This window comes from Rhizobium changzhiense (assembly GCF_013087625.1).
Classification (GTDB): Bacteria; Pseudomonadota; Alphaproteobacteria; order Rhizobiales; family Rhizobiaceae; genus Rhizobium; species Rhizobium sophorae.
The window spans coordinates 165,697-218,823 of the sequence record NZ_JABFCQ010000002.1; the positions used below are offsets into that span (position 1 = coordinate 165,697).

The window sequence follows — 53,127 nt, forward strand, 5'->3', positions numbered from 1 at the left end:
ATGGATGAGTTCGCCATGGGCTCCTCCAACGAGACCTCGTATTATGGTGCGGTGATCAATCCCTGGCGTGCGTCAGGCTCCAACCAGCAGCTCGTGCCCGGCGGCTCCTCCGGCGGCTCGGCCGCAGCCGTCGCCGCGCATCTTTGCGCCGGCGCCACCGCGACCGATACCGGCGGCTCGATCCGCCAGCCGGCTGCCTTCACCGGCACCGTCGGCATCAAGCCTACCTATGGCCGCTGCTCGCGCTGGGGCACCGTCGCCTTCGCCTCTTCGCTCGACCAGGCAGGCCCGATCGCCCGCGACGTACGCGACGCCGCCATCCTTTTGAAGTCGATGGCAAGCGTCGACGCAAAGGACACGACATCGGTCGATCTGCCGGTGCCGGATTACGAAGCAGCTCTCGGCCAGTCGCTGAAGGGCATGAAGATCGGCATTCCGAACGAATACCGTGTCGACGGCATGCCGGATGAGATCGAGACCCTCTGGCGCCAGGGCATCGCCTGGCTGAAGGATGCCGGCGCCGAGATCGTCGACATCTCGCTGCCGCACACAAAATATGCCCTTCCGGCCTATTACATCGTCGCTCCCGCCGAGGCATCCTCGAACCTCGCGCGTTACGACGGTGTGCGCTACGGCCTGCGCGTCGACGGCAAGGATATCGTCGACATGTATGAGAAGACGCGTGCCGCGGGCTTCGGCAAGGAAGTCAAGCGCCGCATCATGATCGGCACCTATGTGCTGTCGGCCGGTTATTACGATGCCTATTACATCCGCGCCCAGAAGGTGCGCACGCTGATCAAGCGCGATTTCGAACTCGCCTTTGACGCTGGTGTCGATGCCATCCTGACGCCGGCAACGCCGTCGTCGGCCTTCGGCGTTGCCGATGAGAACCTCGCCGCCGATCCGGTGAAGATGTATCTGAACGACATCTTCACGGTGACGGTCAACATGGCAGGCCTGCCCGGCATCGCCGTGCCGGCCGGCCTCGACCATAAGGGCCTGCCGCTCGGCCTGCAGCTGATCGGCAAACCCTTCGATGAGGAAACCCTCTTCAAGACCGCTCATGTCATCGAGCAGGCAGCCGGCCGGTTTACGCCGGCCAAGTGGTGGTAACGGATCTAACGATCCGAAGAATAACGGCTGCCGACCACGAAACGGTCGGCGCCGTCGGCTTTGCCGCATGGGCCGCCAGCGATGCCTTCGAGGACAACTATCTCGATCCCGATGTAATCGCCAGGGTGCGGCACGAGTTCGCCATCTTTCCTAAGGAAACGAAAGGCGAGATCGTCGTTGCCGAACGGGGCGGGACGATTCTCGGCTGGGGCGCGCGTGAAAATCAACCGAATTATGTGTCCGACCTCTGGGTGCATCCCGACCACCAGGGCAACGGCGTCGGCCGGGCTCTCCTGCTTCATTTGTGCGAGCTGATGGCGGCAGAGGGGCTGGCGACTGCCAGGCTCGACACGCATGCCAGGAATGAGCGCGCGATCTGGCTCTACGAACGCTGCGGCTTCACGATCATCTGGCGCGGCCGCGAATTTTCGAAGAGCATGGGCGTTGAACTTCAAAAGGTGCATCTGGAGAAGCGGTTGCCTGACCGATAGCGGGAACCAGGAGGGGGTCTTATGGCGAACAATGATCTTGCGCAATTAATCGAGGCATTCGATCGCCTCTCTGCCGGCGGTTTCGCCATGGGTGCGGATTGGCAGGCGGTGCACGACATCTGCCAGCGCCACGAAGGCGAACAGCCGTTCGATTGGGGGCACGCCCTTTGCCATCGCATCGAGGGCGATGACTGGAATGCCGACTACTGGTATCGCCGCGCCGGCAAGGCGCGGGGCACGGGCACGATGGCAGACGAGTGGTCGGCGATGCGGACGGAACTCTCTGCAAAGGTTTGAGGCGACACCCCCGATCGCCCCGTTCGAGACGCGATCGGGAGTGCCACTATTACCTGTTGTTCAGCTGAGACCTGACCAACTTCAGCCCTCTTTCGGTGATCCGGTAGGGGTGGCCGCCTGAGGACTTGATTGCCTTCAGCCGCTTCAGCCTGCGGAAGAGATCGAGGTCGACCCCGGGATAGAGCCAGCCGTCGCGAGTGAAGCAACTGACCGCCTCGATCTTCCTGTCGTCGTCGCGGGTAATTTCGATGCGGCCGCCTTGGGCCATGAGATGCAGGATTCGCTGCTCCGTGCGAGAAATGTCCATATGTTGAGATCCGGTATCGCGCCCGGCAGGGCGCACAAAAACGATCTGGCGCTCATTCGAACGTCAGGGCTTCGTTTTTTTCGGGCCTATGCGCGCAAGGAAACTTGCGGGCAGGGCCTTTACCGGGTCTCAGGCAGGCTCAACATAAAACACCTCGATAAGACCTATTATTCAGCCCGGAAAATTCGGTCAAGACGTGTTTGCCTCTCAAAACCAGCCGAAAACCGCGGTTTCGGTCGATCATCCTGTTGGAGCTACTGGTAAAATCCGCGACTCAATGGTCTAGTTGAGGCGTAACGCGGAGGTGTCGTTGATCCACATTCGCAATGCCCGCGACGGTGAAGCGGAGCTATTGAGCGAGATCGGGCTCAGGGCCTGGCAAAAGGCGATGGCGTCGATCGGCGAATCGGACGCGATGATCGACGCGGCGCGCAACGCCTTCCGGAACTTCGTGGAAAACGACTGGCTGACCATCACCGTCGTCGAGCAGAACGGCCAGGTCGCGGGCTGGGCGGCGCGTGAGGGATTGGACGAAACCATCTCGGATTTCTGGATCGATCCCGCATTCACCCGCCAGGGTCTCGGTTCGGCCCTTCTCGTCCGCATCGAAAAGGAGATTGCCGATCAGGGCTTCGAGAAGGCGGCGATGCAGACCCATTCCGGCAATAGCGAGGCGATCGGCTTCTTCCAGAAGCACGGCTATAGCATTCATTGGCTTTCGGTTGCCTACAATCCAAAGCTCGACCGCGACGTGCCCTCCGTTGGACTGACGAAACAGCTCGTTTCGGACGGCCAAGGTGGATATGGCCAGGAATTCTGACGCTTCAAAAATCCTGAGGAAGCAGAAGGCCCCATTGCGGCACGAAGGCCAGGATGGCAATCAGCGCGCCGTGCAGGATCAGGATCGCCGCCAGGATTGACCGGAACGGCTCCTTTCTCGTCTTGTGCCGCAGCAACTGCTGTGCCGCCACCGCGCCAAGGCTGCCGCCGATCAGCGCCAGCAAGAGAAGTGTGCGCTCGCTGATGCGCCGCTTGCCGTGGCGCGCCGCCTGCTTGTCCCTGAAATAGATCGAGAATACTAAAAGGTTCAGGGCCAGAAACAGGAAGGCCCATTTGATAATATCGATCATCGTCATAGGGGAACCCTACCGCGGCTCCGTTAATGGACGGCAAAACCGCAATGCGCGTCATGGCGAAAGCCTTGCACCGGCACGCCATTTCCTTTACCTCACCAGTGGAAAAGAACAGCCTGCAAAGAGCATCAGATGACCCTTGTCGACGTCCGCACGCCTGATCCGAAACGCTTCATCCCCGGCGCCACCGGCGACTGGGAAGTCATCGTCGGCATGGAAGTCCATGCCCAGGTGCTGTCCAATTCGAAGCTCTTCTCCGGCGCCTCGACGGAATTCGGCAAGCCGCAGAATTCGAACGTCTCGATGGTCGACGCCGCCATGCCCGGCATGCTGCCTGTCATCAACGAGGAATGCGTCAAGCAGGCTGTTCGCACCGGCCTCGGCCTGAAGGCCCAGATCAACAAGCGCTCCCTGTTTGATCGCAAGAACTATTTCTATCCCGACCTGCCGCAGGGCTATCAGATCTCGCAGTTCAAGGATCCGATCGTCGGCGAGGGCAAGATCGTCATTTCTCTCGGGCCGGACCGCCAGGGCCAGTTCGAGGATATCGAGATCGGCATCGAGCGCCTGCACCTGGAGCAGGATGCCGGCAAGTCGATGCATGACCAGCACGCGACCATGTCCTATGTCGATTTAAACCGTTCGGGCGTTGCCCTGATGGAGATCGTCTCCAAGCCCGACATGCGCTCGTCCGACGAGGCCAAGGCCTATATGACCAAACTGCGCTCGATCGTGCGCTATCTTGGCACCTGCGACGGCAACATGGACGAGGGCTCGATGCGCGCCGACGTCAACGTCTCCGTCCGCCGGCCGGGCGAAGATTTCGGCACGCGTTGCGAAATCAAGAACGTCAACTCCATCCGTTTCATCGGTCAGGCGATCGAATACGAAGCCCGTCGCCAGATCGGCATTCTGGAGGACGGTGGCAAGATCGATCAGGAGACCCGCCTGTTCGATCCGAACAAGGGCGAGACGCGGTCGATGCGCTCCAAGGAGGATGCGCATGACTATCGTTATTTCCCCGATCCGGATCTGCTGCCGCTCGAATTCGACGATGCCTTCATCAAGGCGCTCGAAGCCGATCTGCCGGAACTGCCCGACGACAAGAAGGAGCGCTTCGTGCGCGATCTCGGCCTGTCGATCTACGATGCTTCAGTGCTCGTTTCCGAAAAGGCGATTGCCGATTATTTCGAAGCGGTCGCCGCAGGCCGTGACGGCAAGACGGCGGCCAACTGGGTGATCAACGATCTGCTCGGCGCACTGAACCGGACCGGCAAGGACATCGAGCAGACGCCGGTTTCGCCGGCCCAGCTCGGCGCCATCATCGATCTCATCAAGGCCGGAACCATCTCCGGCAAGATCGCCAAGGATCTCTTCGAGATCGTGCTCACCGAAGGCGGCGATCCTGCCGAGATCGTCGAGGCGCGCGGCATGAAGCAGGTGACGGATACCGGCGCGATCGAAAAGGCCGTGGACGAGATCATCGCCGCCAATCCCGATCAGGTCGAAAAGGTCAAGGCGAAGCCGACCATGGCAGCATGGTTCGTCGGCCAGGTGATGAAGGCGACCGGCGGCAAGGCCAATCCACAGGCCGTCCAGGCCCTCGTCAAGGCGAAGCTCGGCATCGAGGAGTAAGCGGTGTATTTCGTCCGCACCGCCGGCGAGCGCGACCTGGAGAAGGTGCGCGCGCTGTTAGTGGAGAGCTTTCATGCCACTTATGACGGCCTGCATGGCAGGGCCAGGGTCGACGAACTGATCACCCATCTCTTTTCGCCGGCGGCGCTGAAGGCGCGGCTGGTGCGAAAGGATGCCGAATTCCTCGTTGCCGATGACGGCCGCAATATCGGCGGCATGGGTTATGCGGCAATGTCGCAGGCATTGACGAAAACGGTCATGCTGCATCTCCTCTATGTCAGGCCGGCGCTGCAGCGCCAGGGTATCGGCCGCGATATCTTCGCCGAACTCGAAACCTGCTTTCCCGATGCGGAGATCATGCGCCTCGAAGTCGAACCGCAAAACGCTGCGGCGATCGCCTTCTATCTCACGCACGGCTTCACCGAGATCGGCCGCAACGAGAATGACGGGGCCGGACAATCCGGCATTCCGGCATTGGTGTTGGAGAAGCGCTTGGCGGGTTAAACGCCCGTATCGCTGAGTGCCTTGTGGTGGCTGTGGTAGGTCTGGAGCAGTTGCAGCAGTCGCTCCGTGCTGACGGTAAGGCCACTCGTTTCGATGCGCAGTTGCCGAAGTTCATTCGTGGCACGTGCGGTATGGAATAGTGAGAACACCGGTTTGCGACCCTGAATGCTGCCTGGTCGACACCAGACAGCGATTGTATCTCCGGTGCCTTCTGCGTCCGTTCCCGGCGATGCCGACAACAGGTTGCCCAGAACCAGATAAATTGTTCGCAAAATCCTTTGCGCCAGCGTGGGTGCCGCCGCCTCGATGCGTGCGACTGCCGGCCACGGAATTAATTCTTGCATTAGCCGAAGATCTTTAAAGCCATTTGGGCCTATCGCAATGATCGTCTTATTGGATGAAAAGATCAGGATATAAAGATTGCAAAATAGGTAGTACGCAATTGGCGGCCCACAGAGGACGGACAGGAAAAACGAATTCAAAGTTCCATCGAAAAGCCAGAAGCCGAGAACAATCACTAGTGTTGATAGTGCAATTCTAAGCCAAATGTCCCTAGCGGAGTATCCGACCTCACGGATATCGCTCAAGAACATCCGCCTTTTTCCTTCTGCAACAATCATCGTCCGATTCCTACATAGGTAGAAAAGTGTGATGCCACAAGATTTGAATATCCGTGAAGCTTGCAAGGACGACCTGCCTGCGCTGGTGGCTATGTTTTCGGCCGACGCACTCGGCGGTCACGGGGATACCACCGAAGCTGAAGCCTTTCCAGATTATGTCAGGGCATTTGCCATCATCGAGGCCTCGCCCGACCAGACGCTTTACGTCGCAGAGCGCGGCGGCGAGGTCGTCGGCACTTTTCAGACGATGGTGACGACTTCGCTCACCGGCCGTGGCTCCTCGGCGATGATTATCGAGGCGGTGCAGACACGCGCCGATATGCGCGGGCAGGGGGTCGGCGGACTGATGATTGAATTCGCCATTGCCGAGGCAAAAGGCCGCGGTATCGGGCGGGTTGCCTTGACCTCGAATGCGATACGCAAGGATGCCCATCGTTTCTACGAAAGGCTGGGCTTCAAGCCCTCGCATCTCGGCTTCAAGATGGCTTTGAAATGACCCGTGACTGTCGCGGAATCGCTGGACAATTCGGCTTGGCGACGGCATAAGCGAGGAAACGAATTCTGGTTTGGCTCGCATCTGGCGGGCACAAGGAAAAGACATGTGGAATCTTCTGGTTCAGACCTTTACCTGGTGGAACGGTCAGACGATGGGCACGCGTTTTGCGACCTGGCGTTTTGGCAAGCGCGTCGGCGAGGATGAATTCGGCAACGTCTACTACGAAGGCGGCATGTCTTCCTACGGTCTGCCGAAGCGCTGGGTGATCTACAAGGGTTATGCCGAAGCCTCCGCCATTCCGCCGGGTTGGCATGGCTGGATGCATCATCGCACCGATGTTCCTCCGTCCAAGGAAAACTACGTCGCCAAGGATTGGCAGAAGCCGCACCGGCCCAACCATACGGGTTCGCCGCAGGCCTATCGTCCGCCGGGCTCCATCGCCGTTCCGGGCGAGCGTCCGCGCGTCACCGGCGATTACGACGCCTGGACGCCGGGCAACTGAGACGGCTCGACCGGGCGATCCCAAGACCCGGCTTTTGGCCACAATTGACCTTTACCCGCAGGTTGGCCGCGCTTGACCGCGGCCGTGAACTGAAAATGTCTGGAGACGGGTACACATGAAGCTCTTCACGCGGAACATGGTGCTGCGTGCCGCCGGATCGCTGCTGGCGCTCTCGGCCCTGCTTCCGCCAGTTGCGGCAAATGCCGCACGCATCGAAAATCCGGTTGCCGTCTTTTCCGGCCTTGACAAGATCACCGGCCGCATCACGACGTTCGACGTCTATGTCAATGAGACGGTACAGTTCGGTGCGCTGCAGGTGACACCGAAGACCTGTTATTCGCGCGACCAGTCGGAAGCACAGAAGATCGACGGTTTCGTCGAGGTCGACGAGATCACCCTCGACCGCAAGATCCGCCGCATCTTCACCGGCTGGATGTTCGCCGCCAGCCCCGGCCTCAACGCCGTCGAGCACCCGATCTATGACGTCTGGCTGAAGGACTGCAAGGCAAACTCGGATGTCCCGGCTCCTGACGGTGCCAAGGCGAAATAGCTGCATCTTCGTTAGGCTGGCATCTCCTATGCGCCTGATCCTCATGTGCTATCCGCAGGATCATCTCGGAGGATCGTCCCGCTCGATCAAACCTCCGTCGAATAATGATCGTCAGAAAGCCAGGTGCGGCGACTCCATCGCCGCAGACAGCATCACGGCATAGTCGGCCTTCGGAACGTCGATAGCTCCGAACGTCTTCAGATGCTCGGTGGTGAACTGCGTGTCGAGCAGGGTGAAGCCTCTTTCCCGCAGCCGGTCGACCAGATGAACGAGGCAGATCTTCGAGGCGTCCGTCCGGCGCGAAAACATGCTTTCGCCGAAGAAGGCCGAGCCGAGTGAGACGCCGTAGAGGCCGCCGACCAGTTCGTCGTTCTCCCAAGCTTCGACGGTGTGGGCATGGCCCATGTCGAAGAGGGTCGAATAGAGTGATCTGATCGTCCTGTTGATCCAGGTGCTCGGGCGCCCGGACGTCTCCTCCGCGCAAGCCGCGATGACCTGATCGAAAGCGTGATCGAACCGGATTTCGAAGGGTTTCCTGCGCACTGTCTTGGCAAGGCTCTTCGACACGTGGAAATGGTCGAGCGGCAGCACGCCGCGCAGTTCCGGTTCGACCCAGAAGATCTCCGGGTCATCGGCGGATTCAGCCATCGGGAAGAGGCCGATGGAATAGGCGCGCAGGAGAATGTCAGGGGTTATGCCTGGTGACTTCCTGCGCGATCCTGCCATTCCTGTCCTATGCCGCCGGTGTCTTGGCGAGGTAGTCTTCCAGCCAATGGATGTCGTAGTCGCCGTTGGCGATATCCTGGTTGGAGACAAGATCCTGGAACAGCGGCAACGTCGTATTGATGCCGTCGACGACGAATTCGTCAAGCGCCCGGCGCAGGCGCATCATGCATTCGACGCGGGTACGGCCGTGCACGATCAGCTTGCCGATGAGGCTATCGTAATAGGGCGGGATCTTGTAGCCCTGATAGGCACCGGAATCGATGCGCACGCCGAGGCCGCCCGGCGCGTGGAAATGCGTAATCGTACCGGGAGAGGGCACGAAGGTGCGCGGGTGCTCGGCATTGATGCGGCACTCGATGGCGTGACCGGAAAAATGCACTTCATCCTGCGTCACTGAGAGACCGCCTCCGGAAGCGACGCGGATCTGCTCGTGCACGAGGTCGATGCCGGTAATCGCTTCGGTGATGGGATGCTCCACCTGCAGGCGGGTGTTCATTTCGATGAAATAGAACTCGCCGTTTTCGTAGAGGAATTCGATCGTGCCGGCGCCGCGATATTTCAGTTTCTTCATGGCGTCGGCGCAGACCTGGCCGATCTTCATGCGCTGCTCGACGTTGAGTGCCGGCGAATTCGCCTCTTCCCAGACCTTCTGATGGCGCCGCTGCAGCGAGCAGTCGCGCTCGCCGAGATGGATGGCATTGCCTTCGCCGTCGCCGAACACCTGGATTTCGATGTGGCGCGGCTTGCCGAGATATTTTTCCATGTAGACGGCATCGTTGCCGAAGGCGGCTGCCGCTTCCGTGCGCGCCGTCGACCAGGCCTCGATCAGGTCGGCCTCGCTCTTGGCGACCTTCATGCCGCGTCCGCCGCCGCCGGCCGTCGCCTTGATCAGCACGGGATAGCCGATTTCAGCGGCGGTCTTCAGCGCATCCTCTTCGGTCTTGACTTCGCCGTCCGACCCCGGAACGACGGGAATGCCGAGCTCGAGCGCCGTCGTCTTGGCGGTGATCTTGTCGCCCATGATGCGGATATGGTCGGCCGTCGGCCCAATGAAGGTGATGCCGTGAGCTTCGAGGATATCGGCGAATTTGGCATTCTCCGACAGAAAGCCGTAGCCCGGATGCACGGCGTCAGCGCCGGTGATCTCGCAGGCGGCGACGATCTGGTGGATGTTGAGATAGCTCTCGCGCGAGGAGGGCGGGCCGATGCAGACACTTTCGTCGGCCAGGCGCACATGCATGGCATCGGCGTCGGCGGTGGAATGAACCACCACGCAGGCGATGCCGAGTTCCTTGCAGGCCCGGAGCACGCGAAGGGCGATTTCCCCGCGATTGGCGATGAGGATTTTCGAAATCATGGGCATCGGCCTATTCGATGACGACGAGGGCTTGGCCGTATTCGACGGGATGTCCGTCATCGACGAGGATCTCGGTCACCTTGCCTGACTTCGGCGAGGGGATCTGGTTCATCGTCTTCATCGCTTCGATGATGATCAATGTCTGGCCTTCCTTGACGGTTGCGCCGACTTCGATGAAGGGACGCGCGCCCGGAGCCGGCGCCATGTAAACGGTACCCACCATCGGTGCATTGACGACATTGGCCGGGTTGCGGCTGGGAGCTGCGGCAGGCGCGGCAGCAGCTGCCGCAGCGGTGGCTGCGGGCGCGGCAAAGGCCGGTGCTGTGATCGGCGCCTGGACATATTGCGGCGTGCCGGCACGCGAAACGCGGATGCGCAGGTCGTCTTGCTCGACCTCGATCTCGGTCAGATCCGTTTCGTTGAGAATATTAGCGAGATCGCGGATCAGTGCCTGGTCGATACCCGATTTCTTTTCAGCCATGGTGTTGCCCTGTCTTCTTCTTATGCCGTGATGTTCTTCAGCGCGTGGAGCGCCAGGATGTAGCTGTGAGGCCCGAAGCCGCAGATCACGCCTTTGCATGCCGGCGCGATCATCGACTTATGGCGGAATTCTTCCCGTGCATGCACGTTGGATATGTGGAGCTCGACGACGGGAATGGAAATAGCGCGGATCGCATCATGCAGCGCGACCGATGTATGCGTATAGGCGCCCGCGTTGATGGCAACGCCGGCGGCCTTGTCGTCGGCCTCATGGAACCAGTCGACGAGCGTGCCTTCGTGGTTGCTCTGCCGGAAATCGATATCAAATCCGAGTTCGCGGCCTGCAGCCTTGCAGTCCGCCTCGATGTCCTTGAGCGTCTTGCCGCCATAAATGCCGGGCTCTCGTTTACCCAGCATGTTCAGGTTGGGCCCGTTCAGGACAAAAATCGTTTGCGTCATCGAATGTTCCGTAAAATGTACGACGGCAACCTATAGACTCCGCGAAGGCTGAATGAAAGCCCTTACGGATTGGCCAGCGGCAATCGTGCCACATTTGTCCACATGGTTGAAACGCTTCGATTTTGGCGATTTGATGGGCTATCGTTCGGCGGGCGGTTTGCTCAGCAGGCGGTCTTGCCGCAGCTGCGCATGTTCTTAACCTTGGCTTCGAGATCGTCGAGCCCGACGGCGCCGGGCACCAGTTCGTTGCCGATCACATAGGAGGGCGTGCCGCTGATGCCGAGACTGGAGGCGAGCTGGTAGGTCGCCTGGACGATTCCGTCATTCGGGCTCTTTGCCATCTCGGCGCGGATCTTGTCCTCGCTGACGCCGAGCGAGGCAGCGACCGCGACCGCTGTTTCGTCAGAGGCACGGCCCTCGGTGCCGAGAAGGGCGACGTGGAAATCGGCATATTTCTCCGGTGCGAGCTTGCGGAAGGCGTCGGCCACCTTGTGGGCGGCGACCGAATCCGGCCCGAGGATCGGGAATTCCTTGAGGACGAAACGGACGTTCTTGTCCTTCTTCAGCATCGCCTGCATGTCGGGAAGCGCATGGCGGCAGTAGCTGCAATTATAATCGAAGAATTCGACGACTGTGACATCGCCCTTGGGATTGCCGAGCGTGACGTCGTTCTTCGATTCGAAGATGTCGGTGGTGTTCTCTTCGATCGCCATATTGGCTTTCACCGACCGCTGGGCCTCCTGCTTCTTCTGCAGCGCATCCTGGACTTCCAGCATGATCTCGGGGTTCTCGATCAGGTATTGCTTGATGAATTCGCCGAACTCCTTCTTCTGCTGATCGTCGAGCGCTGCCGCCGGAAGCGGAAGGGCGATCAATGCGGCAAGCGCCAGTGCGGTGAAGGTCTTCGGGAAGAATGCCATGATATCCTCGTCATCGGCGATATGGTCGTCTCTTCATCGAGAAGACCGTCGCCGGGTTAATGGACTTGAATGCGTCGCGTCAAGGTACGGTGCGTTCGGTTCTGCTCAAACCAGAATTTTTCATCCCCGCGCGGCCCTCGCGGGATTGTGATGAGCCGATTAATGCGGCAATTGTCGGGCCGTGATTGAAGAAGCTGAGCGAGAAACGACATTGTTTTCCATATCGAAACGCAGCGAAGTCGAGCCTTTTCACGCCATGGACGTCCTGGCAGAGGCGACGAAGCGGCGTGCGGCCGGCCACCCCGTCATCTCGATGGCCGTCGGTCAACCCTCGCATCCCGCCCCACAGGCGGCCCTCGAAGCGGCGCGCGCAGCCCTTGCCGAAGGCCGGATCGGCTATACCGATGCACTGGGAATGGCGCGGCTGAAATCGGCGCTCACCTGGCACTACAAGGATCGCCATGGCCTGGAGATCGATCCCCAGCGCATCGCCATCACCACCGGTTCCTCGGCCGGCTTCAATCTCGCCTTCCTGTCGCTCTTCGATGCCGGTGATGCGGTGGCGATCGCAAGACCCGGTTATCCCGCCTATCGCAATATCCTCGGTGCGCTGGGCCTGAAGGTTCTCGAAGTGCCTGTAACGGCCGAGACCCACTTCACCCTGACGCCGCAAAGCCTCGAAGCGGCGCAGAAGGAAAGCGGCATGAGGCTGAAAGGCGTGCTGCTCGCAAGCCCCGCCAACCCGACGGGTACGGTGACCGGCCGCGAGGGACTGAAGGCGCTTTCAGATTACTGCGCGGCCCATTCCATCGCCTTCATCTCCGATGAAATCTACCACGGGCTGACCTTCGCAGGTGAGGAGGCGAGCGCGCTGGAGCTGACCGACGAGGCGATCGTCATCAACTCCTTCTCCAAATATTATTGCATGACCGGCTGGCGAATTGGCTGGATGGTGCTTCCCGAGCGCCTGGTTCGGCCGATCGAGCGGGTGGCGCAGAGCCTCTATATTTCCCCGCCCGAGCTTTCCCAGATCGCCGCCACGGCCGCTCTGAGCGCCGGCGCCGAGCTCGATCGTTACAAGGCGAGCTATGCCGCCAACCGCGATTTGCTGATGCGGCGACTGCCGCAGATCGGGTTTTCCATCGCCTCGCCGATGGACGGCGCCTTCTACGCCTATCTCGACGTCACCCGCTTCACCAATGACAGCATGGGCTTTGCCAAACGCATGCTCGCGGAAATCGACGTCGCCGCAACGCCCGGTCTCGATTTCGATCCGCTGGAGGGAAATCGAAGCTTGCGTCTCTCCTATGCGGGCTCGCAAGCGGAGATCGCCGAGGCGGTAGAGCGAATCGCAGCCTGGTTGACGTAGCGTCCGCTGCCGGGCAAGCGGCGGTGGCTCGCCATCCTCAGCTGCGCCGCGAAAACAGCGAGGCGAGCGTCGAAGACGGTTTGTTGTTCAGCCGCGGCACCACCACGAGCTGCTTGATGTCGCCGCGCTTGTAGGCGGCGAGAAAGCGCTTGTAATCCTTGAAGGAAACGCAGCCGTTGGAATCGCCGTTCTTGCCGAGCATGTAGGTGTGGGCGAGCAGGCCGACACGGTCATAGATGGCGTCCGAACCCTCGATGGGTGTCAGCCGCAGCGCCTCGACGCCGTGGAAAAGGCTCTCGCGCATGGTAAGAACATAGGTGTGCGGCGGTGTCGGCCCGCGCATCTTCTTGTTGGCGAAACGCGGCTTGTCGCGCATCTTGCCGAGCCCGGAATGGGCCTCGAGCCGCTCGCCGTTCGGCAGATAGACGGTGCTGTTCTCGATATCGTAGATCGCCACGCCTGCGCGCAGTTTGGGCGAGAAGACCGGCTTGTCGTAGCGCGGCACTGCATCGTCCTCGTCATCTTCGATCGGCGAGTTCGGCTGGGCGTAGGCAAGCACAGGCTCGGCGGAGCGCTGCGAACCCTTGGAGGCCGGTGTCGGTTTGCCAATCAATCCGTCGGGACGCGCCATCGGCAGCGGCACCGAACCGTCGTCCGGCGCCAGCACGAGATCGAAGGGTGGCGCGTCTTCCGCGGCGGCGACAACTACAGGAGCTGGTTCAGATGCGGGAATCGAGGCCGTTTTGAGGGGAGGTGCAGCTGGCTCGACCGGAGACGGCGCGATTTGCCGGGATCCGGCATCGGCAAGAGCAAGCAGGGTCGGGAGTTCGGCTGCAGCGACCGCCTCTTTCGAGGGAACGATGATCCGGTCGCCGTCGTCTTCTTCCGTCTCTGCCGAGGCGATCTCGACCGGCGCCGCCGCGATCACGTCGTCCTTGCGGAATTTGGCGCTGTCGGAGATCGCTGCCACGACCGGCTGCTCGGCAGCCATGGCGAGCCGATTGTTTTTGGCGAGAACCGCCAGTGCTGTTGCAGCGGCGGCGGTCTTTTCGGCATGGGATTGAATGAGGCTCGCCGTCAGCGGGACCTTCGGCTTCGCATCGAAGGCGGTCAGTCGGTCGGCCTTGCCGACATGGATCAGCCTCTCATGGCGCGGTGAAGGCGCAACCTTCGGCGCAGTGCCGAGCTGTGCCAGACGATCCGGCGGAGAATAGGGAGCGGCTATCGAGTGCATCGTCGCGAAGGTTGCGATCAGCCAGGTGGAGGTCAAAAATCCGGCGCCGACAACACCGTAAAGGAAACCGCGAGATCTGCGCCAACGGAAAGCAGATCCGCCAAGAGGGGTGACGTCATCCAACGTCCCGACCGCACACGCCATACTACACTCGTCTTTCAAACTCGCTACGCAGGCCGGCGGCACTGACTGACTAAACTTCGCCGGGGGCCGGTACAGGCGCAAATGGGCCGAATTTAGACCACCCGCGACGTCCGACTGTCTCGCAAGGATGACGAATTATGGTTTCTAATTTGTTTACGCGGCGTCGCTCTTTCTTTCGACGTCTCAAAAAGAGATGTGTTGGGCCTTCTCAGGCGCGCTCCATCACATAACTCCCCGGCGCTTCCTCGATCGCGTTCAACGCATCGCCGCCGGGTTTGCGCGCCGGCACGCGTCTGCCGTCATGCATCTCGATCCAGGCCTGCCAATGTGGCCACCACGATCCCGGCGTCTCGGTCGCGTGTTCGAGCCAGGTCTCGTAGTCCCCCTTGGCGGGACCACCCGTCCAATATTGATATTTCTTCTTGTCGGGCGGGTTGACGACGCCGGCGATATGTCCCGAGCCGGTGACGACGAATTCCACCTTGCCGCCGAAGAACTGGCTGCCGAGGAAGACGGACTTGGCAGGTGCGATGTGATCCTCGCGGGTGGCGAGATTATAGATCGGGATCTTCACGTCCTTCAGCGACACCGGCTTGCCGTCGAGGATCATCTCGTTCTGCGTCAGCGCATTCTTGAGATAGCAATTGCGCAGGTAGAAGGCATGGTTTGCCGCCGCCATGCGGGTCGAATCGGCGTTCCAGAACAACAGGTCGAAGGGCAGGGGATCCTGGCCCTTGAGGTAGTTGTTGACGAAATACGGCCAGATCAGCTCGGAGGCGCGCAGCATGTTGAAGGCCATCGACATCTTCGTGCCGTCGAGATAGCCGGCCGCCTGCATATGCTCTTCGAGTGCTTCAAGCTGCTCCTCGTCGACGAAGACCTTGAGGTCGCCGGCATGGGTGAAGTCGACCTGGGTGGTGAAGAGTGTCGCGCTCTTGATGCGCTTGTTCTTCTCCTTGGCGTGCAGCGCCAGCGTTGCCGCCAGCAACGTGCCGCCGACGCAGTAGCCGACGGCGTTGACGTCCTTCTCGCCGGTCGCCTTCTCGATCGTCGCCAGCGCGAAATCGATACCCTCGCGGGCATAGGCCGCCCAGTCCTTGTCGGCGTGGCGCGCATCCGGGTTGACCCAAGAGATGACGAAGACGGTCTGCCCCTGGTCGACGCACCATTTGATGAAGGATTTCTGCGGGTTGAGGTCGAGAATATAGAACTTGTTGATCCAGGGCGGGCAGATCAAAAGCGGCCGCTTCAGCACCGTTTCGGTCGATGCCTCGTACTGGATGATCTGGCAGATATCGTTCTGGGCGATCACCTTGCCTGGCGTCAGCGCCATGTCGCGGCCGACGGCGAATTTCGTCATGTCGGTCTGGCGAAGGCGAAGGTCGCCATGTCCGGCAGCGATATCCTCGGCCAGCATCTTCATCCCGCGCACCAGATTGGCGCCACTGGTCGCAATCGTCTCGCGGTAGAGCTGCGGATTGGTGGCGACGAAGTTGGTCGGCGAAAGCGCTGCCGTGATCTGCTTCACGTAGAAGCCGGCCTTGTGCTTGGTGTGCTCATCGAGGCCCTCGGTCTCCGACACCATCTTTTCCACCCAGTCGGTCGTGACGAAATAGACCTGGCGGAGAAAATCGAAGAACGGATTCTTCTGCCAGTCCTCGTCCGAAAAGCGCTTGTCCTTGCGGGTGTCCGGCTCGGGTGGCGTGGGATCGCCCTGCATGCGCTGCATCGAGCGCATCCAGATGCCGAAGAACGAGGACATCAGCTGCGTCTGTGCCTCGAAGGTGCGGCGCGGATCGGAAATCCAGTATTCGGTGACCTTGGAAAGCGTCTTGACCATGTCGGTCATCGGATCGGCGGCGCTTTCGCTGATCTCGCCGCGTTCGCGCGGCGCAAGCCAGGCAGACGCTGCTTGTCCGAGATTTTCGAGCGCCCGGGCGAAATTCATCGCCATGGCCTCAGGATCCTTCAACAGATAGGGATCGAGATCGGTCGCGTCGAAGCCGGTCTTGCCGCCATTCTCCTGCTTGCTGTCGGTCACCATTTCCTCCGGCGGCAGCACCACTCTTTTTATCCATTCGTTGTACATCGTGATCGAACGAGAAAACAAGTTCCACCCGCATCGGCTCATGCTATTGCTTTGTGGCTGCGACAAATTTAACAGTCGAAGCAGTCAAAACTGGATTTTTAAGGCATGACGAAGAACGGCATTCGGCGCATCGCAACCTTCAACCGCACCGCACTGATCGGCGCCGCGGCAGCGATGGCTCTGGCCGGATGCAATCTGACGGCGGAACAAAAAGCCGCCGCCGCCGCCAAGCGAGCGGCGCCGACCGCCGTCGTCATGCCGGCCACCAAGGGCGAGGCGGCCGAGGGCGGCCTTGCAAAATACCCGGACGGCTATCCGAATTTCGGCGCTCCGCTGACCGCCGCCAATGTCCAGATGAGCGACGAGCAGGCGGCCGAACTGCAGCATCAGCTGACGGCACTTGCCGCCCGGCGCAAGGCAGGCGCGCTTTCGGAAGCCGAATATCAGGCCAAGGTCGCCGAAATGCGGCGTCTCGCCGCCGAGCACGGCACCGATACGCTGTCTGAAATCTCCAAATAGACCTTGCCTTTCAGGCAATTTGGACGCAAAGCCTTCGGCAAGGATCGGAAGATACAATTTTCCCGATAAAGCGCGTTACGCGGCCTTTCCGTCAAAGATTCGCCGCGTCGCTTGGGTCTGATGAATACGGCGTTGCGATTCTGAAGTTCGTGTCGCAGCCGCCGGGAGACGGAACGAACTTCGACTGCGGCCCGAAATGCCGCCTTTCCATGGGGAATGAGATGGAAGAGTTTCACAAAGTCCGGCGTTTGCCGCCTTATGTTTTCGAACAGGTCAACCGTTTGAAGGCAAGCGCGCGAGCGGGCGGTGCCGATATCATCGATCTCGGCATGGGAAACCCCGACCTTCCCACTCCCCAGTCGATCGTCGACAAGCTGTGCGAGGTCGTGCAGGATCCGCGCACGCACCGCTATTCCTCTTCCAAGGGCATTCCGGGCCTGCGCCGCGCCCAGGCCGCCTATTATGCCCGCCGTTTCGGCGTCAAGCTCAACCCGGATACCCAGGTCGTCGCCACCTTGGGCTCCAAGGAAGGCTTCGCCAACATGGCGCAGGCAATCACCGCGCCTGGCGACGTGATCCTCTGCCCGAACCCCACCTATCCGATCCATGCCTTCGGCTTTCTGATGGCGGGCGGCGTGATCCGTTCCATGTCGGTGGAGCCGGATGCGAGCTTCTTCGAACCGCTCGAACGCGCGGTCCGGCATTCGATACCGAAGCCCTTGGCGCTGATCCTCAACTATCCCTCGAACCCGACGGCCTTTGTCGCGACGCTCGATTTCTACAAGGACGTCATCGCCTTTGCGAAAAAGCACGACATCATCGTGCTTTCCGACCTCGCCTATTCGGAAATCTACTTTGACGGCGCCCCGCCGCCGTCGGTTCTCGAAGTGCCGGGCGCGATGGACGTGACCGTCGAGTTCACCTCGATGTCGAAAACCTTCTCCATGCCCGGCTGGCGCATGGGCTTTGCCGTCGGCAACGAGCGGCTGATCGCGGCGCTCACCCGCGTCAAGTCCTATCTCGACTACGGCGCCTTCACGCCGATCCAGGTGGCGGCGACGCATGCGCTGAACGGCGATGGTTCCGACATTGCGGAAGTCCGCAACGTCTATAAACGTCGCCGCGACGTCATGGTCGAAAGCTTCGGCAAGGCCGGGTTCGACGTGCCGCCGCCGGCTGCGACGATGTTTGCCTGGGCGAAGATCCCGGAAAAGTTCCGTCATCTCGGTTCGCTGGAATTCTCCAAGCTGCTGGTCGAGAAGGCCGACGTCGCCGTTGCCCCGGGTATCGGCTTCGGCGAAATGGGCGACGACTACGTCCGTCTGGCCCTTGTCGAAAATGAACACCGCATCCGCCAGGCTGCGCGCAACATCAAGAAGTTCATGTCGACGGCAGACGAGACGATGCACAACGTCATCTCGCTGAACGCACACCGCTAATCCAACTCTCCGGCAGCCGCGTCCGGCGGCTGCCGCCACACAGATATTTCAGGATCGATCCATGGCAGATGCCCTCAGAATCGGCATTGCGGGCTTGGGCACCGTTGGCGCCTCGCTTGTCCGCATCATTCAGCAGAAAAGCAACGAGCTTGCCGTTACCTGCGGTCGTCCGATCACCATCACGGCTGTCTCGGCGCGTGACAGGGCGAGGGATCGCGGCATCGATCTTTCCACTGTTGCCTGGTTCGACCGGCCGGAGGAGCTTGCCGAAAAGGGCGATATCGACGTCTTCGTCGAGCTGATGGGCGGCGCCGAAGGGGCTGCCAACATCTCCGTGCGCACGGCACTCCAGCGTGGTCTCCATGTGGTGACAGCCAACAAGGCGCTGCTTGCCTATCACGGCGTCGAGCTTGCGACGATCGCCGAGGAGAAGGGGTCGCTGCTGAACTTCGAGGCGGCAGTCGCCGGCGGCATCCCGGTCATCAAGGCGCTACGTGAATCGCTGACGGGCAATTCCGTCTCGCGCATCTATGGCATCATGAACGGCACCTGCAATTACATCCTGACCAAGATGGAGAAGGAGGGGCTTTCCTTCGCCGAATGCCTCAAGGAAGCGCAGCGGCTGGGTTATGCCGAGGCTGATCCAGCCTTCGATATCGAGGGCAATGACACGGCCCACAAGCTTTCCATCCTGACGACGCTCGCCTTCGGCAATCAGATCGCGGCCGACGACATCTATCTCGAAGGCATCACCAATATCTCGATCGAGGATATCCACGCCGCTGCCGAGCTCGGCTATCGCATTAAGCTCTTAGGCGTTGCCCAGCGCACAGATACCGGCATCGAGCAGCGCGTGCACCCGACGATGGTGCCGGTCGATTCGGTCATCGCCCAGGTCGATGGCGTCACCAATGCGGTGGCAATCGAATCCGACGTGCTCGGCGAACTGCTGATGGTCGGCCCTGGTGCCGGCGGCAACGCCACGGCCTCGTCGGTGCTTGGCGATATCGCCGATATCGCCAAGAGCCAGCCGGGCGCCCAGCGCGTGCCTGTGCTCGGTCATCCCGCAACGACGCTGGAGCCCTACCGCAAGGCGCGGATGCAGAGCCACGAGGGCGGCTATTTCATCCGCCTGACCGTGCTCGACCGTACCGGCGTCTTTGCCAGCGTCGCAACCCGCATGGCCGAAAACAACATCTCGCTGGAATCGATCGTCCAGCGCTCCAAGCAGCACCTGGCGCCATCGCACCACCAGACGATCATCCTTGTCACCCATGCGACGATGGAAGAGTCGGTGCGCAAGGCGGTCGCCTCGATCAAGTCGGAAGGTTACCTCTTCGGCGAGCCGCAGGTGATTCGCATCGAGCGGCCGAAAGAGGAAGGCTGAGCCTTTTTCTCGTCCCGGAGGACCATTGCGCCGCCCTGTCCCTGCAGGGCGGTTTTTTTGTTATCTATTCAACCTTTCGTTACGGAAGGCTATATTAACAGATACCGAAATATTGATATAACTAAACCTAAGATGGTGAGTCGTCTGGGTGGAGAATTTCATGAGCAAGGACAGCCACGCCGGGAAGGGGTATGGCTACCCGAGCGACGTGCCGCCGAACCATCCTGATTTGCCTGAGGAAATCCTCAAGCCGGCCTACCGTGAAATTCCTCAAGAGATCTCTGATGAGGCTGATGACGAGGAAAACACGGAAGGCCGCAACTGGGCCATTCTGCTGACGCTGTTTTCGTTCCTGCTGGTGCAGTTCGCCGGCATCGCCATGATCATCTGGGCGGTGTTTTGGTAAAAATCCGTGTCTGCAAATCCATCGCTATGTTATCTCCGCTGCTCCTGTAGAAAGAGCAGATGAAGTCAGCGGAGTGTGGCATGGCAGATCTCGTCGATCCCGTACAGCGCGCGTTTCTCGGCGTGGAGAAATCCGCGCTCGACAATCGCTGGGTCGCGCGGCTCGACCAGGCCGGGCAGAACCGCGCGCTGGCCATGTCGCAAATCCACGGACTGCCGGACCTGATCGCCCGGGTGCTTGCCGGGCGCGGCGTGACGGTAGACGAGGCGATCGAATTCCTCGATCCGACGATTCGCAGCCTGATGCCCGATCCCCATAAGCTGACCGATTGCGAAAAGGCCGCGAACCGCCTCTTGCGCGCGATCGAGCGTGGTGAGAGCGTCGCGATCTTCGGCGACTATGACGTGGACGGCGCAGCCTCCTCGGCGCTGATGTTTCGTTTTCTCAGTCATTTCGGCGTCAAGGCGACCATCTATATTCCCGACCGCGTCTTCGAAGGTTACGGCCCCAATCCGGCGGCGATCAACCAGTTGATCGACAATGGCGCTCAGCTGATCGTGACCGTCGATTGCGGCTCCACCAGCCACGAGGCGTTGGCCGCCGCTACCGCGCGCAATATCGATGTCGTCGTCATCGATCACCACCAGGTGACACATGAGCTGCCGTCCTGCCATGCGCTGGTCAACCCGAACCGCGAGGACGATCTCTCGGGGCAGGGGCACCTTTGCGCCGCCGGCGTCGTCTTCATGGTGCTGGTCGCGACGCTCCGGATGCTGCGCGCGGCCGGCAACAAGCGCATCCTGGCGCTCGATCTGCTGCAATGGCTGGATATCGTCGCACTTGCGACGGTCTGCGATGTCGTGCCGCTGAAGGGCCTCAATCGCGCCTATGTGGTCAAGGGGCTGGTCGCTGCCCGCCACCAGAGCAATGCCGGGCTGGCAGCACTGTTCCGCAAGGCGGGGCTGGCCGGCCCGGTGACACCCTATCATTTCGGCTTCCTGATCGGCCCGCGCATCAATGCCGGCGGGCGGATCGGCGACGCGGCACTCGGCAGCCGGCTGCTGACGCTTGATGACGCCGGTGAGGCGGAAATGATCGCCCAGCGTCTCGACGAGCTCAACCGCGAACGCCAGGCGATGGAGGCGATCATGCTGCAGGAGGCGGAAGCCGAGGCGCTCGCCGAATATGGCGACGGCGAGGGCGCGTCCGTCATCGTCACCGCCCATGAGAAATGGCATCCCGGCATTGTCGGCCTGATTGCGGCGCGGCTGAAGGAAAAGTTCAAACGGCCTGCCTTCGCGATCGCCTTCGATCCTTCCGGCCGGGGCACCGGTTCGGGTCGCTCGATCAACGGCTTCGACATGGGCAGGATGGTCCGGGCCGCAGTCGACGAGGGTCTGCTCGTCAAAGGCGGCGGCCACGCCATGGCCGCGGGCCTGACGGTCGAGCGCGCCGATCTCGGCAGGCTGCGGACCTTCTTCACGGAGAGAGCGGCAAAAACGGTGGCAGGCCTCGTCGCCAACGAGACCTTGAAGATCGACGGTGCGATCGGCGCAAGCGGCGCCAGCCTCGAACTCATCGACCGCCTGGAGGCCGCCGGCCCTTATGGCTCCGGCCACGCGCAGCCGCTCTTTGCCGTGCCGGCGCATCGTCTGCGCGACGCCCGCCTCGTCGGCGAGAAACATGTGAAGGTGACGCTGGAGGCAATGGACGGATCGCGGCTCGACGGCATCGCCTTCCGCGCCGCCGATACGCCGCTTGGCAATCTTCTCATCAATTCACGCGGCGCCAACCTGCATGTCGCCGGTTCGCTCGGTGCCGACCACTACCAGGGCGCACGCCGCATCCAGCTGCGCGTCTGCGATGCAGCGCCGGCGAAATAGAGCAGTCGCGCAAGAGCGATGAGGATGGGAAGTGTCAAGGGAGAGAAAGTGGTACGCCCTAGGGGAGTCGAACCCCTCTTCCCAGAATGAAAATCTGGTGTCCTAACCGATAGACGAAGGGCGCTTCCTTCGTGGTGGCGCCCTTATAGTCAGCACCTTCGAAGGCCGCAAGCGCCAAGACACGAAAAAATCATCGTTTTCGCCGATTTTTTTGCTCCTGTGGAAAATCGAGGCGCAGGCTACGGCGGAGCGGAGAAAAATCAAGCCGGCAGCTAGGATGGGCAACGTCGCGCGAATCCGAAGGGTTCTCCTCGAGGGGACTCATAGGGCCGGCCAACGTCGATCGAAACGGAAGACGACGGCCTATCACCAGGAGTGGTACGCCCTAGGGGAGTCGAACCCCTCTTTACAGAATGAGAATCTGTCGTCCTAACCGATAGACGAAGGGCGCAGGCAGCCCCGTTAAAATAGGAGCGCGCGCTGGCTTCTGCAAGCGGAAGTGATGGCTTCTTGATGAAGAGAAAGTGGCACGCCCTAGGGGAGTCGAACCCCTCTTCCCAGAATGAAAATCTGGTGTCCTAACCGATAGACGAAGGGCGCTTCCTTCGTGGTGGCGCCCTTATAGTCAGGCGTTTTAAATCCCGCAAGCGGCAATTGCGGTTTTCTTTCAAAAAAATGACAGGAAAACCGACTGCATTCGAGACGCCGATTATTGAAGCTGAATCAATAGGCTGCCACTTGTTTCTTTAACGAGACGAGGCGGCGCTGCCGTAACGTAATGTCGAAATCGCGCGGCCGTCAGATCGCTCTTGCCGTCGTTATCGGTGCACGTTTGCCGCCGCAGCCCCAGTTCCAGTCGCGGGTTTTGCCGGTATCGAGGTGAACCGAATCCGTGTGGCAGTAGGTGCCGACGCCGCCGCGGTCCGGCAATGAGCGGATATAGGCGGCGATATTCCATTTCGTCACGCCGTCGATCTGGATGTCGGCGGCCTCGCAGCTCTTGTGCATCGATTCGTCAGCACCGCCGACGAGGCGGTTGTGTTCTTCGTCGCGATAGCCGGAGGTGACGATGACCGGCCGGCCGAAATGGCTTTCGACCATCTTGATCACCTTCAGCAGGTCGGGCTTGAAGCAGCCGACCTCGACCTTGTCGTTCTGGAGATGTAGCCCATTCGGCCCGATACGCGTCATGCCGGGCAGGGCCGCCTTGTGCAGCAGGCCCGAGAGGCTGCCGAGCAGGTTCTGCTTCGGCGCGCTGTAGAGCGCGTTCATCGTCGAGGTCGGAATGCTGCCCGTCGCCAAGGACGCCGTCTGCACGGGCGCAAGCTGCGTGCTGTTATTCTGCGAGGATTGCTGCGGCAGCACCGGTTCTGCCGGCTGTTGGGGCACGGGCGGCTGGCTGTAGACGCTGCTTCGCGCCGGTGCTGCACCTTCCACCGGCACATAGGCCTGCGGCTGAATGACAGTCGACGTGCTGTTGTTCTGCGGCGCCGGCTGATGATCGGAAAAGATGCTCATCGCCTGCGCGTTGATCCGGGTCGACTGCAGGACGAGCCCGCCGATATTGGCAGGCGCCGCCGTTGCCGAGCCAGCGGGCGGGACGGCTGCATTCGGATCCTGTGCCACGACCTGAGGCGCGCCCTCGACGCCGGAGACGTTGACGAGCCGGGGATCGGTATAGACCGAACGTGGGGCAGGGCTTGCAGGCGCTGCCGTGGCCACTTGCGGTGCTGCGGCTTGCACCGCCGGAACCACCGGATTCGTCGCCGCCGCATCGAGCGCCTTCTTGTCCGACGCGCAGCCGGACAGTGCCAGAACCGAGGTGGCGATCAGCAAAGCGCCCATCACGGGCATCCGCATCTGCATCTTACGCAAGCGACAGTCTCCAGTTGATGCGGAAAATAAGCGAAAACGCTTCTCTTCCGCTTCGAGTCGCCAGGAGATTGCCTGCGGCGTCGGATCGCGGCAAGCGCCGAGGCGCCGGCCGGACCCGAAATCGAAAAAGCCGCAAGCCTCGCAAAAGCCTTGCGGCGAAAACCCTTACCAGGCGCCGGTATTGCCCATCGACGCCCAGGGCTCAGTGGCTGGAAGTGGGCTGCCCTTCTGCAGGATTTCGATCGAGATGCCATCGGGCGAGCGCACGAAGGCCATGTTGCCGTCGCGCGGCGGCCGGTTGATAGTGATGCCGTTGTCCATCAGATTCTGGCAGGTCGCGTAAATATCGTCGACCTCATAAGCGAGGTGGCCGAAATTGCGTCCTCCGCTATAATCTTCCGTGTCCCAATTGTAGGTAAGCTCGAGGCAGGGAGCCTTTTCGCTGCGCGCACGGTCGAGATCGTCGCGGGCGGCCAGGAAAACCAGGGTGAAGCGGCCTTTTTCGTTTTCGTGGCGGCGAATCTCCTCCAGCCCGAACAGCGTGGTGTAAAAGGCAAGCGAGGCGTCCAGGTCTTTGACGCGAACCATTGTATGAAGATAACGCATTCTATTTACTCCTTTATTGGGGCTGGCTTTTTTCGGCGAACCGAGGTCAGCTTCGGGCAAGTCATCTTTATAAAATGTGCAGCTGGGAATAACCGAAAACTAGGACTTGCGCTTATCCGTTACCAAGATGTTAATCTTGATTTCAAGAATCAGTTAACCGTAACAGTGTGACGCGTATTCGAGGGGCTGGCGACAATGGCTGATAGGATTTCATCGAACGAATACTCCGACCTCGACGAGCTATCGGGAGAACCGGTCGATCTTGTTGAAATCACCGGCGTCGTCAAGTGGTTTGACGTCGCCAAGGGTTTTGGCTTCATCGTGCCCGACAACGGCATGCAGGATGTTCTCCTGCACGTGACCTGCCTGCGCCGCGACGGCTACCAGACGATCCTCGAGGGAACACGCATCGTCGCCCTCATTCAGCGCCGCGAGCGCGGCTACCAGGCTTTCAAGATCCTTTCGATGGACCAATCGACCGCGGTTCATCCCTCGCAACTGCCGCCGGTGCGCACCCATGTGCAGGTGACCGCGACGAGCGGGCTTGAGCGTGCGCTGGTCAAGTGGTTCAACCGCACCAAGGGCTTCGGTTTCCTGACGCGTGGCGAGGGCACCGAAGACATCTTTGTGCACATGGAAACACTCCGCCGTTTCGGCCTGACGGAACTGCGCCCCGGCCAGGTGGTGCTCGTCCGCTTCGGCGACGGCGAAAAGGGCCTGATGGCCGCTGAAATCCATCCCGACGTTCCGAGCCCGGCAAGCCGGTCGCACTGAACATGCGCGGCCTAATCCTATTTGATGTCATCAGAAGCGCCATCCTGGCGCTTTTTTTCATGGTCGCGCTGCCGGCGTTGGCTGACGAGGAGATACGGTTCGACAAGGAGCCGCTGCTCATCCAGACCGCTGCGGGCAAGGTGCTGCATTTTACCGTCGAAATCGCCGTGACCCCGGATCAGCGCGCCCGCGGCCTGATGTTTCGCAAGACGATGGCCGATGATGCCGGCATGATCTTCGATTTCGATCAGCCGCGGCGCGTCACCATGTGGATGGAGAATACCATCCTGCCGCTCGACATGCTTTTTGCCGACGACACCGGCACGATTCGCCACATCAAGGAAAAGGCAGTGCCCTATTCGCGCGACATCATCGATTCGACGGTCGCGGTGAAATACGTCGTCGAACTCAATGCCGGCATCGTCACCAAACTGGGAATCAAGCCGGGCGACAGGATCGTTAGCGCCACGACGACGAAGAAGGCGAAGTGACGACGGCGCGCGCGAGCAGCGGTGCACCTGTCAGGGAATTCAAGAATATCGGGATATTGAATGGTCGGAGTGGAGAGATTCGAACTCCCGACCCTCTGGTCCCAAACCAGATGCGCTACCAGACTGCGCTACACTCCGTGCCGTGAATGGCAGGGGAGATACACGGTTCACTTCGCCGTCGCAACCCATAAATCCAGCTCTGGCCGAAGATTCCTCGCCGGACCTGTGGATGCAAGACAGAAAATCTTGATAGGTCGCCAGCCTGCTTCCGGGCGCACGAGTTCGGTCTGCCTGGCGCAATTGAACGTCAGCACAAGGCTACCTTAGCCGTGGGCGATCAGGCCGATATATTGGGCGTAGCTGATGGCAACGTAGAAGAACGCCGTGATGCTAGCGCCTATCACAATGGCATTGAACTCCGCCGAACGTCTCATCATGAGCTGCAAATCCACTGAAATCGATTGAGCCGTAAACTAGTGCCGAGGGAAGGCAGCGGCAATCAAGTTGTGATCACAACATGAGACAATCGGTAATATTGCGAAATCCGGCCGACAATCACCGGATTTGAAAGGGAGGCGGGGTTGGCCGTCATGCGAACGGAGTCGGCAGCCGTGTCGCACATCGCCTTTTTTCTTGAAAAAGCGGGGATTCGCGGCTAAGCAAAATTCATCTCTTGGCATTATCCTCAGCGATGATGCCAGGCCCGAGAACGGGCCGGCAACGGGATTGAGACCATGAAAGGCGGGCGCTGCCCGCATAGTCGGAGACGCTGCAGTCATGTCTGCCAAGATCTATCGTCCAGCCAAGACCGCCATGCAGTCCGGCAAGGCCAAGACCAATCTCTGGGTGCTTGAATACGATCAGGAGTCGGCGCGCAAGATCGATCCGATCATGGGCTACACTTCCTCGGGCGATATGCGCCAGCAGGTGAAGCTCACCTTCGAAACGCAGGAACTCGCCGAAGCCTACGCCCAGCGCAACGGCATCGAATACCGCGTCATCGCACCGAAGGATCCGGTCCGCCAGGTCGTCGCCTATCCGGACAATTTCCGCTATACGCGCACACAGCCCTGGACGCATTGAGATTTCTAGTCCAGATATGCCGCATCCGGTCGCGCTCCCTGAACGCGACCGCCGGACGGCCCCTTAGCTCAGCTGGATAGAGCACCTGCCTTCTAAGCAGGTTGTCGCAGGTTCGATTCCTGCAGGGGTCGCCATCATTTCAACTGTCCATACCGAAGAGATGGGTAACAGCTGATTTCGGCCTCTGCTGCGGAGTCTCCAAAGCAAGTTCGCGGAGCGTGTTCACATTTCGTTCTCGCAGTGCTAGTCTCGCCTCAGTGACATGCGAGGGGAGGCGTTTATGGATCAAAAGGCAAAGTTCGAGCGGCTGAAGGCGCTTCACCAGGGCGACATGGCTTTTGTTATCCCGAACCCGTGGGACGCCGGTTCGGCTCGCCTGCTCGCGAGCCTTGGCTTCGAGGCGCTCGCGACCACCAGCGCGGGTTACGCCTTTTCCAAAGGCAAGTTGGATTCATTCGCAAGCCTTGGACGGGATGAGGTCCTTGAGAACGCCGCCGAGATCATCCGGGCTACGGATCTTCCTGTCTCTGCCGACCTTGAGGATGGCTTCGGTGCGTCGCCAGAAACCTGTGCGGAAACCATCCGCTTGGCCTGCGAAACCGGACTTGTCGGCGGATCGATCGAAGACGCAACAGGCAATCCTGCTGACCCGATCTACGAGCTGTCGCAAGCCGTCGAACGCATCCATGCTGCAGCGGAGGCTGCACGCGGTCTGCCTTTCCTTCTCACGGCGCGGGCGGAGAATTATCTTTGGGAGAGACCCGATCTGGAGGACACCATCGAACGGCTGCAAGCATTTTCGGCTGCCGGAGCAGACGTGCTCTACGCCCCCGGTTTGCCGGATATCGAGGCAATCAGAACCGTTTGTGCGGCCGTGGACAAGCCAGTCAACGTGGTCATGGGATTGAAAGGGCGAAAATACTCGGTTGCCGAACTGTCGAGCGTCGGAGTACGCCGCGTGAGTGTCGGCGGCTCTTTCGCACGGGCCGCGCTGGGTGCGTTGATGCGCGCCGCTATGGAGGTCAAAACAGCCGGTACATTTGAATATGCCGACGACGCGCTCTCCGCTGCATTCGCCAGCCAGCTGATGTCACAGGAGAAGCGCCAGGACAGGCTATGAGTTGGGCAGAAACCAAAATCGAGAAGCAAAGATTTCCTCAAGGGACCGCAGCGGCAGTTGGTCTGTCTGCAGTAGGCCGCCCCGGAGCGAACCTCACTGTGACCTTCTTCGCGCGGATAAAACCATCCAGTCCGTAACAGGGTCGGAGCTCGATTTCGATGTCTTCCGGTCCTTTTGGCAGGGCATAGTAGCCGGCTCGACCGCGATCAATTGCGTAGCGAAGGACGAGACCATTGATCACGTTCTGATGGCTGAAGCCGTCCAGCTGCAGGTCCATGATATCTTCGAAGGTGAAGGTGACGACCGCATGTTTGTCAAGGATGCGGTATCCATCTTGATCAACAGCATCGGTGCCAATCCAGCCGTGAATCTTCAGCTCGCTGATGCCAGTGCGATTGAGTGTGAGGCTCAAAATTTCCGCGTCGTGAAAGGACGGCTTCTGGCCGAACCACGCCAGCAGTTCCGGACCTCCGGGTATCTTCTCGTAGGTCATCTCATCTCACACGGCAGATTGGTGATGCCACACGATAGCCATCTCGGATGAATTGGCAATCGGCTCGGAGTGCACCGTGTCCGCAGCACTTCTGGGCGGCGGCGGCTTCGTATCAAACGAGTTGTCGCCGGCTTGCGAGCCTGACACCGCAAGCCGACGCGTAATCCTGTTTAGCGACCTTGAAAGATTTTGATCAACTTCGGAGTGGGCCGGTGGCGTTTGATATCAACGACGTCGTCATAGGTGGCGCGACCGGAGGCGATCGCTGCGATAAATCGATTGCAGCCAACGCGCGCAGCGTCTTTGTCCGAGGTGTTTGTCAAAAGGCCGAAGTTGCGAGTGGTCCTTCCATCGAAGCCCCTCACGCATTCTTTGACGGCTTCACTTCTCGCTCTCGAGCTGCCCTGCAGCAATGTGACGAAAGCATCATAGTCCTGACGCGTCGGCGTGCAGGCAGTGAGCAATCCCATGGCAATCAATACTGTTACGGTACCGGCGCGCATTCTTATATTATTCCCTTAATTACCCATTGATCGGCGTTTGATGTTTATTTCGATTCGTGTGACGCGGGAAAGACCATGCGCGAAATTGCGAAGGTCGATCAGAAGACAGAAATGTCTTGCTTCAAACGCGCTTTGAAAAGGGCGAAGCCAGGAAGATGCGCGCGGCTCGATTCGGCAGTCGTTCCGTTATTCGCCGAAGTTCAGGAACGCGGTGCCCATATCTGTTCGAGCGGCGGATTTGCACCTCGAGCATTTCCGCAAATTCTTCTCTGGAATCTGCTCGAGCGATCTCAGTGAACGACCGAGAGGTAGCGGATGCCGGCTTCATCAGCCGCTCTGATCAGCGCTTCCCGCGCGGCGTCCGGGGGCGTGGTTCCGCGGATGGCGTCGAGGCATGTCCTCACCGCCACGACATACTCCTCGCCATCATCGCCCGGCCATTCGGAGATGAGTATGGTGGCTGCGTCGCCGAGGGTTCTGACGACGCTGTATTTTTCCTGGCCGCTCATGAGGATCCTCAGCGCGGGAAACTGATGCGATGTGTACCGATTCATGACATTTGGTCCTTGCATCATAAACATATTAGTAACTCTGCAAGAAGTGTTCCAACCGGAGCTGCAGCATGTTCATCCTCTATGAATCGGCAAAAGCCATCGGCAATGCCTCTCCAGCCAGGAAGCCGGGAACTTGTTTTAAACACATTGCCGTCTTATTGATTCATCTATCGAAATTGCTTGTCGAGCTTGGTTTGCGCCCTGGCGTCCCAGCTGATCTTTCCTTTCAAAATCGATTTCTGCGCCGTCCGGCAGCAGCCGGAGGGTGATTGTCATGCCGGTTGAGGGGGGATCGTCATGAACGCAGTCAATTCTTTGATCGACACAAGCCTCCCGCCCACACCCATCGTCGCTGCCTGATATGCCTTCGGTCTTTGACCGCGGATGTCAGTGGCGGCATTCCGGCTGGGTTTTCCAGCCATCGAGGAGAATTTCATGAGCAAGACCAATGCAGAGGCACTGTTGCGCAAAGCGCAGCGCCAGGTTGCCAATACCAGCGGCGGTGGCCATCTTGGCGGCACCAACTTCGGTCAGGGCAACGATGCCAAGACCTCGTCCGGAAGCGGCAATCGCCCGGCGGGCAAGGGCCGCCCGCCAGCTGGCGGCAAACGCTGACTATAACGCCGCGCGTCTTTCCGATTTAAGGAACTATGCAGAGGTCGCAGCATCGCGATTGAGGACAGCCCCGCCAAAATGGCGGGGTTTCTGTTTGATAGGCCTCTGAAGGGCTCCGCTCTTTTCAGCGATCCAGGAAGTGATCGAAGTAGACCTTCGGGATAGGATAGGCGTAGACGCCTCTGTCGACGAAGCTGCGTCTATAGAGGCAATTTCTGAGCGCCGCGTTGTAATGCAGGCTTTGCGGATCCGGCGAGCCGCGCCGCCATGAGCTTGCCTCCGGCACGCAGCGTTGAAGCGCCTTGTCGTATCGAGCCAGGAGGACCGGGTCGGTATCGACCCGAATGCCGCTATAGGATTGATAGTTTGAAGGGGATTCTGCGGCCGAGATACAGCCCAAGCTCAGTGCAAGACCAACGACTGCCATCAATCTCATCGGATTTAAGTCTCCATGATCGATTTTTGAAGTAATCGAGCGCGACGTTATTGGTTCCAACGCCTGCGGGCAAGCGGACTCCTTGTTCCCTCCGCATCGGCGCGAGACCTTGCCGGGTGGCTGCCGTCGTAGAAATGGCGGCAGCCATCCGCCGTTGATTAATCCAGGAGATCGGCCGGGACCGTGCCGCCATTTTCCGAAAGCCGCTTCATCAGCGCCTTGTGCAGCCACATGTTCATTTTTGCGGAATCGTTGGTGTCGCCGGTATAGCCGAGTTCAGCGGCAAGTTCCTTGCGCTCGGTCAGGCTCGCATCCATCCCGACGGCTTTCATCAGGTCTACGATCGAGCGGCGCCAATCGAGTTTCTGACCGCTCTTCTTTACTGCCGCGTCAAGGATCGGGACGATATCGACTGTCCCTGTGCTGGCTGGCGCGGTGGCCGTGGGGACCGGCTTGCTCTGCGGGGCAGGGGCCGCAGGCGCCGCACTGGGGGCTGCCGACGGTGAGGCAGGCGCTTGCGCCGGCTCTGTCTTCGGCGCGCCGGCAGCAACGGGTTCGGCCGCTTTCGCCTCTCCGAAGATTGCATGTTTGATCTTGTCGAAAATGCCCATTCTAAACCTCCAGTTCCATCAGATGAGAAACATTCTGAAACATGGACTTCCCGCTTGATATATCCAGGCGGAGAGGGAGTTATTTTTAGCATGTTCAATCGCTAGTGGAAAAGCCAACGCCCGCGACAGCTGTGGTCGATCTCAAGGAAAAGTGCTATCGGATTTTCGTCGCCGGCTGAAGATCGCTGGCGCCATCGGAGGGAATACTTCAGCAAGCCTCCGACTGTCAGCGGACATGCCCGCTTCTGGCACAGTCGGTCGAGCAATTCGGAATTCAATAACCGTGAAACATCATTGCACGCCGCCAAGCCGACTTGCCGCGCCATGTTGTGAAACATTCGTCATCTCTTCACGTTGCCTTGCCATGGACGTCCTGTAGCTGCAGGCGTCCGGTCAATCGAAGGTACGCGCGTTCCTCGATTTTCGACTGCCGGGCAGATGGTTCGGCGGAATGAAACGGAGGAAAATATGACCCATAACCACAATAGACTGTCCTTTGCAGTGCTCGCATCTACCTGCGCCCTCCTTGCCATGCCGGCAAGCGATGCGCGTGCGATCGATGTCGGCGTGTCGGTGAATGCAGGCAATGCCGTCAGCGCCGATGGCGGGGCTTCGATCGGCAGTGGGAACGGCATCAGCGCCGATGCCAATGCTTCCGTCGGCGGCTCGAACGGCGTCAATGCCGATGCGATCGCCAATGCCGGTGGTGGCCGGGGCATCGATGCCGATGTCAATGCCAGTGTCGGTAACGGTCTCGATACAGACGCCAACGCCAGGATCGGTGGCGGGCGCGGCGTCAATGCCGATCTCAATGCGCGCACCGGCGGTTCTGATGGGCTCGATGCCAACACCACGGCCTCGGTCGGCAGCGGTAATGGCGTCGATGCCAATCTCGCCATCGGCAGGGCAGATGGGGTAGGCAGCGACAGGAGACCGGCGGCTGAGCGTAGCCTCAGCGCGTCCCAGATCCAGACCCTGGAGGCCTTTCGGGCGAGGCCTGTCAATGAGCAGCGCAAGATGCTCGTCCGTTGCGCCGATATATCCGGTTCAGGCGGCTCCGATTCCGGTCTTGCCGGTCTCTGCAGTCTGCTGCAGGCGACAGCTTCCCGCTGAACGCGAAAGACCCGCCGAACCGGAAGGCGCGGCGGGTCCTTTAAAAGCTTCAGCTCTCTGCCTCAGTGCAGGATCTGGCTCAGGAACAGCTTGGTGCGCTCGTGCTGCGGATTGTCGAAGAACTCGGCCGGCGAATTCTGCTCGACGATCTGGCCCTGGTCCATGAAGATGACGCGGTTGGCGACCTGGCGGGCAAAGCCCATTTCGTGTGTGACGCAGAGCATGGTCATGCCTTCCTCGGCAAGACCCACCATGGTGTCGAGCACTTCCTTGATCATTTCGGGATCGAGCGCCGAGGTCGGCTCGTCGAACAGCATGATCTTCGGGTTCATGCAGAGCGACCGGGCGATCGCCACACGCTGTTGCTGGCCGCCGGAGAGCTGGCCCGGATATTTGTTGGCCTGTTCCGGGATCTTGACCCGCTTCAGAAAATGCATGGCCACTTCTTCCGCCTGCTTCTTCGGCATCTTGCGGACCCAGATCGGCGCCAGCGTGCAGTTTTCGAGGATCGTCAGATGCGGGAAGAGATTGAAGTGCTGAAACACCATGCCGACTTCGCGCCGTACTTCGTCGATCTTCTTCAGATCGTTGGTCAGCTCGGTGCCGTCGACGATGATCTTGCCCTTCTGATGCTCTTCCAGACGGTTGATGCAACGGATCATCGTCGACTTGCCCGAGCCCGACGGCCCGGCAATGACGATGCGCTCGCCGCGCATGACTTTCAGGTTGATGTCGCGCAGCACATGGAAATCGCCGTACCACTTGTTCATGTTGACGATCTCGACCGCCACTTCCGTTGCGGAAACGGTGAGCTTTTTCGCTGGAGCTTCAGCCATGATTGTTTTCCCTCATTCTTATCGTTTTAGCGTTCTTATCGTTTGTGGCCGGTATCGAGATGGCGTTCCATGAAGCCTGAATAGCGCGACATGCCGAAGCAGAACAGCCAGAAGATGAAGCCCGCGAAGATGAGACCCGTGATCGGCGTGACGGAGCTTGCCCAGTTGGCATCGGAGAAGTTCAGCTTGACGATGCCAAGCAAGTCGAACATGCCGATAATGGTGACCAGCGACGTGTCCTTGAACGTTCCGATGAAGGTGTTCACGATGCTCGGGATGACTAGCTTGATGGCCTGCGGCATGATGATCAGCCGGGTCTTCTGCCAATAGCCGAGGCCAAGCGAATCTGCGCCTTCGAATTGTCCCTTCGGGATCGCCTGAAGGCCGCCGCGGATCACTTCCGCCATATAGGCCGACGTGAAGATCGACACGCCGATCAGCGCCCGCAGCAATTTGTCCACGTTCCAGCCTGTGGGAAGGAAGAGCGGCAGCATGACACTTGCCATGAACAGAACGGTGATCAGCGGAACGCCTCGAATGACCTCGATGAAGGTCACGCAGAGCATCCGGATGACAGGCATCTTCGAGCGGCGCCCCAACGCAAGCAGAATGCCGCAGGGCAAGGAGACGGCAATACCGACAAAGGACAGGACGAGCGTCACCATCAACCCGCCCCAGAGTGGAGTCTCCACCACTTCGAGGCCGAAGCCACCGTGAAGAAGCCAGAAGGCGATGACCGGCAGGACGGCGAACAGAAGAATGGCGTTCAGACCCTTGCGCGGCGCCGACGGGATCAGCATCGGAACCAGCAGCAGAATGAACAGGATCCCGACGATCGCCGGCCTCCAACGCTCACCGAGCGGATAGCGGCCGAAGATAAACTGATCGTACTTGGCGCTGATGAAGGCCCAGCATGCGCCACTCCAGCCGTCAGGCTGGATGCCGCCCTGGATCGTCGTCGCGCAGAATGTGCGGTCCGGCCCGGACCATACGGCCTGGATGAACAGCCAGTTGACGAGCTGCGGCACGGCCCATGCGATGAGCGCAAGGGCGAGGATCGTCAGGATCACGTCCTTGGGCGTTGCCAGGAGATTGCGGCGTATCCACGCGACGGCTCCCCTCTCGCCGGGGGGCGGCGGTTCGGCGGCAAGGATGGACGTTCTGACGAAGGGTTTATCGGCGACCGACATCTTATCTCTCCACCAGTGCCATCTTGGCATTGAACCAATTCATGAACAGCGACGTGAGAATGCTCAAGCTGAGATAGACGATACCCCAGATGCACACGATCTCGATCGCTTGACCACTCTGATTGAGGATCGTGCCACCGACGGCAACGAGATCCGAGAAACCGATCGCGATGGCGAGTGAGGAGTTCTTGGTCAGGTTCAGGTACTGGCTCGTCAGCGGCGGGATGATGATGCGCAGCGCCTGCGGCACCACGACAAGTCTCGTCACGCTCGACGGATGCAGCCCCAGCGCGCCGGCTGCTTCGGATTGTCCCTTTGGAACGCCGCGAATGCCGCCGCGAACGATCTCGGCGATGAACGAGGCGGTATAGAAGGACAGAGCGAGAAACAGCGACATGAATTCGGGGCCGACGACGGAGCCGCCCGTGAGGTTGAATTTTCCGGCAACCGGAACATCGAAGGTGAGCGGAAAGCCGGAGACAACGAAGACCAGCAATGGCAAGCCGACGATCAGCGCGATCGCCGTCCACACGGTGTGGAACGGCTGGCCGGTTGCGGCTTGGCGTTTGTGGGCCCAACGCGTGATGATGATGGTGGCGACAATCGCAATCAGCAGGGCAATGCCGACCGCTATCATGCCTGTCTCGAAGATCGGCTTCGGGAAGGCCAGTCCTCTGTTGTTGAGGAACATGTTGAACGGCAGACCCACCGACTCGCGCGGCTGCGGCAAGACGGAGAGAACGCCGAGATACCAGAAAAAGATGACGAGCAGCGGCGGAATGTTGCGGAAAACCTCGACATAGACCGTGCAGAGCTTGGCAATCAGCCAATTGCGCGACAGCCGGCCGATCCCGATCAGGAAGCCGATGATGGTCGCGGTGAAGATACCGGTCACCGCCACGAGCAAGGTATTCAGAATACCGACGAGAAGTGCGCGCGCATAAGTCGAGTCACTCGAAAAGGTGATCAGCGACTGGCCGATTTCGAAACCGGCGCGACCGCGAAGAAAGCCGAAACCCGATGCCGTATTGCTGCGGGCAAGGTTCACGGCCGTGTTGTGGGCCACCCACCATACAAAGCCCACGAGAACAACGATTGTTAGAAGCTGGTAAAATATGCTCCGGTATTTCGGGTCGTACATTGCCGACCGGAAACTCCAGCCGGTGTCATGCAAAGGTGTCCTATCCACAGCCCCATGCGTCATGCCGCGCCAATCCCCTTGTGCCCGTTTTCGGGCTTTCTTTTTACTTTTTGGAAGATGGGAGGGCGGCTCGGCCGCCTTCCCGGGATTTCATGCCAAAGCTCGATTAACGAACCGGCGGTGCGTACTGGATGCCGCCCTTGTTCCACAGAGCATTCAAGCCGCGTTCGATCTTAAGCGGGCTGCCCTGGCCGATGTTGCGCTCGAAGATTTCGCCATAATTGCCGACGCCCTTGATGACGTTGGCGGCCCAATCATTGGTCAGGCCGAGATCGGTACCAATCTTGGTGTCGGTCTCGCTGCCGAGGAAGCGCTTGATGTCCGGGTTCGGCGAGTTCTTCATCTCGTCGACATTTGCCTGGGTGATGCCGAACTCTTCGGCATTGATCAGCGCATAAGCCGTCCAGGAAACGATATCGAACCACTGATCATCACCCTGACGGACGGCCGGGCCAAGCGGCTCCTTGGAGATGATCTCAGGAAGGATGACGTGTTCGTCGGGGTTCTTCAGCGTCAGACGCAACGAATAGAGACCAGATTGGTCGGTCGTGTAAACGTCGCAACGACCGGCGTCGTAGGCCGCGTTGACCTCAGGAAGATTTTCGAAGACGACCGGATTGTACTGCAGATTGTTCGTCTTGAAGTAATCGGCGAGGTTCAGTTCCGTGGTCGTGCCCGACTGTACGCAGACTGCGGCGCCGGAGAGTTCGAGAGCCGACTTCACATTCAGGCTCTTGCGCACCATGAAGCCCTGACCGTCATAATAGGTGACGGGACGGAAGTTGAAGCCGAGTGCGGTGTCGCGATTGATTGTCCAAGTGGTGTTACGCGAGAGAACGTCGATTTCACCGGACTGCAGAGCGGTGAAGCGTTCCTTCGCATTTGTCGGCGTGTACTTGACCTTGGTGGGGTCGCCGAACACGGCCGAAGCGACGGCCTTGCAGAAGTCGACGTCGAAGCCGGCCCAATTGCCGGAAGCGTCAGGTGCGGCAAAGCCGGTAAGGCCGGTATTGACGCCGCACTGAACGAAACCCTTTGCCTTGACATCCGTGAGTGTCGTGGCCGAAGCAGCCGAAGCGCCAAGAGCGAAAACTGCTGCGCCGATCGTTGCGGACAGAAGCTTGTTCTTCATTTTTTCCCAACCTTTTCCGTTGTCTTGTATTTTCTTGTGGGAAGTTCCGGCGGAAAAACTCTGCCGCCCCCCATTTTCTCGACACCCTCCCGGCGCGAGTTGTTCTATCACAGTCGCAAATGTCACCAGGGTCAAGTGTCGCGGTCAATAATTGCGGCAAATTTCAGCATTTTGGGAGATTGCGCTGCGTTCGTGGGCACTTGGCTATGAAATAGGCGCCTGATTGCGGAAAAATAACGCGAAAATCGTGGCTTCCACCGCTTCGCTACGTCGCCGGCGATCAACTCCTAGGGGTTGACCTGATATGGCGGGGCGTCCAAAAGTCCGGTTTCGCGTCTCCGTCGCCAAAGGCTATTCCCGACATGAAAGACAAAGACAGCTTGCTGCAGAATGCCGGCATCAACACCCGCCTGACCCATATCGGCAACGATCCTTTCGACTATCACGGCTTCATCAATCCGCCGGTCGTGCATGCCTCGACGGTGCTGTTTCCGAATGCGCGGGCGATGGAGACGCGCACGCAGAAATATACCTACGGAACGCGCGGCACACCGACGACGGATGCGCTCTGCGAGGCGATCGACGCGCTCGAAGGTTCGGCCGGGACGATCCTCGTGCCCTCGGGTCTTGCGGCCGTCACCATTCCGTTTCTGGGTTTCGTCGCTACCGGCGATCACGCGCTGGTTGTCGATTCGGTCTATGGCCCGACGCGTCATTTCTGCGATACGATGCTGAAGCGCCTCGGCGTCGAGGTGGAATATTACCACCCGGAGATCGGCGCCGGCATCGAGACGCTGTTCCGGCCGAACACCAAGCTCGTTCATACCGAGGCTCCGGGCTCCAACACCTTCGAAATGCAGGATATTCCGGCGATCTCGGCGGTTGCGCACCGCCACGGCGCCGTGGTCATGATGGACAATACCTGGGCGACGCCGGTCTATTTCAGGCCGCTCGATTACGGCGTCGACATCTCCATCCACGCATCGACGAAATATCCGTCCGGCCATTCGGACATCCTGCTCGGAACGGTTTCGGCCAATGCCGAGCACTGGGAGCGGCTGAAGGAAGCAAACGGTGTGCTCGGCATCTGTGGCGCACCCGATGATGCCTACCAGATCCTGCGCGGATTGCGCACCATGGGCCTGCGCCTCGAGCGCCATTATGAAAGCGCGCTTGATATCGCGAAATGGCTGGAGGGCAGGGAGGATGTCGCCCGCGTGCTGCATCCGGCCCTGCCGAGTTTCCCCTCGCACCATCTCTGGAAGCGCGATTTCAAAGGCGCCAGCGGCATCTTTTCCTTCGTGCTTGCCGCCGACGGCCCCGAGAAATCAAAAGCAAAGGCGCATGCCTTCCTCGACGCGCTCAGGATTTTCGGTCTCGGCTATTCCTGGGGTGGCTTTGAAAGCCTCGCTTTGCATGCCTATCTCAACGATCGCAAGGTCGCCAAGGCGCCGACGGACGGTCCGGTCATCCGCCTGCAGATCGGCATCGAGGACGTGGCCGACCTCAAGGCCGATATCGAACGGGGTTTTGCCGCGGCAAGCGCCGTCTGACCACACATGCTTTGTCGCCGATGGCGGCGCCTTACGGCAGATGGACAGCCCAATAGCCGTAGATCCAGTCGAGATCTGCCGCCAGGCTTAGCGGCGGCTTGAGGCCGAGCACGAGATCGCGGCCGATCCGGATCGGCCCTTTCGCATGATAGGCGAATCGGTTGAAGGCGCCGCGCTGGCGTAGCCTCGCAATGCGTGGCGCCCGGTGTTTTTCGAAGCGCGATAGCGCTTCCGCCACGGGACGGTTCGAAAGAAACGCCGCCAGTTCGTAGGCGTCTTCGATTGCCATGGCTGCTCCCTGGCCGGCAAACGGCATCATCGCATGCGCGGCGTCGCCGATCAGAACAGTCTTACGGCCGTCCTGCCAGGAACCCGCGGTGGTTTCGAACAGTGGCCAGAACGTCAGCTTCCGGGGTTTTTCGAGCAGCGAGACGATCGCGGCGTTCCAGCCGGAAAGGCGCCCCCGCAGCTGCGCCCGCTGTTCTTCCGTCGCCTCGCTTTGCCAGGCCTGCGGCGCGAAATTGCCGGCGGTGATCGCCACCATGTTGAAGCTGCCGGTCTCTCTCAGCGGATAGCATACGAGGTGCGCCGAACCGCCGAGAAAAGCTGAAACGCTTGCCCGGTCGAGGAAACCCGGCGCCTCAGTTTCGGCAATCGTAAAACGGTAGGCGATATTGCCGGAAAAGCGCGGCGATGGGCTGCTCGGAACGAATTGCCGGAGCTTCGACCAGACGCCGTCAGCGCCGATCACAACATCGGCCGTCCGCTCGAAAGGCGGTAGGGTCGAATCTATCCGCACGCCAAGGTGAAGCCGGCAGAGCGGATCGGCCGCAACCGCATCCAAAAGCGCTTTCTGCAATGTGGTGCGGTGGAGGACGCCATAGGGAGCGCCCCAGCGTTCTCGCGCGAATTTGCCGGCCGGCACCGCCGCGAGTTGGCGGAGCGATCCGCCCGATATCAGCCGGATCGCGTCCGGCTCGAGCCAGACCTTTGACAGCCCGTCAAGGATACCGAGTTCGGCAAGGATGCGGGAGGCGTTCGGCGAAACCTGCAATCCGGCGCCGATGTCGATGAGTTCGCCCGCTTGTTCGAAAATCTCCGAGCTGATACCCCGGCGCGAAAGCGCAAGGGCAGCGCTCAGCCCCGATATCCCGGCGCCGATGATGGCGGCATGTTCGACCGGCATTATCCGTCCGATCCGGATCTGGACGGGTTACGCCGCCTTCACGTGGAAAACGCAACCGGCCGGATTGGTCTGGCTCGGCTTGAGCGCGGAATTGAAGCGATAGAGCGTCGAGCAGTAGGAACAGACCTTCTCGTTGTCGTCGCCCATGTCGATGAAGATATGCGGATGATCGAAGGGAGCCGAAGCGCCGGTGCACATGAATTCCTTGACGCCGACTTCGATAACGCGGTGACCGCCGTCGTTCTGGAAGTGAGGAATGTTGTGGCCGGCCATGTCGCTCTCCGAATGCTTTGAAATGTGCGCGAACCTTATAAGCCTTCGCCGCAAATGTGTAGAGCCAAACCGCCGCACCAGGCACAGTTTTTGGCTTCACGATGAAAGGCCGCTCGACTATGGTCGCGCCAAAAAGGAAGGCCCGATGAACCTGAATACGCCCACATTTTCGAGCTTCACCCATGACGGACTGCAGCTCGCCTTCTTCGATGAGGGCGATCCGGCCGGTGTGCCCGTATTGTTGATCCACGGCTTTGCCTCGACCGCAAACGTCAACTGGGTGCATCCGGGCTGGCTGAAGACGCTCGGCGATGCCGGCTACCGGGTGATCGCCATCGACAATCGCGGCCACGGCGCCAGCGACAAACCGCATGATGCCGAAGCCTATCGTCCCTGGGTCATGGCCGGTGACGCGATCGCGCTGCTCGACCATCTCGGCATTCCGGAAGCCAATGTCATGGGCTATTCGATGGGCGCGCGCATTTCCGTCTTTGCCGCACTTGCCAATCCGCATCGCGTCCGTTCGCTGGTTCTCGGCGGCCTCGGCATCGGCATGACCGATGGCGTCGGCGACTGGGACCCGATCGCCGATGCGCTGCTGGCCTCCTCGCTCGACGAAGTGACGCACGCCCGCGGCCGTATGTTCCGCGCCTTCGCCGAGCAGACGAAGAGCGACCGGGTCGCTCTTGCTGATTGCATCCGCGGCTCGCGCGATCTCGTCGCTCGCTCCGACATGGCCAAGCTAGACATGCCGACGCTGATCGGCGTCGGCACCAAGGATGATATCGCCGGCTCGCCGCAGGAATTGGCGGCGCTGATGCAAAATGCCGAAGCGCTCGATATTCCGGGCCGCGATCATATGCTCGCCGTCGGCGACAGGGTTTTCAAGCAGGCGGTGCTGGCCTTCTATGCAAGGGTCGCCCATCGCTGACAACATCGTGATGCCGAAAAACCGTGCTAAAAAACCATGGCGACGGCACCCATTTATGTTATTGGCGTTTTCCTCTATATATTGGCATTCCGAAAACGGCATTCCTGCTGGCAGCGAGGAGAGCGGCGATGGTCGCAAAGACTGACATCCGTGCTTTTGACACAGGCCATCCTCTGAAAGTGATGGATCCCATCTGGGACAGCCTGCGCGAGGAAGCCCGGCTCGCCGCCGAACGGGACCCGGTTCTCGCCGCCTTCCTCTATTCGACGGTGATCAACTACCATTCGCTCGAGGAATGCGTCATTCACCGCATCTGCGAACGTCTCGATCACCCCGACATGCAGGCGAACCTGCTTCGCCAGACCTTCGAGGAAATGCTCCTCGACTGGCCTGACTGGAGCTCCATCCTGCGCGTCGATATCCAAGCGATCTACGATCGCGACCCCGCCTGCCTGCGTTTCATGGAGGCGGTGCTTTATTTCAAGGGTTTCCATGCGCTGCAGACGCATCGTCTCGCCCATTGGCTGCTGAACCGCGGCCGGCGTGATTTTGCCCTCTATCTGCAGAGCCGCTCCTCCAGCGTCTTCCAGACCGACATCAATCCGGCCGCCCGTATCGGCAAGGGCATCTTCCTCGATCACGCCACCGGTCTCGTCGTCGGCGAGACGGCCGTCATCGGCGACAACGTCTCGATCCTGCACGGCGTCACACTCGGCGGCACCGGCAAGGAGGGCGCTGACCGCCATCCGAAGATCGGCTCCGGCGTCATGATCGGCGCCGGCGCCAAGATCCTCGGCAATATCGAGATCGGCTACTGCTCACGCGTCGCCGCCGGCTCCGTCGTGTTGAAGGCGGTGCCGCCCAAGAAGACGGTGGCGGGCGTGCCGGCCAAGGTCGTCGGCGAGGCCGGTTGTTCGGAGCCGTCGCGTAACATGGACCAGGTGATCGGCGCCGATATCTGAGCGCCGTTTGGAAACAAGGATAGGAAAAGTCGGCGGGATCCAAGCGGGGAGGGCCATGAGCAAACGGCAACCTTGCCTTTACACCGCTGCATTTCCTGTGCAAGAAGCGGCCAATCAAGACCGCTTACGGAGATGACAGAGTGAAGCCAGAAGAAATCAAGAAGCTCGACGCCTATTTCAAGCGCATGTTCAATCCGCAGATGATCGTCAAGGCGCGTCCGCGCAAGGATGATTCTGCGGAAGTCTATCTCGGCGAAGAATTTCTGGGTGTCGTCTATATCGATGACGAGGACGGCGACCGCTCCTACAACTTTTCGATGGCGATCCTCGACGTCGATCTCTGATCGCGCTCGAAAGCTTCAAAAAGGACCGAACGGCGTGATCCGTTCGGTCCTTTTTTCGTTTTTTCGATTCGGAACGAGAATTTATTCAAAACTTCTGGTTGCGGCATTCTGATATATTTCAGCAAAATCAGTTAAAGACGTACGTGCCCCGGCGCGCGGGCTTTGTTATATTATTGTAATGCAACTATTGGATGTTTTGCAACGCACAAGACTACTTGACTATTTGTGCATTGCAGCTACCCTGCCGCCACCAACAGCCCAACGGAGGATGGCTCATGTTCAACTTTGACGACGCCAACAAGAAGAGCAAGGAAGCCGTCGACACGGCCCTGAAAACCTATTCCGACACGACCAAGGGCTTTCAGGCGATCGCCGCAGAAGCCACTGAATATTCGAAGAAATCCTTTCAGGACGCGGTGACGCATTTCGAAACGCTGGCCGGCGTCAAGAGCTTCGAGGCCGCTTTCGAGCTGCAGACGAACTACGTCAAGGCGTATTTTGAAGGCTTTGTCTCCGAGACGACGAAGCTCAGTGAGATGTATGCCGATCTCGCCAAATCAGCCTACAAGCCCTATGAGGCTCCGATCGCCGCTGCGGTCGGCAAGACCCCGAAGTCAGTGTCGCCGGCAACGCCTGCTGCCGCATGAGCTGATTTTGGCGGCGCAACCTGCGCTACATATTGAAAAACGAGGACCGGCTACGCATCTGTGGCCGGTCTTTTCGTTTCCGCTTTCGCTGCAGCGCCCGCATGGGATCGGCTAAAGCGCGTCGCAATCTTTCAGATTCGCTCTTCGCGCTTTAGGTCTTTGTTTTTACGCATGTCGTTACCGCAAAACCGCTGCACGGTGTTGCGCGACATGCTTTGGGGACTTTTTTGGTCTTTCCCGTGCATGCCGGCCATTTCTTGATTGCAGTGTCTGACAGGGGGCTTAAAATCAGCCTATTATGAACTAAGTTAGTGTTTCAGATATTCGGCGGGAAAAGCACCCTCCCATGCTCCGCCGGATTGCTTGAGGAATGAATGACAATGATCGCAAAGCCGATCCGGATGCAGAACGACAGCGAAAGGAACGGGGACAACGCAAATCGAACCTCGGTCATCACACGCACCAAGCCGAAGACCAAGAAGCCCAACCTCTATCGCGTGCTGCTTTTGAATGACGACTACACTCCCATGGAATTCGTCATCCATATTCTGGAGCGTTTTTTTCAGAAGGATCGTGAAAGTGCCACCCGCATCATGCTCCATGTCCATAACCACGGCGTCGGCGAATGCGGAATATTCACATACGAGGTAGCGGAAACGAAGGTCAGCCAGGTGATGGACTTCGCCCGGCAACACCAGCATCCGCTGCAATGCGTCATGGAAAAGAAGTGAGGATCTGAACGTGCCAACATTTTCGCCTAGTTTAGAGAAGGCGCTCCATCAGGCACTGACCTTTGCCAACGAGCGGCACCACGAATATGCGACGCTCGAGCATCTGCTGCTCGCCCTGATCGACGATGCCGATGCGGCCGCGGTCATGGGTGCCTGCAATGTCGATCTCGACGCGTTGCGCAAGACGCTCGTCGAATATGTCGATAACGAACTTTCCAACCTGATCACTGGTTATGACGAGGATTCGAAGCCGACCTCCGGCTTCCAGCGCGTCATCCAGCGTGCCGTCATCCACGTGCAATCGTCCGGCCGCGAGGAGGTGACCGGCGCCAACGTGCTCGTCGCCATCTTCGCCGAGCGCGAAAGCCATGCCGCCTATTTCCTGCAGGAGCAGGAGATGACCCGCTACGATGCCGTCAACTATATCTCCCACGGCATCGGCAAGCGGCCGGGCGCTTCGGATGTGCGTCCCCCGCGCGGCGCCGAGGACGAAGCCGAAAGCAGCAAGCCGACGGCGCGCGGCGGCGAGGAAGAGGGCGGCTCGAAGAAGCAGCAGGATGCGCTCAAGGCCTATTGCGTCAATCTCAACGAGAAGGCCAAGGGCGGCAAGATCGATCCGCTGATCGGCCGTCACGCCGAGGTCAGCCGCACGATCCAGATCCTGTGCCGCCGTTCGAAGAACAATCCGCTCTATGTCGGCGATCCCGGCGTCGGCAAGACGGCGATCGCCGAAGGCCTTGCCAAGCGCATCGTCGAAGGCAAGGTTCCCGAAGCGCTCGCCGATGCGACGATCTTCTCGCTCGACATGGGCACGCTGCTCGCCGGCACGCGCTACCGCGGCGATTTCGAGGAGCGCCTGAAGCAGGTCGTCAAGGAACTGGAAGAATATCCGGGCGCCGTGCTCTTCATCGACGAGATCCACACGGTGATCGGCGCCGGCGCCACCTCGGGCGGCGCGATGGATGCATCGAACCTCCTGAAGCCGGCCCTGTCATCGGGTGCGATTCGCTGCATCGGTTCGACCACCTACAAGGAATACCGCCAGTTCTTCGAGAAGGACCGGGCGCTGGTCCGTCGTTTCCAGAAGATCGACGTCAGCGAGCCGTCGATCGATGATGCCATCGAGATCATGAAGGGCCTGAAGCCTTATTTCGAAGAGTATCACCACCTGCGTTATTCGAACGACGCCATCAAGTCGGCCGTCGAATTGTCGGCCCGCTACATCTCCGACCGCAAGCTGCCCGACAAGGCGATCGACGTGATCGACGAAACCGGTGCGGCCCAGATGCTGCTGCCGCCGTCGAAGCGCCGCAAGCTGATCACCGAAAAGGAGATCGAGGCGACGGTCGCCACGATGGCGCGCATTCCGCCGAAGACCGTCTCCAAGGACGACGAAGCCGTGCTCGCCAATCTCGAGCAGGAACTGCGTTCGGTGGTCTACGGCCAGGATATCGCGATCGAAGCCCTTTCGACCTCGATCAAGCTGGCGCGTGCCGGTCTTCGCGAGCCGAACAAGCCGATCGGCGCCTATGTCTTCTCCGGTCCGACCGGCGTCGGCAAGACCGAGGTGGCAAAGCAGCTGGCATCGTCGCTCGGCGTCGAACTGCTGCGCTTCGACATGTCGGAATATATGGAGCGGCACACGGTTTCGCGTCTGCTCGGCGCACCTCCCGGCTATGTCGGCTTCGACCAGGGCGGCCTTCTGACCGATGGCGTCGATCAGCATCCGCATTGCGTGGTCCTGCTCGACGAAATCGAGAAGGCGCATCCCGACATCTACAATATCCTCTTGCAGGTCATGGACCACGGCACGCTGACCGACCATAACGGCAAGAAGATCGACTTCCGCAACGTCATCCTGATCATGACGACCAATGCGGGTGCGTCGGAAATGGCCAAGGCGGCGATCGGCTTCGGCTCGTCCAAGCGCACCGGCGAGGACGAAGAGGCACTGACCCGTCTCTTCACGCCGGAATTCCGCAACCGTCTCGACGCGATCATTCCTTTCGCGGCGCTGCCGACGGCTGTTATCCACAAGGTCGTGCAGAAGTTCATCATGCAGCTGGAGGCGCAGCTTTCCGAAAGGAACGTCACCTTCGACCTGCATGAGGACGCGATCGCCTGGCTGGCGGAAAAGGGTTACGACGAGAAGATGGGCGCCCGCCCGCTTGCTCGCGTCATTCAGGATACGATCAAGAAGCCGCTCGCCAACGAAATCCTCTTCGGCAAGCTGAAGAAGGGCGGCGTCGTCAACGTCACCGTCGGCCCGAAGGAAGACGGCAAACCCGGCATCGTGCTCGAAGCTATTTCGGAAACGGCGCCGATCAAGCCGAAGCCCGAAGCCGAGGTCGTGCATCCCGAAGGCGATGATGGGTATGACGGCGAGCTGAAGACCAAGGCAGCCCGCAAGACCCGCGCCAAGGCGGTGCCGCAGGCCGAGCCTGAGGTCCGCGACGCCCCGAAGAAGGGAAGCGCGGTTCCGAAGGTTCCACGCAAGAAGTAAGATACCGTCACCGAATTGGAAAAGGCCGCGTTCTCAGCGGCCTTTTTCGTTTCCGGATCTACATGGGCCCTTTCAGAGCTTGGTGTAGTCGATCTCGAGAAAATCGGCGACCTCGGGCACCCAGCGGTCGCGCACGAAGGCGACATGCAGGGGATGAAGGTTGTACGTGTCATAGCCAGCCTGATCGTCGAACTCCATTGAGAAGCCGAAGGTGAAATCGTTTTTCCGGCTTGTCTGCCGAAGTTGCTCGAAATTCCGCACGCTCGGGATATTGGCAAGCACCAGCGCGCCAGCGAGGAACGACGTTTCTTCGGCCGAGCCATGTTCGTGCTTCAGGCGGAATGCGACAGTGTGGCGGATCATGATCTTGTCCATTCAGAGGTGCGAAAGAAATTCAGTCGAGAAGAGCGTCAACGGGAACGATGGGATAGGGGATACCGGTCATGAAGGATATCGCAGCGGATTGACGATATCGATCCCGTCGAAATCTTTCTCGTTATCCGTGACGACAATGCATCCGTTGGCCTCGGCGACAGCCGCGATGATCATGTCGAGGCCGCTGCGTGGTCGGCCTCTGGTCCTTCCATCGGCCATCAACCGTGCCCAGATCAGACCGGCCTTCTCGTCGAATGCGAGGATACGATCGGCAAATAGGGCATGCGGACCCTCCGGCCCTGAAAACCACGCCTCCAACTGATCGCGCTTCTTGCCGGCAGGCTTCTCGAGAACGCCGCGTCGGATCTCTGCGACGGTAAGGGAGGAAATGAAGAGGTCTGTGTCGATCCGAGCGGCCATCCAGGCCAGCAGGGCCTCCGATGGCGCCGGCTTGGTGACATTGCTGAGAATGTTCGTGTCCAGCAGATAACGCATCAAGGACCGACTTTGCGCCCTTCCTCACGAGGGCGCGTAAGGTCGAGATCTGCGCCGACCATGGGAGAGCGGCGGAGCGCGGCCAGGATGCCGCCCTTCGGAGCAGGCTCGCCGGCAATCGATTGGCTGACGACCGCACGCAAACGTGAGGCATCCGGGCCTTCTTCTGCAAGGCGTCGTGCAAGGGATCGGATAAGATCGCGGTCGCTGTCGAGCGCGATCACCTCAAAACGCGCCATGCCACGCTCGCCGAGGCGGGATCGATAATTTTGAATGGCACGTTTTTGCGAACTGGTCACGATGCACCTTCAGCTTATCTCCGGTAATATATCCAGAAAATCGCCGTTCAACAAGGAGGGAGTACCAGTCGTGGGGCCGCCCTCGGGTGATATCGGCTGGGCCGACCTTACGCCAGCGCTGCCTTGATCTTTTCGGCATTGCCGGCAAGCACGGCGCCGTCCTCCATCTTGCCGGAATGCGGCTTCAGCGCCACGCCTTCATGCCGCGGGATGACGTGGAAATGCAGATGGAACACCGTTTGACCGGCGGCCGGCTCGTTGAACTGGGCGATGAACACGCCATCGGCGTCGAAGACGTCCTTCAGGGCATTGGCGATCTTCTGGACGACGGTGATCGCATGGGTAAGAGCGGCTGGATCGGCATCGAGGATATTGCGCGACGCCGCCTTCGGAAGGACGAGAACGTGGCCCGGCGCCTGCGGCATCACATCCATGATGGCCACGGTATGCTCGTCCTCGTAAACCCGGTGCGAGGGGATTTCGCCGCGGAGGACCTTGGCGAAGATGTTGTTGTCGTCGTAAGCGGCCGGGCTGGTCATCGCGAAATCTCCTCGTTTTTCACAGGGCGTGCGTCATTTCAAACGCACAAGGGACGCTGTAGCACGTTGAATTACTGCATAATTTTATCCCTAAATCGATTTCGATTCAGGGAATTATGCGTTGATCGGGTAACGCGGCCGGTGCGGTGGCGTCAATCCTCCTGCTGACGTTCGCCCTTGCGGAAAGGGCTGTGCTCGGTCAGCAACTCGCTCATCTGTTCGACATCGGCGCGCTCGCGGGCGAGATAGTCGCCGATCGCCCGGCGAAGGCCGGCATGCGCGACATAATGGGCGGAATGCGTCGTCACCGGCAGATAGCCGCGGGCGAGCTTGTGTTCGCCTTGCGCTCCGGCCTCGACCCGTTTCAACCCTTTCGACAGGGCGAAGTCGATCGCTTGATGATAGCAGACCTCGAAATGCAGGAAGGGATGCTCCTCGATGCAGCCCCAGTGACGACCGTAGAGCGTATCGCCGCCGATGAAGTTAATCGCGCCGGCGATATAGCGCCCGTCGCGCTTGGCCATGACGAGCAGGATATCGTCGGCCATGCGTTCGCCGATCAACGAATAGAACTTACGGGTGAGGTAGGGGCGCCCCCATTTGCGGCCGCCGGTATCCATGTAAAACTTGAAGAACTGGTCCCAGATGCGTTCCGTCAGGTCCCGGCCGGTCAGCCAGTCGATGCTGATGCCGTTTTCGAGTGCGGCGCGGCGCTCCTTGCGCAATGCCTTGCGTTTGCGGGAGGCAAGCGTTTCGAGAAAATCCTCGTGATTGGCATAGCCATCATTGATGAAATGGAACTGCTGGTCGGTGCGGTGCAGATAGCCGTCCATCTCGAAGACGCCGATCTCTTCGTCCGGCACGAAGGTGATATGGGCCGAAGAGATGCCGAGCCGGCGCACCACCTCCTTCAGGCTTTCGGCGATCGCGCTCTGGATCGGCAGCCGCTGTAGCCCCTCGGCGACAAGAAGACGCGGGCCTGTCGCCGGGGTGAACGGGATCGAGCACTGAAGTTTGGGATAATAACGCCCGCCGGCCCGCTCGAAGGCGTCGGCCCAGCCATGATCGAAGACATATTCGCCCTGGCTGTGGTTCTTGAGGTAGCCGGGCAGGGCGCCGACCAGTTCGCCGCGATGGGTTTCGAGCAGCAGGTGGTGGCCAAGCCAGCCGGTATGGGCATCGGCCGAGCCGGATTCCTCCAGCGACGATAAAAAAGCGTGCGAAACGAAGGGGTTGTAGGCAAGCGTGCCGCAAGTCTTCGATGCCCCGGAAAGCCTGGACCAGCTCTCCGAGGAAATCGCGGTGAAGGAGCGTTCTACGCGAATGGATAGTTCATCAGTCATGGAGCAAATGCGAAGCCTTTGGGGGATGGTCTCGGCTCTGCTTCAGTCTGCGCATGATCTTGGCCAAAAAGCGAGCGTCAAGCAGTCACACGCGGATCGAAGCCTTCGAAGGTCATCTGGTCTGCATTGGCGAATGTGCGCCGGCGCGCCTCTTCGTCACGCACCGTCCAGGTGATGACGGGAATGCCCTTTTCGCGTTCGCCTGTGATGAAGGCATTCGGCAGGTCGTCATAATAATAGGAGATGAAATCGAGACTGATCTCCATCGCCTTCGCATGCGTTTTGAACTCTTCCGGCGTATTGCCGTTGGCGGTCAGCCCAAGCGGGTAGGGTGAGCCAAGCGCCTTCAGATCGCGCAGCAGCCAGTGGTCGAAGCTCATCAGCGCCACCTTGCCCTCATAACCTTCGAGGACTTCCAGCACGGCTTCGGCGAAACCTTCGTCATCGGCCTCGCGGCCCTTCAGCTCCAGCACCAGCGGCACCTTGCCTTTGACGAGATCGAGGAGCTGGCGCAGCGTCGGCACCTTGTCGCTCGTGCCGCCAACGGCGATCAGTCCGAGTTCCCGGGAGGTGCGCTCGCGGATATCGCCGTTGAGATTGCACAGGCGCTGCAGATCCTCGTCGTGAAAGATGACCGGCACGCCGTCGGAGGCGTAATGCAGGTCGCATTCGATCGCAAAGCCTGCTTCGACGGCGCGCGAGAAGGCCGAAAGCGTGTTTTCCCAGACATGCGTGTTGAGATCGTGATAGCCGCGATGGGCGATCGGCAGGTCCCTGATCCAGGCAGCATTGGTCATTCTGCGATTTCCATGATAGCATCGATCTCGACGGCGGCATTCAGCGGCAGGGCCGCCATGCCGACAGCGGCACGCGCATGTTTGCCGGCTTCGCCAAGCACGCCGGCAATCAGGTTCGAAGCGCCATTGATGACAAGATGCTGCTCGACGAAGTCGGGCGCCGAGGCGACGAAGCCATTCAGCTTGATGACGCGCTGGATGCGACCGAGATTGCCGCCAAGGGCCGCCTTCGCCTGGGCAAGGATGTTGATGGCGCAGAGTTCGGCGCCGCGCTGGCCCGTTGCAACGTCGACGGTCTTGCCGAGATGGCCCGAGACAGTGACCTTGCCGCCTTCGAGCGGCAGCTGGCCGGAGATGTAGAGAAGATTGCCGCTGATGACATAGGGAACGTAATTTGCAGCCGGTGCTGCGGCTTCGGGCAGGGTTATCCCCATCTCAGTCAGGCGCGCTGCAATTTCATCGGACATTTTCGTCTCCGCTTTTGTTGTCAATTCTTCAAAAATTATGCATCAAGACTAGAATCTTTAATATGACAGGTTCGAGCCTCGATTTGGCCGAAAGCGTTCTTATAACATCGCGACCGAGTCCAACAGGAGTTAATAAATGTTCCGATCAGGTCTTGTCGCTCTGCTTTTCGCCAGCGTTTCCGCCAATGCATGGGCGGGTGCGCCCGCGGTAAGCGCTGCGATCGCGACCGGCCTCGTCGCCCATCGCGCGGTCTACGATCTGGAACTGAAGGACGCCTCGGACCGCTCCGGCATCGCCGCCATGTACGGTCGCATGGTCTATGAGTTCGACGGCAGCTATTGCCAGGGCTTTACCACCAGCTTCCGCTTCGTGACGCAGATCGACACCGGCGACAGCGTGCGTGTCAGCGATCAGCAGACGAAGACATTCGAGAACCTGAAGGACGGCAAGTTCACCTTCGACACCAAATCCTTCACCGACGAGCAGCTCGATAAAGAGGTCAACGGTGCGGCGCAGGACCAGCCTGATGGCGTCAAGGTCGATCTCAAGCAGCCGGCGAGCCGCGAACTGCAGCTTGCTGAAAGCCGTTTTCCCACGGAACATATGCTCGATGTGATCCAGCACGCCAAGGACGGCAAGCGCTTCTTCGAGGCGCGTGTCTTCGACGGTTCGGATGACGGCGACAAGTCGCTGGCGACGACGACGATCGTCGGCAAGCAGGAGACGCCACTCGTCGAGGAAGCCGATGCCGGCAACGCCGGCGCCTTCTCCAAGACGGCCTTCTGGCCGGTGACGATCGCCTATTTCAACGAGAGTGCGAAATCGGATGCTTTGCCAGTCTACCGCATGTCCTTCAAGCTCTACGAGAACGGCATTACCCGCGACCTGACGATGGATTACGGCGATTTCGTCCTGACCGGCAAGCTCGCCAAGCTGGAACTGCTTGACCGCAAGGCCGAGGTTTGCAAATAGGCGCACGGGTTTTTCGACTGTCATAAAACTGTATCATAAAGTTCACTATGGTGCGGCGACCAGCGATGATTGAGTCGCCTTCTGTCGTCCTGTTTTTCGGGTCGGTGCGATCCTAGCGGCCAGTCCATTGCGATGGGGCCTGTTTATTGCGAAGATGGGCTTCCAGACGATTATGCCCGCAAGCCTGGAAAGCCCTACCGATGGCCGATACCGATCTCGCGACTGTTCAGAATGCCGCTCTGCCGGTTGTTGTCGCCGATCCGGCGGAAATTGCCCGCATTTCCGATAGCATCGATATCACCGACCGCGCCGGCATCTCGGTCTATGGCGACCGCGCCCAGCAGGCGGTCAGTGATTATGCCGACAGGATCCTGCGCGAAGTCCGCAACAAGGACCTCGGCGATGTCGGCCGCCTGCTGACCGACATCATCCTCAAATCGAAGAGCCTCGATCCGGCATCGTTGAAGGATAAGGGTTTCCTCAGCCGCATGTTTCTCTCGGCCAAGGCCCGGCTCGAACGCTTCAAGGCGGAGTTCGAGGACGTGGCCGGCCAGATCGACCGGATCGGCCTGGAGCTCGACCGTCACAAGGATACGCTGAGGCGCGACATCGCGCTGCTCGACGACCTGCATGAGGAAACCAGGCAATCGATCATGCGGCTCGAGGCCTATGTTCAGGCCGGCAAGACTTTCGCCGAGCGTTTTCGCAGCGTCGATCTGCCGAGGCTGAAGGCGCAAGCCGAGGCGGCGGCGACCGGCCCTGGCGGCGGCATGCTGGAGGCGCAGACCTATCAGGACAGTCTGCAGGCGCTCGACCGGCTGGAAAAGCGGGTGTTCTACCTGCAGCAGGCCCGCCAGCTCGGCATCCAGCAATTGCCGCAGATCCGCATCGTTCAGGCGGGCGACGAAACGCTGATCGAGAACCTGCAGGCGACTTCGGCGCTGACGGTGCCGGCCTGGAAGCAGAAGATGGTGATCCTGCTCGGCCTGACGCGGCAGAAATCGGCGCTCGACCTGCAGAAGGCGGTGACCGACGCCACCAACGACATGATCCGCCAGGCATCCGAGATGATGAAGGATCAGGCGATCGCCATCGAGCAGCAGTCGCAACGCGGCATCGTCGATATCGACACGCTCGCCAAGGCAAACAGGGATTTGATCGATACCATATCAGGGGTGCTTCAGGTTCAGGAGGAGGGGCGCCGGAAGCGGGCGCTCGCCGAGCAGCAGATGGAGCAGATGACGAGCGAACTCAAGAAGGCGATGACCCAGGCGTGATCGGCAAGATGACGATGCGAGCACTGCTGTCAGGCCTGGCACTTCTTGCCGTTCTGCCCCTTGCCGGCTGCAATCCCTTCGGGCAGGGGCCGGATTTCTCGATCGTATCGGGATCGGAGAACACCGTTCTGCAGCCGATCGTCGAAGAATTCTGCAAGCAGAAGAACGCCACCTGCACCTTCAAATATGAAGGCACGCTCGATATCGGCCTGGCGCTGCAGAGTGACCAGGGCGTCGTGCAGGATGCGGTCTGGCCGGCCTCCAGCGTGTGGGTCGACATGTTCGACACCAAGCGCCGCGTCAAAAGCCTGACCTCGATCGCCCAGACGCCGGTGGTCTTGGGCGTGCGCAGGTCGAAGGCGCAGCAGCTCGGCTGGATCGGCAAGGACGTCTTCATGAAGGACATTCTCGCTGCCGTCGAGAGCGAATCGCTGAAGTTCCTGATGACCTCGGCGACGCAATCCAATTCGGGCGCCAGCGCCTATCTTGCCATGCTGTCGAGCGCGCTCGGCAACAAGCCGGTGATCGAACCCGGCGATCTCGACGACAGACACGTCCAGGAGAGCGTCCGGTCGCTGCTGTCAGGTGTCGTGCGCTCTTCCGGCTCTTCCGGCTGGCTAGCCGATCTCTATGTCGAATCCGCCGGCAAGGGCACGGTCTATGACGCGATGTGGAATTACGAGGCGGTACTGAAGGAAACCAACGAAAAGCTCGCCGCCCTGTCGCAGGAACCGCTGTA

The 53,127-nt window shown here is 60.1% G+C and carries 62 protein-coding genes and 5 tRNA genes (2 of these 67 cut by a window edge); 33 read left to right on the forward strand and 34 right to left on the reverse strand.

The features are described 5' to 3' along the window. The 3 genes in view from gatA to G9X68_RS10180 are tightly spaced (at most 21 nt apart) and all read left to right on the forward strand, a layout consistent with a single transcriptional unit that may run on beyond the window. On the forward strand, window positions 1-1,113 hold the 3' portion of the coding sequence (gene gatA, locus G9X68_RS10170; protein WP_171602289.1) for an Asp-tRNA(Asn)/Glu-tRNA(Gln) amidotransferase subunit GatA. Its footprint begins 369 nt before the window's first position; the window shows 1,113 of its 1,482 coding nt (coding positions 370-1,482); the start codon falls outside the window, past its left edge; it ends in the stop codon at window positions 1,111-1,113. Beyond that, window positions 1,104-1,604 (forward strand): GNAT family N-acetyltransferase, encoded by a 501-nt coding sequence (locus G9X68_RS10175; protein WP_171602290.1) that lies wholly within the window; start codon window positions 1,104-1,106, stop codon window positions 1,602-1,604. Before gatA ends, G9X68_RS10175 begins: the two co-directional genes overlap by 10 nt. A gap of 21 nt (window positions 1,605-1,625) precedes the next feature. Next, entirely contained in the window at window positions 1,626-1,901 is a 276-nt protein-coding gene (locus G9X68_RS10180) for a hypothetical protein (RefSeq protein WP_168308763.1), read from the forward strand. 49 nt (window positions 1,902-1,950) lie between these two features. Here G9X68_RS10180 and G9X68_RS10185 read toward each other — a convergent pair whose 3' ends face one another. Next, window positions 1,951-2,208: a YjhX family toxin gene (locus G9X68_RS10185; protein WP_168308764.1), complete on the reverse strand. Its 258-nt coding sequence runs from the start codon at window positions 2,206-2,208 to the stop codon at window positions 1,951-1,953. Between the two features lie 310 nt (window positions 2,209-2,518). Here G9X68_RS10185 and G9X68_RS10190 point away from each other — a divergent pair, with 310 nt between their 5' ends. Further along, window positions 2,519-3,028: a GNAT family N-acetyltransferase gene (locus tag G9X68_RS10190; RefSeq protein ID WP_130682417.1), complete on the forward strand. Its 510-nt coding sequence runs from the start codon at window positions 2,519-2,521 to the stop codon at window positions 3,026-3,028. 4 nt (window positions 3,029-3,032) lie between these two features. Here G9X68_RS10190 and G9X68_RS10195 read toward each other — a convergent pair whose 3' ends face one another. Beyond that, entirely contained in the window at window positions 3,033-3,344 is a 312-nt protein-coding gene (locus G9X68_RS10195; RefSeq protein WP_171602291.1) for a DUF1294 domain-containing protein, read from the reverse strand. A gap of 129 nt (window positions 3,345-3,473) precedes the next feature. Between G9X68_RS10195 and gatB the strand changes: the two genes are divergently transcribed. Together gatB and G9X68_RS10205 are read left to right on the forward strand one after the other, a co-directional pair. Further along, window positions 3,474-4,976 (forward strand): Asp-tRNA(Asn)/Glu-tRNA(Gln) amidotransferase subunit GatB, encoded by a 1,503-nt coding sequence (gene gatB, locus G9X68_RS10200; protein WP_168308767.1) that lies wholly within the window; start codon window positions 3,474-3,476, stop codon window positions 4,974-4,976. 3 nt (window positions 4,977-4,979) lie between these two features. Continuing rightward, window positions 4,980-5,480, forward strand: a complete 501-nt coding sequence (locus G9X68_RS10205; protein WP_171602292.1) for a GNAT family N-acetyltransferase — start codon at window positions 4,980-4,982, stop codon at window positions 5,478-5,480. On the opposite strand, the gene G9X68_RS10210 is transcribed toward G9X68_RS10205, so the two are convergent. Beyond that, a complete protein-coding gene (locus tag G9X68_RS10210) occupies window positions 5,477-6,100 on the reverse strand; it encodes a hypothetical protein (protein ID WP_244956147.1) in 624 nt (207 codons plus the stop codon). The genes G9X68_RS10205 and G9X68_RS10210 overlap by 4 nt on opposite strands. A gap of 31 nt (window positions 6,101-6,131) precedes the next feature. Here G9X68_RS10210 and G9X68_RS10215 point away from each other — a divergent pair, with 31 nt between their 5' ends. The 3 genes from G9X68_RS10215 (at window position 6,132) to G9X68_RS10225 (ending at window position 7,648) form a co-directional block, all read left to right on the forward strand. After that, a complete protein-coding gene (locus G9X68_RS10215) occupies window positions 6,132-6,596 on the forward strand; it encodes a GNAT family N-acetyltransferase (RefSeq protein ID WP_171602293.1) in 465 nt (154 codons plus the stop codon). Window positions 6,597-6,699: 103 nt separating this feature from the next. Further along, window positions 6,700-7,098: an NADH:ubiquinone oxidoreductase subunit NDUFA12 gene (locus tag G9X68_RS10220; protein ID WP_003539071.1), complete on the forward strand. Its 399-nt coding sequence runs from the start codon at window positions 6,700-6,702 to the stop codon at window positions 7,096-7,098. A gap of 115 nt (window positions 7,099-7,213) precedes the next feature. After that, window positions 7,214-7,648, forward strand: coding sequence for a DUF2155 domain-containing protein (locus G9X68_RS10225; protein WP_168308771.1), 435 nt, complete (start codon window positions 7,214-7,216; stop codon window positions 7,646-7,648). A 111-nt stretch (window positions 7,649-7,759) separates the two neighbouring features. Here G9X68_RS10225 and aat read toward each other — a convergent pair whose 3' ends face one another. The 5 genes from aat to G9X68_RS10250 form a co-directional block, all read right to left on the reverse strand. After that, complete coding sequence (aat, locus tag G9X68_RS10230; RefSeq protein WP_171602294.1) at window positions 7,760-8,374, reverse strand: leucyl/phenylalanyl-tRNA--protein transferase; 615 nt, start codon at window positions 8,372-8,374, stop codon at window positions 7,760-7,762. 7 nt (window positions 8,375-8,381) lie between these two features. Further along, window positions 8,382-9,737 (reverse strand): acetyl-CoA carboxylase biotin carboxylase subunit, encoded by a 1,356-nt coding sequence (gene accC, locus G9X68_RS10235; RefSeq protein ID WP_171376082.1) that lies wholly within the window; start codon window positions 9,735-9,737, stop codon window positions 8,382-8,384. 4 nt (window positions 9,738-9,741) lie between these two features. Further along, window positions 9,742-10,212, reverse strand: coding sequence for an acetyl-CoA carboxylase biotin carboxyl carrier protein (gene accB / locus G9X68_RS10240; protein WP_171602295.1), 471 nt, complete (start codon window positions 10,210-10,212; stop codon window positions 9,742-9,744). 20 nt (window positions 10,213-10,232) lie between these two features. Next, the gene (gene aroQ, locus G9X68_RS10245; RefSeq protein WP_168316810.1) at window positions 10,233-10,670 is read right to left on the reverse strand and encodes a type II 3-dehydroquinate dehydratase; all 438 of its coding nucleotides are present in this window, start codon (window positions 10,668-10,670) and stop codon (window positions 10,233-10,235) included. A 161-nt stretch (window positions 10,671-10,831) separates the two neighbouring features. Beyond that, complete coding sequence (locus G9X68_RS10250; RefSeq protein ID WP_171602296.1) at window positions 10,832-11,590, reverse strand: DsbA family protein; 759 nt, start codon at window positions 11,588-11,590, stop codon at window positions 10,832-10,834. A gap of 211 nt (window positions 11,591-11,801) precedes the next feature. On the opposite strand from G9X68_RS10250, the gene G9X68_RS10255 reads away from it, so the two are divergent. Then, window positions 11,802-12,959: a pyridoxal phosphate-dependent aminotransferase gene (locus tag G9X68_RS10255; RefSeq protein ID WP_171602297.1), complete on the forward strand. Its 1,158-nt coding sequence runs from the start codon at window positions 11,802-11,804 to the stop codon at window positions 12,957-12,959. 37 nt (window positions 12,960-12,996) lie between these two features. Here G9X68_RS10255 and G9X68_RS10260 read toward each other — a convergent pair whose 3' ends face one another. Both G9X68_RS10260 and G9X68_RS10265 read right to left on the reverse strand, forming a co-directional pair. Beyond that, entirely contained in the window at window positions 12,997-14,337 is a 1,341-nt protein-coding gene (locus G9X68_RS10260) for a DUF2778 domain-containing protein (protein WP_171602298.1), read from the reverse strand. A gap of 208 nt (window positions 14,338-14,545) precedes the next feature. Beyond that, window positions 14,546-16,381, reverse strand: a complete 1,836-nt coding sequence (locus G9X68_RS10265) for a PHA/PHB synthase family protein (RefSeq protein ID WP_244956162.1) — start codon at window positions 16,379-16,381, stop codon at window positions 14,546-14,548. 150 nt (window positions 16,382-16,531) lie between these two features. On the opposite strand from G9X68_RS10265, the gene G9X68_RS10270 reads away from it, so the two are divergent. The 5 genes from G9X68_RS10270 (at window position 16,532) to recJ (ending at window position 22,060) form a co-directional block, all read left to right on the forward strand. Then, a complete protein-coding gene (locus tag G9X68_RS10270; RefSeq protein WP_171602299.1) occupies window positions 16,532-16,945 on the forward strand; it encodes a hypothetical protein in 414 nt (137 codons plus the stop codon). Window positions 16,946-17,166: 221 nt separating this feature from the next. Continuing rightward, the gene (locus G9X68_RS10275; RefSeq protein ID WP_018445590.1) at window positions 17,167-18,384 is read left to right on the forward strand and encodes an LL-diaminopimelate aminotransferase; all 1,218 of its coding nucleotides are present in this window, start codon (window positions 17,167-17,169) and stop codon (window positions 18,382-18,384) included. Window positions 18,385-18,445: 61 nt separating this feature from the next. Continuing rightward, window positions 18,446-19,771 (forward strand): homoserine dehydrogenase, encoded by a 1,326-nt coding sequence (locus tag G9X68_RS10280; RefSeq protein ID WP_171602300.1) that lies wholly within the window; start codon window positions 18,446-18,448, stop codon window positions 19,769-19,771. 160 nt (window positions 19,772-19,931) lie between these two features. Beyond that, on the forward strand, window positions 19,932-20,177 hold the full coding sequence (locus G9X68_RS10285; protein WP_129420740.1) for a hypothetical protein: 246 nt from the start codon (window positions 19,932-19,934) through the stop codon (window positions 20,175-20,177). Between the two features lie 80 nt (window positions 20,178-20,257). Then, window positions 20,258-22,060 (forward strand): single-stranded-DNA-specific exonuclease RecJ, encoded by a 1,803-nt coding sequence (gene recJ / locus G9X68_RS10290; protein WP_171602301.1) that lies wholly within the window; start codon window positions 20,258-20,260, stop codon window positions 22,058-22,060. Between the two features lie 49 nt (window positions 22,061-22,109). Here recJ and G9X68_RS10295 read toward each other — a convergent pair. The 5 genes from G9X68_RS10295 to gloA all read right to left on the reverse strand — a co-directional run bounded on the left by G9X68_RS10295 (window position 22,110) and on the right by gloA (window position 24,541). After that, window positions 22,110-22,184, reverse strand: a tRNA-Glu gene (locus G9X68_RS10295). 252 nt (window positions 22,185-22,436) lie between these two features. Then, window positions 22,437-22,511, reverse strand: a tRNA-Glu gene (locus tag G9X68_RS10300). 74 nt (window positions 22,512-22,585) lie between these two features. Then, a tRNA-Glu gene (locus G9X68_RS10305) sits at window positions 22,586-22,660 on the reverse strand. A gap of 198 nt (window positions 22,661-22,858) precedes the next feature. After that, window positions 22,859-23,926: a D-Ala-D-Ala carboxypeptidase family metallohydrolase gene (locus G9X68_RS10310; protein ID WP_420878184.1), complete on the reverse strand. Its 1,068-nt coding sequence runs from the start codon at window positions 23,924-23,926 to the stop codon at window positions 22,859-22,861. A gap of 174 nt (window positions 23,927-24,100) precedes the next feature. Next, window positions 24,101-24,541, reverse strand: coding sequence for a lactoylglutathione lyase (gene gloA, locus G9X68_RS10315; protein ID WP_017988206.1), 441 nt, complete (start codon window positions 24,539-24,541; stop codon window positions 24,101-24,103). 195 nt (window positions 24,542-24,736) lie between these two features. Between gloA and G9X68_RS10320 the strand changes: the two genes are divergently transcribed. Together G9X68_RS10320 and G9X68_RS10325 are read left to right on the forward strand one after the other, a co-directional pair. Further along, on the forward strand, window positions 24,737-25,315 hold the full coding sequence (locus G9X68_RS10320; RefSeq protein ID WP_007628623.1) for a cold-shock protein: 579 nt from the start codon (window positions 24,737-24,739) through the stop codon (window positions 25,313-25,315). A 2-nt stretch (window positions 25,316-25,317) separates the two neighbouring features. Beyond that, window positions 25,318-25,806, forward strand: a complete 489-nt coding sequence (locus G9X68_RS10325; protein ID WP_171602303.1) for a DUF192 domain-containing protein — start codon at window positions 25,318-25,320, stop codon at window positions 25,804-25,806. A gap of 61 nt (window positions 25,807-25,867) precedes the next feature. Here the strand turns inward: G9X68_RS10325 and G9X68_RS10330 are convergent. Beyond that, window positions 25,868-25,944 (reverse strand) — tRNA-Pro (locus G9X68_RS10330). A gap of 639 nt (window positions 25,945-26,583) precedes the next feature. Between G9X68_RS10330 and G9X68_RS10335 the strand changes: the two genes are divergently transcribed. The 3 genes from G9X68_RS10335 (at window position 26,584) to G9X68_RS10345 (ending at window position 28,009) form a co-directional block, all read left to right on the forward strand. Further along, the gene (locus tag G9X68_RS10335; RefSeq protein ID WP_105005859.1) at window positions 26,584-26,889 is read left to right on the forward strand and encodes an ETC complex I subunit; all 306 of its coding nucleotides are present in this window, start codon (window positions 26,584-26,586) and stop codon (window positions 26,887-26,889) included. Window positions 26,890-26,946: 57 nt separating this feature from the next. Further along, window positions 26,947-27,023 (forward strand) — tRNA-Arg (locus G9X68_RS10340). Between the two features lie 146 nt (window positions 27,024-27,169). Further along, window positions 27,170-28,009 (forward strand): isocitrate lyase/PEP mutase family protein, encoded by an 840-nt coding sequence (locus tag G9X68_RS10345; RefSeq protein WP_171602304.1) that lies wholly within the window; start codon window positions 27,170-27,172, stop codon window positions 28,007-28,009. Window positions 28,010-28,046: 37 nt separating this feature from the next. Here G9X68_RS10345 and G9X68_RS10350 read toward each other — a convergent pair whose 3' ends face one another. The 3 genes from G9X68_RS10350 to G9X68_RS10360 form a co-directional block, all read right to left on the reverse strand. Then, window positions 28,047-28,502 (reverse strand): Imm50 family immunity protein, encoded by a 456-nt coding sequence (locus G9X68_RS10350; RefSeq protein ID WP_171602305.1) that lies wholly within the window; start codon window positions 28,500-28,502, stop codon window positions 28,047-28,049. Between the two features lie 170 nt (window positions 28,503-28,672). Then, the gene (locus tag G9X68_RS10355; protein WP_171602306.1) at window positions 28,673-29,005 is read right to left on the reverse strand and encodes a hypothetical protein; all 333 of its coding nucleotides are present in this window, start codon (window positions 29,003-29,005) and stop codon (window positions 28,673-28,675) included. A gap of 290 nt (window positions 29,006-29,295) precedes the next feature. Then, complete coding sequence (locus G9X68_RS10360; protein WP_171602307.1) at window positions 29,296-29,586, reverse strand: DUF982 domain-containing protein; 291 nt, start codon at window positions 29,584-29,586, stop codon at window positions 29,296-29,298. A 41-nt stretch (window positions 29,587-29,627) separates the two neighbouring features. Between G9X68_RS10360 and G9X68_RS10365 the strand changes: the two genes are divergently transcribed. Both G9X68_RS10365 and G9X68_RS10370 read left to right on the forward strand, forming a co-directional pair. Then, on the forward strand, window positions 29,628-29,828 hold the full coding sequence (locus G9X68_RS10365) for a hypothetical protein (protein WP_171602308.1): 201 nt from the start codon (window positions 29,628-29,630) through the stop codon (window positions 29,826-29,828). A gap of 166 nt (window positions 29,829-29,994) precedes the next feature. Continuing rightward, entirely contained in the window at window positions 29,995-30,174 is a 180-nt protein-coding gene (locus G9X68_RS10370) for a hypothetical protein (RefSeq protein WP_003559012.1), read from the forward strand. A 124-nt stretch (window positions 30,175-30,298) separates the two neighbouring features. On the opposite strand, the gene G9X68_RS10375 is transcribed toward G9X68_RS10370, so the two are convergent. Together G9X68_RS10375 and G9X68_RS10380 are read right to left on the reverse strand one after the other, a co-directional pair. Next, window positions 30,299-30,610: a hypothetical protein gene (locus G9X68_RS10375; protein ID WP_168275161.1), complete on the reverse strand. Its 312-nt coding sequence runs from the start codon at window positions 30,608-30,610 to the stop codon at window positions 30,299-30,301. Between the two features lie 158 nt (window positions 30,611-30,768). After that, window positions 30,769-31,221, reverse strand: a complete 453-nt coding sequence (locus G9X68_RS10380; protein WP_171602309.1) for a DUF3597 domain-containing protein — start codon at window positions 31,219-31,221, stop codon at window positions 30,769-30,771. Window positions 31,222-31,689: 468 nt separating this feature from the next. On the opposite strand from G9X68_RS10380, the gene G9X68_RS10385 reads away from it, so the two are divergent. Next, a complete protein-coding gene (locus G9X68_RS10385; protein WP_171602310.1) occupies window positions 31,690-32,334 on the forward strand; it encodes a hypothetical protein in 645 nt (214 codons plus the stop codon). A 62-nt stretch (window positions 32,335-32,396) separates the two neighbouring features. On the opposite strand, the gene G9X68_RS10390 is transcribed toward G9X68_RS10385, so the two are convergent. The 4 genes from G9X68_RS10390 to G9X68_RS10405 all read right to left on the reverse strand — a co-directional run bounded on the left by G9X68_RS10390 (window position 32,397) and on the right by G9X68_RS10405 (window position 36,693). Beyond that, entirely contained in the window at window positions 32,397-33,170 is a 774-nt protein-coding gene (locus G9X68_RS10390) for an amino acid ABC transporter ATP-binding protein (protein WP_162118789.1), read from the reverse strand. Between the two features lie 35 nt (window positions 33,171-33,205). Then, a complete protein-coding gene (locus tag G9X68_RS10395) occupies window positions 33,206-34,360 on the reverse strand; it encodes an amino acid ABC transporter permease (RefSeq protein WP_171602311.1) in 1,155 nt (384 codons plus the stop codon). A 1-nt stretch (window position 34,361) separates the two neighbouring features. Beyond that, window positions 34,362-35,564, reverse strand: a complete 1,203-nt coding sequence (locus tag G9X68_RS10400) for an amino acid ABC transporter permease (RefSeq protein WP_171602312.1) — start codon at window positions 35,562-35,564, stop codon at window positions 34,362-34,364. A 103-nt stretch (window positions 35,565-35,667) separates the two neighbouring features. Next, window positions 35,668-36,693 (reverse strand): amino acid ABC transporter substrate-binding protein, encoded by a 1,026-nt coding sequence (locus G9X68_RS10405; RefSeq protein WP_168308789.1) that lies wholly within the window; start codon window positions 36,691-36,693, stop codon window positions 35,668-35,670. A 362-nt stretch (window positions 36,694-37,055) separates the two neighbouring features. Here G9X68_RS10405 and G9X68_RS10410 point away from each other — a divergent pair, with 362 nt between their 5' ends. Further along, on the forward strand, window positions 37,056-38,246 hold the full coding sequence (locus G9X68_RS10410; RefSeq protein WP_171602313.1) for a cystathionine beta-lyase: 1,191 nt from the start codon (window positions 37,056-37,058) through the stop codon (window positions 38,244-38,246). A 31-nt stretch (window positions 38,247-38,277) separates the two neighbouring features. Here G9X68_RS10410 and G9X68_RS10415 read toward each other — a convergent pair whose 3' ends face one another. Both G9X68_RS10415 and G9X68_RS10420 read right to left on the reverse strand, forming a co-directional pair. Further along, window positions 38,278-39,432, reverse strand: coding sequence for an FAD-dependent monooxygenase (locus tag G9X68_RS10415; RefSeq protein ID WP_171602314.1), 1,155 nt, complete (start codon window positions 39,430-39,432; stop codon window positions 38,278-38,280). A 27-nt stretch (window positions 39,433-39,459) separates the two neighbouring features. Then, window positions 39,460-39,705: a zinc-finger domain-containing protein gene (locus tag G9X68_RS10420; RefSeq protein ID WP_003539274.1), complete on the reverse strand. Its 246-nt coding sequence runs from the start codon at window positions 39,703-39,705 to the stop codon at window positions 39,460-39,462. 145 nt (window positions 39,706-39,850) lie between these two features. Here G9X68_RS10420 and G9X68_RS10425 point away from each other — a divergent pair, with 145 nt between their 5' ends. From G9X68_RS10425 to clpA, 6 genes are all read left to right on the forward strand, one after another. Beyond that, window positions 39,851-40,636, forward strand: coding sequence for an alpha/beta fold hydrolase (locus G9X68_RS10425; RefSeq protein ID WP_171602315.1), 786 nt, complete (start codon window positions 39,851-39,853; stop codon window positions 40,634-40,636). Window positions 40,637-40,764: 128 nt separating this feature from the next. Then, entirely contained in the window at window positions 40,765-41,598 is an 834-nt protein-coding gene (gene cysE, locus G9X68_RS10430; protein ID WP_003539276.1) for a serine O-acetyltransferase, read from the forward strand. A gap of 140 nt (window positions 41,599-41,738) precedes the next feature. After that, window positions 41,739-41,942, forward strand: coding sequence for a DUF3126 family protein (locus G9X68_RS32170; RefSeq protein WP_003539277.1), 204 nt, complete (start codon window positions 41,739-41,741; stop codon window positions 41,940-41,942). A gap of 275 nt (window positions 41,943-42,217) precedes the next feature. Then, entirely contained in the window at window positions 42,218-42,589 is a 372-nt protein-coding gene (locus tag G9X68_RS10440; RefSeq protein WP_171602316.1) for a phasin family protein, read from the forward strand. A 380-nt stretch (window positions 42,590-42,969) separates the two neighbouring features. Continuing rightward, a complete protein-coding gene (clpS, locus tag G9X68_RS10445; RefSeq protein ID WP_017988219.1) occupies window positions 42,970-43,320 on the forward strand; it encodes an ATP-dependent Clp protease adapter ClpS in 351 nt (116 codons plus the stop codon). Between the two features lie 10 nt (window positions 43,321-43,330). Then, window positions 43,331-45,823, forward strand: a complete 2,493-nt coding sequence (clpA, locus tag G9X68_RS10450; RefSeq protein WP_171602317.1) for an ATP-dependent Clp protease ATP-binding subunit ClpA — start codon at window positions 43,331-43,333, stop codon at window positions 45,821-45,823. Between the two features lie 72 nt (window positions 45,824-45,895). Here clpA and G9X68_RS10455 read toward each other — a convergent pair whose 3' ends face one another. From G9X68_RS10455 to G9X68_RS10485, 7 genes are all read right to left on the reverse strand, one after another. Further along, on the reverse strand, window positions 45,896-46,186 hold the full coding sequence (locus tag G9X68_RS10455) for a Dabb family protein (protein ID WP_171602318.1): 291 nt from the start codon (window positions 46,184-46,186) through the stop codon (window positions 45,896-45,898). 78 nt (window positions 46,187-46,264) lie between these two features. Continuing rightward, window positions 46,265-46,693, reverse strand: a complete 429-nt coding sequence (locus G9X68_RS10460) for a PIN domain-containing protein (protein WP_171602319.1) — start codon at window positions 46,691-46,693, stop codon at window positions 46,265-46,267. After that, the gene (locus G9X68_RS10465) at window positions 46,693-46,932 is read right to left on the reverse strand and encodes a hypothetical protein (RefSeq protein ID WP_206679714.1); all 240 of its coding nucleotides are present in this window, start codon (window positions 46,930-46,932) and stop codon (window positions 46,693-46,695) included. Before G9X68_RS10465 ends, G9X68_RS10460 begins: the two co-directional genes overlap by 1 nt. 167 nt (window positions 46,933-47,099) lie before the next feature. Next, window positions 47,100-47,531, reverse strand: coding sequence for an HIT family protein (locus G9X68_RS10470; protein WP_171602321.1), 432 nt, complete (start codon window positions 47,529-47,531; stop codon window positions 47,100-47,102). Window positions 47,532-47,683: 152 nt separating this feature from the next. Then, window positions 47,684-48,874, reverse strand: coding sequence for a GNAT family N-acetyltransferase (locus G9X68_RS10475; RefSeq protein WP_171602322.1), 1,191 nt, complete (start codon window positions 48,872-48,874; stop codon window positions 47,684-47,686). 77 nt (window positions 48,875-48,951) lie between these two features. Beyond that, window positions 48,952-49,671, reverse strand: coding sequence for a glycerophosphodiester phosphodiesterase (locus tag G9X68_RS10480; protein WP_171602323.1), 720 nt, complete (start codon window positions 49,669-49,671; stop codon window positions 48,952-48,954). Further along, the gene (locus G9X68_RS10485; protein ID WP_171602324.1) at window positions 49,668-50,138 is read right to left on the reverse strand and encodes a RidA family protein; all 471 of its coding nucleotides are present in this window, start codon (window positions 50,136-50,138) and stop codon (window positions 49,668-49,670) included. The genes G9X68_RS10480 and G9X68_RS10485 overlap by 4 nt, the downstream gene beginning before the upstream one ends. A gap of 136 nt (window positions 50,139-50,274) precedes the next feature. On the opposite strand from G9X68_RS10485, the gene G9X68_RS10490 reads away from it, so the two are divergent. The 3 genes from G9X68_RS10490 to G9X68_RS10500 all read left to right on the forward strand — a co-directional run. Next, window positions 50,275-51,111, forward strand: coding sequence for a cell envelope integrity EipB family protein (locus G9X68_RS10490; RefSeq protein WP_171602325.1), 837 nt, complete (start codon window positions 50,275-50,277; stop codon window positions 51,109-51,111). A 200-nt stretch (window positions 51,112-51,311) separates the two neighbouring features. Further along, complete coding sequence (locus tag G9X68_RS10495; RefSeq protein ID WP_171602326.1) at window positions 51,312-52,388, forward strand: toxic anion resistance protein; 1,077 nt, start codon at window positions 51,312-51,314, stop codon at window positions 52,386-52,388. Between the two features lie 14 nt (window positions 52,389-52,402). Continuing rightward, window positions 52,403-53,127, forward strand: partial view of a substrate-binding domain-containing protein gene (locus tag G9X68_RS10500; protein ID WP_171603045.1) — the start only. It continues 844 nt past the right edge of the window; the window shows 725 of its 1,569 coding nt (coding positions 1-725); it begins with the start codon at window positions 52,403-52,405; its stop codon lies beyond the right edge, outside the window.

Excerpts from the sequence above, each read along its gene's own strand:
- G9X68_RS10425 (WP_171602315.1), top strand. The coding sequence starts at position 39,851 with ATGAACCTGAATACGCCCACATTTTCGAGCTTCACCCATGACGGACTG.
- G9X68_RS10400 (WP_171602312.1), bottom strand. The coding sequence starts at position 35,564 with ATGACGCATGGGGCTGTGGATAGGACACCTTTGCATGACACCGGCTGG.
- G9X68_RS10215 (WP_171602293.1), top strand. The coding sequence starts at position 6,132 with ATGCCACAAGATTTGAATATCCGTGAAGCTTGCAAGGACGACCTGCCT.
- gatB (WP_168308767.1), top strand. The coding sequence starts at position 3,474 with ATGACCCTTGTCGACGTCCGCACGCCTGATCCGAAACGCTTCATCCCC.
- G9X68_RS10350 (WP_171602305.1), bottom strand. The coding sequence starts at position 28,502 with ATGACCTACGAGAAGATACCCGGAGGTCCGGAACTGCTGGCGTGGTTC.
- G9X68_RS10195 (WP_171602291.1), bottom strand. The coding sequence starts at position 3,344 with ATGACGATGATCGATATTATCAAATGGGCCTTCCTGTTTCTGGCCCTG.
- G9X68_RS10355 (WP_171602306.1), bottom strand. The coding sequence starts at position 29,005 with ATGCGCGCCGGTACCGTAACAGTATTGATTGCCATGGGATTGCTCACT.
- G9X68_RS10335 (WP_105005859.1), top strand. The coding sequence starts at position 26,584 with ATGTCTGCCAAGATCTATCGTCCAGCCAAGACCGCCATGCAGTCCGGC.
- G9X68_RS10375 (WP_168275161.1), bottom strand. The coding sequence starts at position 30,610 with ATGAGATTGATGGCAGTCGTTGGTCTTGCACTGAGCTTGGGCTGTATC.
- G9X68_RS10380 (WP_171602309.1), bottom strand. The coding sequence starts at position 31,221 with ATGGGCATTTTCGACAAGATCAAACATGCAATCTTCGGAGAGGCGAAA.
- G9X68_RS10390 (WP_162118789.1), bottom strand. The coding sequence starts at position 33,170 with ATGGCTGAAGCTCCAGCGAAAAAGCTCACCGTTTCCGCAACGGAAGTG.
- G9X68_RS10275 (WP_018445590.1), top strand. The coding sequence starts at position 17,167 with ATGGAAGAGTTTCACAAAGTCCGGCGTTTGCCGCCTTATGTTTTCGAA.
- G9X68_RS10395 (WP_171602311.1), bottom strand. The coding sequence starts at position 34,360 with ATGTCGGTCGCCGATAAACCCTTCGTCAGAACGTCCATCCTTGCCGCC.
- G9X68_RS10455 (WP_171602318.1), bottom strand. The coding sequence starts at position 46,186 with ATGATCCGCCACACTGTCGCATTCCGCCTGAAGCACGAACATGGCTCG.
- G9X68_RS10385 (WP_171602310.1), top strand. The coding sequence starts at position 31,690 with ATGACCCATAACCACAATAGACTGTCCTTTGCAGTGCTCGCATCTACC.
- G9X68_RS10225 (WP_168308771.1), top strand. The coding sequence starts at position 7,214 with ATGAAGCTCTTCACGCGGAACATGGTGCTGCGTGCCGCCGGATCGCTG.
- G9X68_RS10280 (WP_171602300.1), top strand. The coding sequence starts at position 18,446 with ATGGCAGATGCCCTCAGAATCGGCATTGCGGGCTTGGGCACCGTTGGC.
- G9X68_RS10310 (WP_420878184.1), bottom strand. The coding sequence starts at position 23,926 with ATGCAGATGCGGATGCCCGTGATGGGCGCTTTGCTGATCGCCACCTCG.
- G9X68_RS10270 (WP_171602299.1), top strand. The coding sequence starts at position 16,532 with ATGACGAAGAACGGCATTCGGCGCATCGCAACCTTCAACCGCACCGCA.
- cysE (WP_003539276.1), top strand. The coding sequence starts at position 40,765 with ATGGTCGCAAAGACTGACATCCGTGCTTTTGACACAGGCCATCCTCTG.
- G9X68_RS10465 (WP_206679714.1), bottom strand. The coding sequence starts at position 46,932 with ATGGCGCGTTTTGAGGTGATCGCGCTCGACAGCGACCGCGATCTTATC.
- accB (WP_171602295.1), bottom strand. The coding sequence starts at position 10,212 with ATGGCTGAAAAGAAATCGGGTATCGACCAGGCACTGATCCGCGATCTC.
- aroQ (WP_168316810.1), bottom strand. The coding sequence starts at position 10,670 with ATGACGCAAACGATTTTTGTCCTGAACGGGCCCAACCTGAACATGCTG.
- G9X68_RS10180 (WP_168308763.1), top strand. The coding sequence starts at position 1,626 with ATGGCGAACAATGATCTTGCGCAATTAATCGAGGCATTCGATCGCCTC.
- G9X68_RS10460 (WP_171602319.1), bottom strand. The coding sequence starts at position 46,693 with ATGCGTTATCTGCTGGACACGAACATTCTCAGCAATGTCACCAAGCCG.
- G9X68_RS10285 (WP_129420740.1), top strand. The coding sequence starts at position 19,932 with ATGAGCAAGGACAGCCACGCCGGGAAGGGGTATGGCTACCCGAGCGAC.
- aat (WP_171602294.1), bottom strand. The coding sequence starts at position 8,374 with ATGGCAGGATCGCGCAGGAAGTCACCAGGCATAACCCCTGACATTCTC.
- G9X68_RS10370 (WP_003559012.1), top strand. The coding sequence starts at position 29,995 with ATGAGCAAGACCAATGCAGAGGCACTGTTGCGCAAAGCGCAGCGCCAG.
- recJ (WP_171602301.1), top strand. The coding sequence starts at position 20,258 with ATGGCAGATCTCGTCGATCCCGTACAGCGCGCGTTTCTCGGCGTGGAG.
- G9X68_RS10210 (WP_244956147.1), bottom strand. The coding sequence starts at position 6,100 with ATGATTGTTGCAGAAGGAAAAAGGCGGATGTTCTTGAGCGATATCCGT.
- G9X68_RS10495 (WP_171602326.1), top strand. The coding sequence starts at position 51,312 with ATGGCCGATACCGATCTCGCGACTGTTCAGAATGCCGCTCTGCCGGTT.
- G9X68_RS10250 (WP_171602296.1), bottom strand. The coding sequence starts at position 11,590 with ATGGCATTCTTCCCGAAGACCTTCACCGCACTGGCGCTTGCCGCATTG.
- accC (WP_171376082.1), bottom strand. The coding sequence starts at position 9,737 with ATGCCCATGATTTCGAAAATCCTCATCGCCAATCGCGGGGAAATCGCC.
- G9X68_RS10420 (WP_003539274.1), bottom strand. The coding sequence starts at position 39,705 with ATGGCCGGCCACAACATTCCTCACTTCCAGAACGACGGCGGTCACCGC.
- G9X68_RS10485 (WP_171602324.1), bottom strand. The coding sequence starts at position 50,138 with ATGTCCGATGAAATTGCAGCGCGCCTGACTGAGATGGGGATAACCCTG.
- G9X68_RS10260 (WP_171602298.1), bottom strand. The coding sequence starts at position 14,337 with ATGGCGTGTGCGGTCGGGACGTTGGATGACGTCACCCCTCTTGGCGGA.
- G9X68_RS10490 (WP_171602325.1), top strand. The coding sequence starts at position 50,275 with ATGTTCCGATCAGGTCTTGTCGCTCTGCTTTTCGCCAGCGTTTCCGCC.
- G9X68_RS10320 (WP_007628623.1), top strand. The coding sequence starts at position 24,737 with ATGGCTGATAGGATTTCATCGAACGAATACTCCGACCTCGACGAGCTA.
- G9X68_RS10365 (WP_171602308.1), top strand. The coding sequence starts at position 29,628 with ATGTTCATCCTCTATGAATCGGCAAAAGCCATCGGCAATGCCTCTCCA.
- G9X68_RS10480 (WP_171602323.1), bottom strand. The coding sequence starts at position 49,671 with ATGACCAATGCTGCCTGGATCAGGGACCTGCCGATCGCCCATCGCGGC.
- G9X68_RS10325 (WP_171602303.1), top strand. The coding sequence starts at position 25,318 with ATGCGCGGCCTAATCCTATTTGATGTCATCAGAAGCGCCATCCTGGCG.
- clpS (WP_017988219.1), top strand. The coding sequence starts at position 42,970 with ATGATCGCAAAGCCGATCCGGATGCAGAACGACAGCGAAAGGAACGGG.
- G9X68_RS10440 (WP_171602316.1), top strand. The coding sequence starts at position 42,218 with ATGTTCAACTTTGACGACGCCAACAAGAAGAGCAAGGAAGCCGTCGAC.
- G9X68_RS10360 (WP_171602307.1), bottom strand. The coding sequence starts at position 29,586 with ATGTTTATGATGCAAGGACCAAATGTCATGAATCGGTACACATCGCAT.
- G9X68_RS10185 (WP_168308764.1), bottom strand. The coding sequence starts at position 2,208 with ATGGACATTTCTCGCACGGAGCAGCGAATCCTGCATCTCATGGCCCAA.
- gloA (WP_017988206.1), bottom strand. The coding sequence starts at position 24,541 with ATGCGTTATCTTCATACAATGGTTCGCGTCAAAGACCTGGACGCCTCG.
- G9X68_RS10410 (WP_171602313.1), top strand. The coding sequence starts at position 37,056 with ATGAAAGACAAAGACAGCTTGCTGCAGAATGCCGGCATCAACACCCGC.
- G9X68_RS10470 (WP_171602321.1), bottom strand. The coding sequence starts at position 47,531 with ATGACCAGCCCGGCCGCTTACGACGACAACAACATCTTCGCCAAGGTC.
- G9X68_RS10415 (WP_171602314.1), bottom strand. The coding sequence starts at position 39,432 with ATGCCGGTCGAACATGCCGCCATCATCGGCGCCGGGATATCGGGGCTG.
- G9X68_RS10405 (WP_168308789.1), bottom strand. The coding sequence starts at position 36,693 with ATGAAGAACAAGCTTCTGTCCGCAACGATCGGCGCAGCAGTTTTCGCT.
- G9X68_RS10345 (WP_171602304.1), top strand. The coding sequence starts at position 27,170 with ATGGATCAAAAGGCAAAGTTCGAGCGGCTGAAGGCGCTTCACCAGGGC.
- G9X68_RS10265 (WP_244956162.1), bottom strand. The coding sequence starts at position 16,381 with ATGGTGACCGACAGCAAGCAGGAGAATGGCGGCAAGACCGGCTTCGAC.
- G9X68_RS10475 (WP_171602322.1), bottom strand. The coding sequence starts at position 48,874 with ATGACTGATGAACTATCCATTCGCGTAGAACGCTCCTTCACCGCGATT.
- G9X68_RS10220 (WP_003539071.1), top strand. The coding sequence starts at position 6,700 with ATGTGGAATCTTCTGGTTCAGACCTTTACCTGGTGGAACGGTCAGACG.